General features: G+C 60.0%; 47 protein-coding genes and 1 other RNA gene (1 of these 48 running past the window's edge). 20 read left to right on the top strand and 28 right to left on the bottom strand.

Annotation, left to right across the window (positions count from 1 at the left end):
* On the top strand, positions 1 to 308 hold the final stretch of the coding sequence (locus HK23_RS09220) for a uracil-DNA glycosylase family protein (RefSeq protein ID WP_086653728.1). It extends 334 nt beyond the left edge of the window; the window shows 308 of its 642 coding nt (coding positions 335–642); the start codon falls outside the window, past its left edge; it ends in the stop codon at positions 306 to 308.
* Between the two features lie 16 nt (positions 309 to 324).
* Here the strand turns inward: HK23_RS09220 and HK23_RS09215 are convergent, their stop codons facing one another.
* The 8 genes from HK23_RS09215 to HK23_RS09180 all read right to left on the bottom strand — a co-directional run bounded on the left by HK23_RS09215 (position 325) and on the right by HK23_RS09180 (position 11170).
* On the bottom strand, positions 325 to 1566 hold the full coding sequence (locus HK23_RS09215) for a glycerate kinase type-2 family protein (protein ID WP_256940135.1): 1242 nt from the start codon (positions 1564 to 1566) through the stop codon (positions 325 to 327).
* A 221-nt stretch (positions 1567 to 1787) separates the two neighbouring features.
* Entirely contained in the window at positions 1788 to 2645 is an 858-nt protein-coding gene (gene nadC / locus HK23_RS09210; RefSeq protein WP_086653720.1) for a carboxylating nicotinate-nucleotide diphosphorylase, read from the bottom strand.
* A 45-nt stretch (positions 2646 to 2690) separates the two neighbouring features.
* A complete protein-coding gene (gene nadA / locus HK23_RS09205; protein WP_086653719.1) occupies positions 2691 to 3683 on the bottom strand; it encodes a quinolinate synthase NadA in 993 nt (330 codons plus the stop codon).
* A gap of 81 nt (positions 3684 to 3764) precedes the next feature.
* On the bottom strand, positions 3765 to 5996 hold the full coding sequence (locus tag HK23_RS09200) for an FUSC family protein (RefSeq protein WP_086653718.1): 2232 nt from the start codon (positions 5994 to 5996) through the stop codon (positions 3765 to 3767).
* 144 nt (positions 5997 to 6140) lie between these two features.
* Positions 6141 to 6674 carry an adenine phosphoribosyltransferase gene (locus HK23_RS09195; RefSeq protein WP_062141636.1) on the bottom strand — a complete coding sequence of 178 codons (534 nt, stop codon included), beginning with the start codon at positions 6672 to 6674 and terminating at the stop codon, positions 6141 to 6143.
* Between the two features lie 85 nt (positions 6675 to 6759).
* Positions 6760 to 8991: an ATP-binding protein gene (locus HK23_RS09190; RefSeq protein ID WP_086653717.1), complete on the bottom strand. Its 2232-nt coding sequence runs from the start codon at positions 8989 to 8991 to the stop codon at positions 6760 to 6762.
* 59 nt (positions 8992 to 9050) lie between these two features.
* Positions 9051 to 10334 carry a multidrug effflux MFS transporter gene (locus HK23_RS09185; protein WP_063906860.1) on the bottom strand — a complete coding sequence of 428 codons (1284 nt, stop codon included), beginning with the start codon at positions 10332 to 10334 and terminating at the stop codon, positions 9051 to 9053.
* A gap of 131 nt (positions 10335 to 10465) precedes the next feature.
* Complete coding sequence (locus HK23_RS09180) at positions 10466 to 11170, bottom strand: TVP38/TMEM64 family protein (RefSeq protein ID WP_256940133.1); 705 nt, start codon at positions 11168 to 11170, stop codon at positions 10466 to 10468.
* A 119-nt stretch (positions 11171 to 11289) separates the two neighbouring features.
* Here HK23_RS09180 and HK23_RS09175 point away from each other — a divergent pair, with 119 nt between their 5' ends.
* The 11 genes from HK23_RS09175 (at position 11290) to HK23_RS09125 (ending at position 27916) form a co-directional block, all read left to right on the top strand.
* Positions 11290 to 12336 (top strand): COX15/CtaA family protein, encoded by a 1047-nt coding sequence (locus tag HK23_RS09175; protein ID WP_086653727.1) that lies wholly within the window; start codon positions 11290 to 11292, stop codon positions 12334 to 12336.
* Between the two features lie 275 nt (positions 12337 to 12611).
* A complete protein-coding gene (locus HK23_RS09170) occupies positions 12612 to 14201 on the top strand; it encodes a 2-isopropylmalate synthase (protein WP_086653715.1) in 1590 nt (529 codons plus the stop codon).
* 197 nt (positions 14202 to 14398) lie between these two features.
* Positions 14399 to 15445 (top strand): rod shape-determining protein, encoded by a 1047-nt coding sequence (locus HK23_RS09165; RefSeq protein WP_043549245.1) that lies wholly within the window; start codon positions 14399 to 14401, stop codon positions 15443 to 15445.
* 142 nt (positions 15446 to 15587) lie between these two features.
* Positions 15588 to 16493, top strand: a complete 906-nt coding sequence (gene mreC / locus HK23_RS09160) for a rod shape-determining protein MreC (protein WP_086653714.1) — start codon at positions 15588 to 15590, stop codon at positions 16491 to 16493.
* 12 nt (positions 16494 to 16505) lie between these two features.
* The gene (locus HK23_RS09155; RefSeq protein WP_256940132.1) at positions 16506 to 17072 is read left to right on the top strand and encodes a rod shape-determining protein MreD; all 567 of its coding nucleotides are present in this window, start codon (positions 16506 to 16508) and stop codon (positions 17070 to 17072) included.
* Between the two features lie 19 nt (positions 17073 to 17091).
* The gene (gene mrdA, locus HK23_RS09150) at positions 17092 to 19041 is read left to right on the top strand and encodes a penicillin-binding protein 2 (RefSeq protein ID WP_086653713.1); all 1950 of its coding nucleotides are present in this window, start codon (positions 17092 to 17094) and stop codon (positions 19039 to 19041) included.
* Positions 19042 to 19043: 2 nt separating this feature from the next.
* Complete coding sequence (gene rodA / locus HK23_RS09145) at positions 19044 to 20201, top strand: rod shape-determining protein RodA (protein ID WP_063906847.1); 1158 nt, start codon at positions 19044 to 19046, stop codon at positions 20199 to 20201.
* Positions 20202 to 20354: 153 nt separating this feature from the next.
* Entirely contained in the window at positions 20355 to 21752 is a 1398-nt protein-coding gene (locus HK23_RS09140) for a sugar porter family MFS transporter (protein WP_086653712.1), read from the top strand.
* Positions 21753 to 21982: 230 nt separating this feature from the next.
* Positions 21983 to 23158, top strand: a complete 1176-nt coding sequence (locus HK23_RS09135) for an efflux RND transporter periplasmic adaptor subunit (RefSeq protein WP_063906849.1) — start codon at positions 21983 to 21985, stop codon at positions 23156 to 23158.
* A gap of 5 nt (positions 23159 to 23163) precedes the next feature.
* A complete protein-coding gene (locus tag HK23_RS09130) occupies positions 23164 to 26319 on the top strand; it encodes an efflux RND transporter permease subunit (protein WP_086653711.1) in 3156 nt (1051 codons plus the stop codon).
* A 4-nt stretch (positions 26320 to 26323) separates the two neighbouring features.
* Entirely contained in the window at positions 26324 to 27916 is a 1593-nt protein-coding gene (locus tag HK23_RS09125) for an efflux transporter outer membrane subunit (RefSeq protein WP_086653710.1), read from the top strand.
* A gap of 95 nt (positions 27917 to 28011) precedes the next feature.
* Here the strand turns inward: HK23_RS09125 and HK23_RS09120 are convergent, their stop codons facing one another.
* The 9 genes from HK23_RS09120 to hrcA form a co-directional block, all read right to left on the bottom strand.
* Complete coding sequence (locus tag HK23_RS09120) at positions 28012 to 28563, bottom strand: GNAT family N-acetyltransferase (protein ID WP_086653709.1); 552 nt, start codon at positions 28561 to 28563, stop codon at positions 28012 to 28014.
* A 153-nt stretch (positions 28564 to 28716) separates the two neighbouring features.
* A complete protein-coding gene (locus HK23_RS09115; protein ID WP_086653708.1) occupies positions 28717 to 29937 on the bottom strand; it encodes a tetratricopeptide repeat protein in 1221 nt (406 codons plus the stop codon).
* Positions 29938 to 29941: 4 nt separating this feature from the next.
* A complete protein-coding gene (locus HK23_RS09110) occupies positions 29942 to 30382 on the bottom strand; it encodes an ExbD/TolR family protein (RefSeq protein WP_062141649.1) in 441 nt (146 codons plus the stop codon).
* 118 nt (positions 30383 to 30500) lie between these two features.
* Positions 30501 to 30926 (bottom strand): ExbD/TolR family protein, encoded by a 426-nt coding sequence (locus HK23_RS09105; protein WP_063906853.1) that lies wholly within the window; start codon positions 30924 to 30926, stop codon positions 30501 to 30503.
* Between the two features lie 2 nt (positions 30927 to 30928).
* Positions 30929 to 31960, bottom strand: a complete 1032-nt coding sequence (locus HK23_RS09100) for a MotA/TolQ/ExbB proton channel family protein (RefSeq protein ID WP_082881564.1) — start codon at positions 31958 to 31960, stop codon at positions 30929 to 30931.
* Between the two features lie 89 nt (positions 31961 to 32049).
* Positions 32050 to 32760, bottom strand: a complete 711-nt coding sequence (locus HK23_RS09095; RefSeq protein WP_086653725.1) for an energy transducer TonB — start codon at positions 32758 to 32760, stop codon at positions 32050 to 32052.
* Positions 32761 to 33214: 454 nt separating this feature from the next.
* A protein-coding gene (gene prfB, locus HK23_RS09090) for a peptide chain release factor 2 (protein ID WP_143217529.1) occupies positions 33215 to 34346 on the bottom strand; the annotation gives its coding sequence in 2 pieces (ribosomal slippage) (positions 33215 to 34276 and positions 34278 to 34346; 1131 coding nt in all).
* A 50-nt stretch (positions 34347 to 34396) separates the two neighbouring features.
* Entirely contained in the window at positions 34397 to 37165 is a 2769-nt protein-coding gene (locus HK23_RS09085; RefSeq protein ID WP_086653707.1) for a penicillin-binding protein 1A, read from the bottom strand.
* A gap of 79 nt (positions 37166 to 37244) precedes the next feature.
* Complete coding sequence (gene hrcA / locus HK23_RS09080; RefSeq protein ID WP_062250330.1) at positions 37245 to 38318, bottom strand: heat-inducible transcriptional repressor HrcA; 1074 nt, start codon at positions 38316 to 38318, stop codon at positions 37245 to 37247.
* A 150-nt stretch (positions 38319 to 38468) separates the two neighbouring features.
* Here hrcA and rph point away from each other — a divergent pair, with 150 nt between their 5' ends.
* The 3 genes from rph (at position 38469) to mtnK (ending at position 41145) form a co-directional block, all read left to right on the top strand.
* Positions 38469 to 39197 carry a ribonuclease PH gene (gene rph / locus HK23_RS09075; RefSeq protein ID WP_086653706.1) on the top strand — a complete coding sequence of 243 codons (729 nt, stop codon included), beginning with the start codon at positions 38469 to 38471 and terminating at the stop codon, positions 39195 to 39197.
* 1 nt (position 39198) lies between these two features.
* Entirely contained in the window at positions 39199 to 39798 is a 600-nt protein-coding gene (rdgB, locus tag HK23_RS09070) for an RdgB/HAM1 family non-canonical purine NTP pyrophosphatase (protein WP_086653705.1), read from the top strand.
* 105 nt (positions 39799 to 39903) lie between these two features.
* Positions 39904 to 41145, top strand: coding sequence for an S-methyl-5-thioribose kinase (gene mtnK, locus HK23_RS09065; protein WP_086653704.1), 1242 nt, complete (start codon positions 39904 to 39906; stop codon positions 41143 to 41145).
* 70 nt (positions 41146 to 41215) lie between these two features.
* Here mtnK and HK23_RS09060 read toward each other — a convergent pair whose 3' ends face one another.
* From HK23_RS09060 to aroA, 4 genes are all read right to left on the bottom strand, one after another.
* Positions 41216 to 42424: an L-dopachrome tautomerase-related protein gene (locus tag HK23_RS09060; protein ID WP_373270321.1), complete on the bottom strand. Its 1209-nt coding sequence runs from the start codon at positions 42422 to 42424 to the stop codon at positions 41216 to 41218.
* A gap of 434 nt (positions 42425 to 42858) precedes the next feature.
* Positions 42859 to 44571 carry a 30S ribosomal protein S1 gene (rpsA, locus tag HK23_RS09055; protein WP_043550426.1) on the bottom strand — a complete coding sequence of 571 codons (1713 nt, stop codon included), beginning with the start codon at positions 44569 to 44571 and terminating at the stop codon, positions 42859 to 42861.
* Between the two features lie 281 nt (positions 44572 to 44852).
* Positions 44853 to 45506, bottom strand: a complete 654-nt coding sequence (locus HK23_RS09050; RefSeq protein ID WP_063907333.1) for a (d)CMP kinase — start codon at positions 45504 to 45506, stop codon at positions 44853 to 44855.
* A complete protein-coding gene (gene aroA, locus HK23_RS09045; RefSeq protein ID WP_373270319.1) occupies positions 45503 to 46858 on the bottom strand; it encodes a 3-phosphoshikimate 1-carboxyvinyltransferase in 1356 nt (451 codons plus the stop codon). Before aroA ends, HK23_RS09050 begins: the two co-directional genes overlap by 4 nt.
* Positions 46859 to 47094: 236 nt before the next feature.
* Here aroA and HK23_RS09040 point away from each other — a divergent pair, with 236 nt between their 5' ends.
* Positions 47095 to 47424, top strand: coding sequence for a TIGR02300 family protein (locus HK23_RS09040; protein WP_063907332.1), 330 nt, complete (start codon positions 47095 to 47097; stop codon positions 47422 to 47424).
* A gap of 108 nt (positions 47425 to 47532) precedes the next feature.
* On the opposite strand, the gene folB is transcribed toward HK23_RS09040, so the two are convergent.
* The 6 genes from folB to ffs all read right to left on the bottom strand — a co-directional run bounded on the left by folB (position 47533) and on the right by ffs (position 51918).
* Entirely contained in the window at positions 47533 to 47925 is a 393-nt protein-coding gene (folB, locus tag HK23_RS09035; RefSeq protein ID WP_063907331.1) for a dihydroneopterin aldolase, read from the bottom strand.
* A 5-nt stretch (positions 47926 to 47930) separates the two neighbouring features.
* Entirely contained in the window at positions 47931 to 48731 is an 801-nt protein-coding gene (locus HK23_RS09030) for an SDR family oxidoreductase (RefSeq protein ID WP_179193861.1), read from the bottom strand.
* 23 nt (positions 48732 to 48754) lie between these two features.
* Positions 48755 to 49351: a recombination mediator RecR gene (recR, locus tag HK23_RS09025; protein ID WP_086653702.1), complete on the bottom strand. Its 597-nt coding sequence runs from the start codon at positions 49349 to 49351 to the stop codon at positions 48755 to 48757.
* Between the two features lie 16 nt (positions 49352 to 49367).
* Positions 49368 to 49691: a YbaB/EbfC family nucleoid-associated protein gene (locus HK23_RS09020; RefSeq protein ID WP_063907328.1), complete on the bottom strand. Its 324-nt coding sequence runs from the start codon at positions 49689 to 49691 to the stop codon at positions 49368 to 49370.
* A 47-nt stretch (positions 49692 to 49738) separates the two neighbouring features.
* A complete protein-coding gene (locus tag HK23_RS09015) occupies positions 49739 to 51763 on the bottom strand; it encodes a DNA polymerase III subunit gamma/tau (protein ID WP_086653701.1) in 2025 nt (674 codons plus the stop codon).
* Between the two features lie 57 nt (positions 51764 to 51820).
* An RNA gene (gene ffs / locus HK23_RS09010) (signal recognition particle sRNA small type) lies at positions 51821 to 51918 on the bottom strand.
* Between the two features lie 128 nt (positions 51919 to 52046).
* Here ffs and HK23_RS09005 point away from each other — a divergent pair.
* The 4 genes from HK23_RS09005 to HK23_RS08990 all read left to right on the top strand — a co-directional run bounded on the left by HK23_RS09005 (position 52047) and on the right by HK23_RS08990 (position 56037).
* Complete coding sequence (locus HK23_RS09005) at positions 52047 to 52487, top strand: hypothetical protein (protein ID WP_231888267.1); 441 nt, start codon at positions 52047 to 52049, stop codon at positions 52485 to 52487.
* A gap of 110 nt (positions 52488 to 52597) precedes the next feature.
* Positions 52598 to 53572 carry a BadF/BadG/BcrA/BcrD ATPase family protein gene (locus tag HK23_RS09000; protein ID WP_086653699.1) on the top strand — a complete coding sequence of 325 codons (975 nt, stop codon included), beginning with the start codon at positions 52598 to 52600 and terminating at the stop codon, positions 53570 to 53572.
* Positions 53573 to 53909: 337 nt separating this feature from the next.
* Positions 53910 to 54971: an N-acetylglucosamine-6-phosphate deacetylase gene (nagA, locus tag HK23_RS08995; RefSeq protein ID WP_373270320.1), complete on the top strand. Its 1062-nt coding sequence runs from the start codon at positions 53910 to 53912 to the stop codon at positions 54969 to 54971.
* 112 nt (positions 54972 to 55083) lie between these two features.
* The gene (locus tag HK23_RS08990; RefSeq protein WP_086653697.1) at positions 55084 to 56037 is read left to right on the top strand and encodes an aldo/keto reductase; all 954 of its coding nucleotides are present in this window, start codon (positions 55084 to 55086) and stop codon (positions 56035 to 56037) included.
* A gap of 84 nt (positions 56038 to 56121) precedes the next feature.
* Here the strand turns inward: HK23_RS08990 and mdoH are convergent.
* Positions 56122 to 57671 (bottom strand): glucans biosynthesis glucosyltransferase MdoH (gene mdoH, locus HK23_RS08985; RefSeq protein WP_143217528.1); only part of this gene is annotated, 1550 nt, incomplete at its 5' end.

The following is a 57671-nucleotide window of genomic DNA, read 5'->3' as shown; positions in this document are numbered from 1 at the left end:
GAGTTTTACCAAAAGGGGGCGACCGGCCACCACCGCCGGAATGCGCGTCCCTCTGGCGGGAACGCATCCTGTCCTTCCTGCCCGATCTGCGCCTTACGCTGCTTGCCGGCTCTTACGCGCAGAATTACGCTTTGGGAAAAGGAAAGGTTTTTGAACGGGTTTTAGATTTTCGTTCTTATCTACCCAACTATTTCCCTCTCCCGCACCCTTCATGGCGAACAGGGGCGTGGGAGCGAAAAACGCCGGAATTCCAGAACGTGGTTATCCCGGCTCTGCGGGAAGCGGTCAGACACGCTCTGGAAGACTGAAAACGCCAGAGGCCTTTTATAAAACCAGAATCATGCGAATATCATTCACATTGGTCAGCGTTGGGCCGGTCATCACAAGGTCATCCAGCTTTTTAAAGTAGCTATAGCTATCGTGCCGTTTGAGAAAATCTTCGGCACTCAGACCCAATGCGGCACCGCGAGCCAGTGTTTGCGGGCCGATCAGGGCACCGGCGGCATCTTCTGTGCCATCAATCCCGTCGCTGTCCCCGGCCATACCCCAGATACCCGCCTCACCAGCCAGACTTTGCGCACAGGCCAGCAGGAATTCCGTATTCCGACCTCCCTTGCCCGGTTTCTCACCCGGCCTGATGGTTACAGTGGTTTCCCCACCGCTCAGCAGGACGGCAGGGGCTGCCACAGGCTGACCGTGCTGTCTGACAGACCGGGCCATGCCCGCAAACAGCGTGCCGGCTGAGCTGCTTTCCCCTTCCAGCGCATCCCCCAGAATGATGGGGGTCACTCCCGCCCGGCGTGCAACATCCGCTGCGGCTTCCAAGGCGAAGAACGGCGTTGCGATCAATGTCAGGCTATTGCTCTCAGCCACGGGCGGGTGGCTCTGGCGGGCAGCACTTGCCTCCCGTTGCAGCACGGCCTGTGCTGCGGGCGGTAACGTCAGATCATATTTCTGAATAATGCGCAGCACATCCGCTGCCGTCGTCTCATCCTGCACAGTCGGGCCACTGGCAATGACGGATGGGTCATCACCCGGGACGTCGCTGATCACCAAAGATACAACCCGTGCCGGATAGGCCGCCTGCGCCAGCCGCCCACCCTTGATGGCGGACAAATGGCGGCGGACGGTGTTCATCTCTGTAATGGTCGCGCCGGAATGCAGAAGCTGGCGGGCAATCTGCCTTTTCTCCTCCAGCGTAATGCCCTCAGCGGGGAGCGCCAGAAGAGACGAACCGCCACCAGAAATCAGGGCAATGACGAGATCATCCGCCTGAAGCCCCTTAACCGTTTCCAGAATTTCCCGCGCGGCCTGCTCGCTGCGTTCATCCGGCACGGGATGAGAGGCTTCCAGCACGCGGATGGACTGTGTGGGCGTGGCGTGGCCATCCCGCGTGACCACGACGCCTTCCAGCGGCACATCCGGCCATGCGGCTTCCAGCGCGGCCGCCATGGACGCCGCTGCCTTCCCCGCCCCGACCACAACACAACGTCCTTTAGGTTTTTCCGGCAGGAACCGCGCCAGCACCTGGAAGGGGCTGGCACTGGCCACGGCAGCGTCAAACATTTCCCGCAGAAAAACCCGCACCCGGGTTTCCGACCACTCTTCCGCCGGAGAGGACGACGATGTGTTGAAAGACTCTGACATAAAGGCTGCCTCTTATTTTTCGTGCATCATCCCATGACGTTCCGGAGATGAACTCAAGGGACCAGAATCACATTTCACCGACTAACGCGTGACCTGCCCCAAGGGTTACACAGAACACCGCGGTGTGCAGGTGATGACGCTCAAAGGGTCTTTTCAAAATCCAGACCAAAATCGAGCGATTTGACGGAGTGCGTCAGCCAGCCAACGGACAGCAGATCCACCCCAGTCTGCGCAATAGCCGCCGCCGTCAGCGGTGTAATGCCACCCGAGGCCTCGGTCAGCAGACGGCCTTTAATCATCTCAACACAGGTGCGCAGCATGGGCACAGGCATGTTATCCAGCAGCACGGCGTCCACCGGCTCACCAGACAGCACTTCCTGCAATTGCTCGGGCGTATCGACCTCAACTTCAATTTTCACCATATGGCCCGCTGCCTTGCGCGCCCGCGCCACGGCTTCCTGCACGCTGCCAACCAGCGCAATATGGTTGTCCTTGATCAGAATAGCGTCATCCAGCCCCATACGGTGGCTGATCCCCCCACCGGCCCGCACGGCGTATTTCTGCACCGCCCGCAAACCCGGCAGCGTTTTACGTGTGCAGCACAAACGCGCCTTTGTGCCTGCCATGCTGGCCACAATCTCTGCCGTGGCGGTAGCAATACCGCTGAGATGAGAGAGAAAATTTAGCCCCACCCGCTCGCCTGTCAGGATGGAGCGGGCAGAGCCTTCCACTACAGCTACCACGTCACCGGGTTCCAGAGACGCGCCCTCCACTTTCAGGCGCTCGAACAGCAGAGACGGGTCCATCAGGTGAAAAGATAATCTGGCCAGATCCAGCCCGGCCAGAACGCCTTTTTCCCGGCACCGCAGGGTCACCCGGGCGCGCTCGGTCCCTTTCAGAACGGCGCTGGTTGTCAGATCCCCTCCGCGTCCGAGATCTTCCAGCAGTCCGGCCCGCACCAGCGGTTCGAGCATGATATCAGGCAGAGCAGGCAGCATGGACGGTCTCGTTCTCTTCTTTAAAAATCGGGAGGGGAAAGTGCCTTAAACCGCCAGCATCCGCTCAATGGACAGGCGCGCGCGGTCTGCCACGCTGGGATCGACCGTCACTTCTACTTCCATCTGTTCCAGAGATTTGCGGATGGCGGAGAGCGTGATGTGCTTCATATGCGGGCACAGATTACACGGGCGGACAAACTCTACCTCCGGGTGGTCCACCGCCAGATTGTCGCTCATGGAACATTCCGTCACCAGCAGCACGCGCCCGGCTTTCCCAGACGCCACAAAGTCTGACATCCCGGCGGTTGACCCGGAGAAATCGGCTTCCGCCACAACCTCCGGCGGGCATTCCGGATGCGCCAGCACCACAAGGTCCGGCCATGCAGCGCGCCACTGACGGATTTCTTCCGGCGTGAAGCGCTCATGCACCTCGCAATGGCCTTTCCAGGTGATGATTTTCACCCCGGTTTCCTTGGCAACATTCTGCGCCAGAAACTCATCGGGGATCATAATCACTTCATCCACACCCAGACTTTCAATGACCTTGCGGGCATTGCCGGAGGTGCAGCAGATATCGCTTTCCGCCTTCACATCGGCAGAGGTGTTCACATACGTCACCACCGGCACGCCGGGATAACGGGCGCGCATCAGCCGGACATCGGCTGCGGTAATGGAGTCCGCGAGTGAACATCCGGCCTCAACAGACGGCAGAAGCACTTTTTTAGACGGATTGAGCAGCTTGGCGGTCTCCGCCATGAAGGCAACGCCAGCCATAACAATGATGTCGGCTTTTACGTCCTGCGCCCTACGCGCCAGAGCGAGGGAATCCCCCGTGACATCCGCCACACAATGGAAGATTTCCGGCGTCTGATAATTATGCGCCAGAATAACCGCGTTATGCTTTTCCTTAAGGGCCAGAATAGCGGCAATATCCTCAGAAAATGCAGGCCACTCCATGGCCGGAATCACGTGGCTTACCCGTGGGTACAGGCTGTCTGCCTGCTCTTGCCAGAATGACGTCTGAAGGGAGGCGGTCATTTTGCTGTATCCGTCTGAACAGAAAGGGGCCGGGGCATCGCCTTTTCCATGCCTGCTGGCACAGGAAGAGTCAAAACACAGTCAGGAAAACGCCTTGTCCAGATACGGGGACGACGCATCAAAGAAATCCCGGTTCTGCTCAAGTTCCGTTTCAATCACCCGCAGGCTGGCAAGGGCGCGCAGCATTTCCAGCCGCACGGACAGGTTAGTCTCCACCTGCTCCCGCTGCACCAGATACTGTACAGCCAGATGCGTGGCCCGCGCTGTACGGCCGTACTGGCCGCCGTATCGGCCTGTAAACCGCTGCATCCGGTTCATCATGGCCTGCGTGGCCCGTTGTGCGCCGGGCGGCAACACACCCTGCGCCAGAATGGCGCGCAACCGCAACACATTCAGCCCGATGGTCATGCCGGACAGCACACCGCTCAGATAGCGATTGAGCACAAAAGACTTTTTATCCGGCGTCATAGTGGACAGGCGCACAAAGCCGTCCACGCTCCGCCCCACCACTTCGGACGGCAGTTCCGGCACGCGCTGGCTGGCCAGCCGCCGCAAGCCCCGCAGAATATTCAGCCGCATGTCCCATCGCAGACCATTCGGGTCAAACGGCAGGAACACCCGATACATCCACATGGCAAACACCATGGCCAGCAGGAGCGGCAAGGCCGTGTTGAAATACATGATCTCATCCATCCGGCCCTGATTCAGTGGCCCGACCAGAATGGGCAGGAACAGATTATAGGCCACTGCCGCCAGTACCAGCGGCACATAGGCAAAGGCCAGGCCGCCCAGCAGCATGGGGATGGAAAGGCACATGGCCAGCATTTCATACGTTGTGGGCTGCGCCATCACCCACAAATCCAGCACGCAGCACATCGCGATGACGCAGATTGTGCCGTGCAGGAAAGCTCTGGTTGCCAGAGCCGGCTGTTCCAGCGTGGAGAACAGGGCGCAGACAATGGAGACAAACATCATGAAGGTCAGACCATCCGGCCAGGCGGTGGCGACCCAGATCAACCCGGAGCAGAAGATGGTGACAGAGGCCCGCAGACTGTTGGTAAATGCCATCCGCCAGTCGCGGTAAGAGCGCATGGCGTAACGGAAATGGTCATGCGGCTGCGGGTTGCGGCTCATGTCGAACTGCTCAAGCGCCAGCCGCAGCTCGTCCATCATTTCTCCCAGCTTGTGCAAAAGCTGGCCTTGCCGGGAGATGACGCGTTCCTCTTGCAGATCAACCGGCGTGTGGGTTGCCGCGACCATCTCCTCATCAAGGCAGGAGGCCGCAAGCTGGCGGCAGGTCGCGCATAATGCATCCAGTTCCTGCAAAACGGAGGCAATCGGCTGGTCCTGATCGACCCGGCCGGGCAGCGTTTGCAAAAAATGGCTCACTTCCGCTGCCGTCTGTTGATAATGGCCGCCCTTACTATCCGGCACCTGCAACAACGCCGCCAGATCCAGCCCGCGAGACATCAGAACCGTCATGGCGGCAAGGGCTGCGCGGGCGTGGTCCCCTTCATGCTTGTGTTTGCCCATCTCAATTTCGGCAAACTCAACCTGATCGCTCAGCGTCAGGATGGTGGAAAACACCTCGGGGGAGGTCGTAACAGAGGCGCGGTCGCCTTGCAGCAGGCGGCCGAGTGTGCGCGTCACTCCGCCCAGCGCCTGCACAAAATTGCTGGCCAGCCGGTTTCTGGCGCGGTTTTCCAGCTGATACTGAAACAGGGAGGAAATGGTGGTTTCCACCACAATGCCCAGTGTGATGTAAGTGGCGCGGGCCATGGCGATTTCAAAAATATGGTCCGGGGCCAGCACGCCATCCAGCGCAATAATCGCGTAGGTAAAACCGGACGCCCGCATGCCGTGAATACGGTAATTGGTCATGGCGGCCGGGCCGGGCAGCAGTGTGCCGATAAAGCAGAAAAGCCCGATCCCTCCGGCCAGACAGAGCAGATACAGCAGCGGGGCCTGTGGCATGCAGGCCACCAGCACAATGGCGCAGATAGTGCCCACCACCATGCCGAACATATGCCACCGCGCCTTGGCAATGGATTTGCCGCGCGTGCCCTGCGCCACCATCCAGACCGTCAGCGCGGCCCATTGTGGGCTGCCAAGCTCCCACCACAGGGCAATGCCCAGTGCAATCAAAGCAGAAATCGTGGTCCGCAGCGCGTAACCGAAGGACAGCAGATCCGGCGCATACAGCCAGCGAAAGTGGTCAAGTTTACGCGGCGGGCCGGACCCAAGCAGAGTCTGGCGCGCAATTTGCGCAAACGCCTGCCAGAGCTGGCCTAAAGAAAGCACTGCACTCCTCATGCAGCACTCAGCCAAACGTATTCTATGGAAATACCTGCCATGCAGCCTTCATAGCTCACGGCAACTTAAAAACGTATTCACACCTTACTATGCCCGCTATGCCTGACAGGCAGGCGTCACAGGCACAGCAGGGCTGGTCGTGTTTTATTCGTCGTAAGACAGCAGGGTTTTAACAGGCGCATCCACTTTTGCGCGCCCGCCAAGGCCCGTCAGTTCCACCAGCACAGATGCGCCCACCACATTGGCGCCGGCTTTTTGCAGCAGCGTGACAGAGGCTGAGAGCGTGCCGCCGGTTGCCAGCAGATCATCCATCACCACAACGCGCTGGCCGGGCTTAATGGCATCCGCCTGAATTTGCAGTGTATCACTGCCATATTCCAGATCATAGGTATGGGAGATGGTTGCACCCGGCAGTTTGCCCGGTTTGCGCAACATCAGCATGCCACAGCCAAGGCGGTCCGCCAGTGGAGCAGCCGTCAGAAATCCGCGGGATTCCACAGCAGCCAGCATATCCGGCTCCCACGGTGCAATCTGGCGTGCCAGACGGCCCATGGTAATCTGCCAGGCATCCGGCTCACGCATCAGCGTGGAAATATCGTAGAACAGGATACCCGGTTTCGGAAAATCGGGAATGTTCCGAATATAACGCTTCAGGTCGATATCCTCGTGCTGCGTCATGGCCCGTGGTGTCCTTTTCCGATGGTTTTTGCGGCACACGCTCTAGCCCGCCCCTCCCCCTTCCGCAAGAGAGAAAGGATGGGGGTCAGGCCCCCGCCCGGGCGCTCAGAGCATCTGTCACCGCCTGCATCAGGCCATCTCGGCGGAAAGGCTTGGGCAGCAGTCGCGCCCCCTTCAGCGCACCGGGTGGCGGCGGGCTGTCCGGCGTAAGTTCACCCGACATATAGACCACAGCCAGACCGGCATCGCGCCCGGCCAGCACGCGGGAAAGCGTCACGCCATCCAGCGGGCCGGGGAGCTGAATATCTGTCACCAGCAGATCAATCCGTCCTTTGGCAGCAGCGGCTACGTCAAAGGCCTGCTCTCCATCACCGGCTTCCAGCACCCGGTGCCCGGCCATGCCCAGAATGGTGACGACAATATCCCGAATGGCGGCATCATCTTCCACCACCAGAACCTGCATCTGTCGTTCCTGCACCTGTGCCGCCGGTGCGCATTTGGGCAGCACGACCTCTTTCACATCCGTCACAGCGCGGGGAAGCCACAACGAGACCTCCGTGCCACAGGATGCGCCGGTCGCCACAACCACACGCCCACGCGCCTGCTGAGAAAACGCCAGGACCATAGCCATCCCCAGCCCTGTGCCCGCGCCCTCGCTCTTGGTGGTGAAGAAGGGTTCAAACAGATGCGCCAGAACTTCCTGCGTCATGCCGCTGCCGCTATCAATCACGTCCAGCCGCACCCAGTCCCCGGCTGTCAGCGGCGTGGGGTCGGACACCACGCGCATTGTGCGGCCTTCCTCCACCGGCAGGCTCATCAGATCGGCATTGACAGGAAACGTGACATTCCGCGCCGCAATGCGCAGACGCCCGCCTGTGGGCATGGCATCCCGCGCATTGATGGCCAGATTCAGCACAGCACTTTCAAGCTGAGCCGGGTCCGCCCGCACAGACCACACGCCCGAGACATCCCCACATTCCACCACAATACGGGAGCCGATAATCCGCCCCAGCAAGCCGCTTAGAAACGAGAACAGATCGGCCAGAGAAAGAGAATCCGGCGTGGTGCTCTGCCGCCGCATGAAGGAAAGCAACTGGCCCGTCAGCGCCTCGGACCGACGCCCGGCGTGGGTGGCTGCGGAAAGGTATTCCTGCCGCTGCTCCACATGGTCCGGCTGGTCATGGTCCGCCGCCAGTTCCAGATTACCCAGAATAACGGTGAGCAGATTTTTGAAATCATGCGCAATACCCGCAGTCAGCTGGCCAAGGGCACGGAGTTTCTGCGCTTCACCCAGAGCGCGCTCACTGCGCAGGCGGAGGGTGATGTCCGCGGCTGTCAGCACAAAGCCCCGGCGTTCCGCAGCGCCATCCGGCGCAAAGAACAGGGTGCGGCACAGTTCCAGATCCGCGCCATTGATCCCGTTGCATTCCACCATGACCGGCGGCGCAGATTCCCCGCGCAACAGGCTGGCCTCAATATGCTCGAACGGCTCCAGCAGGGGGACGCCCCCCACGACCAGAACCGCACTCAGTTCCTCGTAAGACAAGCCGAGCTTCAGAAAATCCTTTTCAAGCCCCAGCACCGTGCGCAGCTGCTCGTTCCAGTGCCACAGGCGGCCATCCGCACCGAACACCGCAACACCGAGACTCAGGCTGTCCAGTGTGGCGCGCAGACGCAACGCCAGATCACGCGAGGACGCTTCCGCCCTTGCAGCTGCAAGAGAGGACCGGTCCAGAACCCAGCCTGCGGAAATCAGGCTGAGCACACCGGTCAGAATACCAAGAAGCCCCAGACGCCGCTGCCAGCTGGTATTACGCAGCATATTGGCCACACGGTCTGCCTGATCCAGCGTGCTGACGCGGCTGAGAACGGAGAGATTATCATCCAGAGTGGCCAGAACCTGCTCACCCCCGTCCGGCATAGCGCCCCCGGTGGTCTTCCAGCCTGCAATCTGCGCCAGACCGGTATCAACAGCGCTCAGCGGTTCGGACCGCTCGCTGCCTTCCCGCTTCTGGACGGCCTTGAACGCCGTAAACTCCTGCCGTGCCGTGCCAAGCTGAGCTATGGCACGCTCATAACAGGTCTGGTCCCGCTCCTGCCCTTTGGCCAGCCAGGCATAATGGCAGATCCGGGCCTCGCTCGTCGCATGGTGCAGGTTACGCAGGTAGCTGCCCGCAGCGGTGCTCTGGCGGTCCAGATCACCATGGCGGGCCATTTCGTTCCCAAGCTCAATGCCCATAGTCCCGAACGTGACAATAAGCAGACCGGCACCAATCAGTGCCAGAATATGGGCCCGTCTTGCGGGATGCCGTGCCATGCCGTCCTAGCTCCGTCTCACGTTGCCTGCGGCGTCAGGGCACAGCGCCCGTATTTGCCTCAGTCGCTCTGGTGGCCGCTGGTGCCGCTCAGCCCGCCGGGGCGGAATGCACACATGACCAGCATCATTAATGTACCAAAAAACATACAGCCCGCCATAGGCAGAGCCGATGTTGTGGGGAACATCCCCAGCACGGCCCCGGCCAGCGCACCCAGCACATACTGCATGGTACCCGCCAGCGCGGCCGCTGCCCCTGCCAGGCTGGGGTGGTCCGCCAGTGCGCCCATCATGCCATTAGGGAAGATAAAGCCCGTCGGCGCGAGGGTGAGCACCATTGTGGCAATAAGGAACCACACTTCGTAATGTTTGCGCCATTCCGCACTTGCATACCAATCCCCCCACAGACTGACAGCCACCACCAGCGCGCCACCCAGCACGGCCACCAGCACGGCCATAACCAGCAGTCTGGCCGAGTCGATCCGCCCCACCAGCACCCCGTTCAACTGGGATGCGCCGATCATGAACACGGAAAAAATGCCAAACAGCATGGAGAAGCGGAACGGCGTGAACCCGAAAATCTTGATGAAGACAAAGGATGCCGCCGTCAGATAGCTGAACTGCATGAAGGTGGAAAAACCTGTGATCAGCGCATGGGCGCTAAAAGACCGATCCCGCAGCAGAGTCAGATAACGGGTGACCAGCGTCATGGGAGAAAGAGAGACGCGCTTTTGGTACGGCAGCGTTTCCGGCAGCACCCACAGCACCAGCACAACGCACAGCAGCCCGTACACCGCAGACGCCCAGAAGATGATGCGCCATGAGGTGACGGCCACAACCATCCCGCCCAGCATGGGGGCCAGAATGGGCACAACGCCCATCACCATCACCAGTTGAGACAGCATTTTAGCCCCGGCATTCCGGTCTGGCACAATATCACGCACACAGGCCGTGGGGATGACCAGACTGGCCGAGGCCCCAATGGACGCCACAAACCGGGCGATGGAAAAAGTGATGATATCCGGCGCAAATGCACAGACCGCTGACGCCAGACCGTAAATCAGATTGCCAGCCAACATGGGCCAGCGCCGCCCGTACCGGTCTGCCAGCGGCCCCATGGTAATCTGCCCGATTGCCAGCCCGACAAACCAGATGGACAGCGTCATCTGCACATTCCCCGCCGTGGTATGCAGAGACTGCTCCATAGCGGGAAACGCTGGCAGATAAATATCTGTGGAAATGGGTCCAACAGCTGTCAGAAACCCCAGCAGAAGGGGGAGCCAGCCCGGCACCCCGTTAGGGAAAATGGCAGAAACAGGCTCTCGTGAGACGGTGGCAGATGCCATCGTGGCGCTCCGGAAAGAAAAAAGAGGGGCAAAGGAAAGACTGAACAGGACATCGCCCTGACAGGACAGAGGCAAAAACGAAGAACAGAAATGCAGCATCTTTGTGATGCCGCTCCTGATGAGGCAGGTTCCTACACGTCTGGCTGGTCGGCCCGGTTTGCATCCTGCACCATGCGGCCCACCTGCGCCCGACGCAGCAGCCACACACCCAGTATGCCTGAGGCGACAAACAGGCCCCCGCCAAGCACAAACTGCCACACAGCGTCAACCCGCACACCGGCCCCCAGCAGCACGGCCACCACGTTCTGCGGCAGGCCGCCCAGCACGGTCGCCAGGGTAAAAGGCACCACGCCGATGCCGGAGACGCCCCCAAGCAGGTTCAGCAACAAGGCTGACCCAACCGGCAGCAAACGCAATGTAAGGATACTCAGAAAAGGCTGGCGGCTCAGCATGGCGTCCAGCCGGGCAAAGCGCGCCCCAAGCCGGGCCTGCGCCCATTGCCGCCCGCCCCAGCGCGCCCAGAAAAAGCCAGCCACACATCCGGCTGTCGATGCAACGGTAATCAGCACCGTGCCCTCGAGGGCACCATAAGCCAGCCCGGCAGCAAAGCCCGCAACCTGCCGGGGCAGACCAAACGCACACCAGACAGACGCACCGGCCAGAAACACCACGCGCCCCCCTGCGCCATCCCGCAGCAGCGCCGTACTTTCCAGCACATGCCGCAGGCCCGGCACGGCGCGCAGCACTACGGCCCCCGCGACCAGAAAGGCCAGCATCAGCGCAGGGCGCAAAAACCGGAAAACAGGCCGCGCGGCGGAGGGAGGTGTCTGTTCCATCCTGCCGGCTGGTACCATCTTCTTGCCGCCAGCCGCAAGCAGGGTTTAAACCCCCTTATATCCAGACACAACACAGGCCAAAGGGTGCCATGTCCTCCTCTCCTCCGCGCTATGCCGATATGGCCCCCAACCACCGCCGCCTGATTTCCAACTGGCTGTTCCTGCTGTGCTTCATGCTGCTGGGCATGATTGCCATTGGCGGTGTCACGCGCCTGACGGGCTCTGGCCTGTCCATTATGGACTGGCAACCTGTCAGCGGGTTTATTCCTCCGCTTTCTCATGCTGAGTGGGAGCGGCTGTTCGCGCTGTATCAGACCATCCCGCAATATCACCTTCAGCATGAAGGCTTCGGGCTGGAAGGCTTCCAGAGAATTTTCTGGGCCGAGTGGATTCACCGCTTCTGGGGCCGCCTGATGGGCCTTGTGCTGCTGCTGCCGCTCATCTGGTTCACCATCCGGGGCATGATTACCCGTGCGCTGGCGCTGCGCCTGTTTGTGTTCTTCATTCTCGGCGCCATGCAGGGGGCCATTGGCTGGTTCATGGTGGCCTCCGGCTTCCGGCCGGACAGCACGGCAGTGGAGCCGGTGCGGCTGGTGCTGCATCTGAGTGCCGCCCTTGCCCTGTATCTCGCCATCCTGTGGACAGCCCTTTCCATCCGCTGGCCCACCCCGCAGGTGGTCGCCCCCTCCGCCGAGGGCACGCGCACCAAACGGCTGGTCTGGCTGGCGCTCTGCCTGATCTGCATCACCATTGTCGCCGGTGGCTTTACCGCAGGTAAGCATGCGGGCTTTGTCTACAACACCTTCCCGCTGATGGACGGACACCTGATCCCGACGGAATACGCCCGTCTTTCCCCCTTCTGGATGAATCTGGTGGATAACAAGGCGGCCATTCAGTTTGACCACCGTCTGCTGGCAACCCTGACGGCGCTGAGCATTGGCGCGGTTCTGCTGTTCGGCCTGCGGAGTGCCACCCTTGGCAGCAAGGCGCATAACGCCATCATGCTGCTGGGCTGGGCGGTGCTGATCCAGTATGCACTGGGAGTGACTACCCTGCTGCTGGTTGTGCCGGTCTGGGCCGGGGCTGTGCATCAGACCTTCGCCGCCGTATTGCTGGGCGTCATGCTCTACACCCTGCATTGCCTGCGCGGACAGCGCGCAAACTAGTGTTGCTTTTACCGAATCCGTCTGTATTGTGCCCGCCATGAATTCCGTCTGGTTCACGTCCGAGTCTCTGCTGTGCCGCAACGCGGCGCAGGCGGGCGGCGTGGCCACACGTCTGGACCTTCTTCTTCGACTAATCTGCCCCTGAGCGATCTGGGCGGCCTTGTGCTGTCGCGCTTAGGGGGAAGACGAATGAGCCTTTGTATCCATAGCGGATACCGGCGTGCCTGACCCGCATGCCAGAAACCAGACAAGACCGATTTCAAGGACAGTTTCCGATGTCAGCCAGCTCCACCATTATCAATCATCCCTCCTTTGGCCGTCTGCCTGCCGACCGTGTCATCATTTTTGACACCACGCTGCGCGATGGCGAGCAGTCCCCCGGCTTCTCCATGAATCTGGCGGAAAAGCTGCGCATGGCAGAAGCCCTCGCGGCACTGGGCGTGGATGTGATTGAGGCCGGCTTCCCCGTTGCCTCCAAAGGGGACTTCGAGTCCGTCCACCAGATTGCGCAGCACACCAAAGGCTCCGTGATCTGCGCACTGGCCCGCTCCGGTGGCGCGAAAGACATTGCTGCAGCCGGTGAGGCTCTGGCCCCGGCAGAGCGCAAGCGCATTCACAACTTTATCTCCACCTCTCCGCTGCACATGAAATACAAGCTGCGGATGGAGCCGGAGACGGTTCTGGACCTGATCACCACCGGCAACACCGCCGCCCGTAATCTGACGGATGATGTGGAATGGTCCGCAGAGGATGGCTCCCGCACGGAGCCGGACTTCCTGTGCCGCTGTGTGGAAGCTGCCATCAAGGCAGGTGCCACCACCATCAACATCCCCGACACCGTGGGCTACGCCACGCCGGAAGACATGGAACGCATTTTCTCCATGCTGGTGGAACGCGTGCCGGGGGCGGATCAGGTCATTTTCTCGGCCCACAACCATAATGACCTTGGTCTGGGCGTGGCCAACACACTGGCCTCCGTACGCGGCGGGGCCCGGCAGATTGAATGCACCATCAACGGCATTGGCGAACGCGCCGGGAATGCCGCGCTGGAAGAAATCGTCATGGCCATCCGCACGCGGCATGACCAGTATCCCTTCACCACCGGCATCCATTCGGAAAGCCTGTTGAAGGTCTCCCGCATGCTGGCCACCATCACCAGCTTTGACGTGCAGCCCAACAAGGCCATTGTGGGCCGGAACGCCTTTGCGCATGAAAGCGGCATCCATCAGGACGGCGTGCTGAAAAACGCTGCAACCTATGAAATCATGACGCCGGAAAGCGTGGGCTGGACCCGCTCCTCCCTGATCATGGGCAAGCATTCCGGCCGCGCGGCCTTCCGCGACAAGCTGAAAGCTCTGGGTTATGGCGATCTGGATGACGCCAAGCTGAATGATGCCTTTGTCCGCTTCAAGGATCTGGCTGACAAGAAAAAGGCTGTTTACGACGAAGACATCGTCGCGCTGGTGGACGATGAAGTGCGCGATAACGAGCATATCCGCTTTGGCGCACTCAGCCTGACCTCCTGCTCCGGCAAGCCGTCCAACGTCACGCTGTCCCTGCAGGTGGATGGTAAGACGGTTGAAGCCGAAGCAACCGGCAACGGTCCGGTAGATGCTGCCTTCAACGCCCTGCGCAGCGCCTTCCCGCATGAGGCCCGTCTGGCGCTGTTCTCTGTTGGCGCAGTTACGGAAGGCACGGACGCGCAGGCCCGCACCACCGTGCGTCTGGAAGAAGACGGCAAACTGGTGGACGGTCAGGGTGCGGATGCCGATACGGTGGTGTCTGCAGTGCGCGCATACGTGCATGCGCTGAACAAACTGCTGGTCAAAAGAGACCGTGCAGAACCCGAAGAACTGACTGCCTGAAAACGGCAAACCAGCCCGGTTTTGTTATACCAGACCGGGCTGGTATAATTTTAGGCAGTTTATTGCCTCAGGGTCTTGTCTGGGTGGTTGCGGCCCGGTAATCCCTGCCCCCATATAGAAGCTCATTATCAGAGTGTAGTTGTTTGCGCGCCTGCGCTTCAGGCGCGTGCAGTACCCTCTCAAGCCAGGAGTGCTGGATGTTCTCTCGTTTGCTCGGTCTCATGTCCGCCGACATGGCTATCGACCTGGGTACTGCCAATACCCTCGTCTATGTCAAAGGACGCGGCATTGTGCTCAATGAGCCGTCCGTGGTGGCCATTGCCGAGGTGCGGGGCAAGAAACAGCTGCTGGCCGTGGGGGATGAAGCCAAGCTGATGGTTGGCCGGACTCCGGGCAACATCACAGCCATCCGCCCGATGCGGGATGGCGTGATTGCCGATTTTGATGTCGCGGAAGAAATGATCAAACATTTCATCCGCAAGGTCCATAATCGCCGCGCCTTTACCAGCCCGCAGATTATCGTGTGCGTGCCCTCCGGCTCTACCGCCGTTGAGCGCCGCGCCATTCAGGAAAGTGCGGAGAGCGCCGGGGCACGCCGCGTGTTCCTGATTGAAGAACCGATGGCCGCCGCCATTGGCGCAGGCCTGCCGGTTACGGAACCGTCCGGCAGTATGATTGTTGATATTGGTGGCGGCACGACGGAAGTCGCCGTTATTTCTCTGGGCGGCATTGTCTATGCCCGCTCCGTGCGTGTGGGCGGGGATAAGATGGATGAAGCCATCATCTCCTACATCCGTCGCACTCATAACCTGCTGATTGGTGAAAGCTCCGCCGAGCGCATCAAGATCAATCTCGGCTCCGCCATGATGCCGGATGACCCGGAAGACCCCGGCCCGTGGCTGGATGTCAAAGGCCGTGACCTGATTAACGGCGTCCCGCGTGAGGTTCAGGTCTCTCAGGCCCAGATTGCTGAAAGCCTGCTTGAGCCTGTCAGCCAGATTGTGGATGCTGTCACCACGGCACTGGAAAACACCCCGCCGGAACTGGCGGCTGATATTGTGGACAAAGGCATTGTGCTGACCGGCGGCGGCGCACTGCTGCATCGGCTGAGCGAAGTGCTGCGTCTGGCCACAGGCCTGCCCGTTACTGTAGGGGAAGATCCGCTGTCCTGCGTGGCGCTGGGCACGGGACGCGCGCTGGAAGAAATGAAGCGCCTGCGCAATGTTCTGACAACCATGTATTAATTGTCATGTTTGTATCATAAAACGCAGGACAAAACGTCAGCCCGGCTGATGGAAAGGATGCATGCCACTCCATGTGGAGAACACGCAGACACGCCCTGAACGCACACACAGGAGCTGACCGCCTGAAAGGTATGGAGGCCGCATGATTCCCGTCTCCATCCAGATGCGTCAGGCACTGGGCAAGCTGGTACTGCCGCTGCTCGTTCTGTTGTCCATTGGCATTATCATTGCCGGTCAGGCAGACCGCAAACTGGCTGATCAGGCCCGCATGACCGTGGCCGATGGTCTGGCCCCCCTATGGGGGCTGATGACCTCCGCGCAGCACCGGGTACAGGCCATCAACACCAATCTGCGTGAGGCCGGGCGCATGGCGTCCGAAAATGCACGGCTTCAGACAGAAAATGAAAATCTGCGCCGCTGGTATGATGTCGCTGTTTCCCTGACGCGGGAAAATGATGCGCTGAAAACCGCCCTGCACTGGATTCCCGAACCCACACCTGCCTTTGTCACGGGCCGCGTGGTGGCAGATAGCGGCGGTATTTATGCGCGCGCTGTCCTGCTGGTGGCGGGCACGGAGAGCGGCGTGCATGTGGGCAATGTCGCACTTGCTGCCAATGGTCTGGCGGGCCGCGTGACGGAAACCGGCGCACGCTCCGCGCGCATCCTGCTGATTACCGATATTGCCAGCCGCCTGCCCGTCATGCTGGACGCCAGCCATGCTACCGCCATCATGGGCGGGGATAATACACCCCTCCCCCGGCTGATGTATTACGCGCAGGATACCCGGCCCATTGAAGGTGAACGAGTCGTGACGAGTGATCAGGCAGGCGCTTTTCCCGCAGGGCTCCCTATTGGCACAGTGCATTATCTGCACCCCGGCCAGCCGGTGGTGGTGCCGTTTGCGCAGCTGGACCACCTGAGCCTGCTGAGAGTGTTTGACTTTGGTCAGGCGCTGATCGACCCGCCCGACGCCCCCGGCCATGTGCCGCTGGCGCACCCGCGCAAAACGCTGACGCTGCCCCTCAAAACCCTGCTTGGTCAGGGCTGAGGGCATTCACGGATGATGCCAGATCCTTCCATGAGCGCGTGGGAGCCGGAAATCCGGCCCCGCCAAACCGTGTGGCAACGCCTTGATCACGGGGCGCGTCGCCTGCTGCCCTCTATCTTTATCGCGCTTATCATTGTCTTTTTCTCAGCGCCGCTGAACATTCCGGGGGCGGCTGAACTGCTGCCCGCCATTGTCATCGCCACCATCTTTTTCTGGTCGTTCTGGCGGCCCACCGGCATGTCCGGGGTGGCGGTGTTCCTGCTCGGCCTGTTTATGGATCTGGTGGGGTTCACGCCGCTGGGGGTCAGCGCGTTTATCCTGCTGCTGGTGCATGGCGTGGCGTTTTATTCTCGCTTTGGCCTGATGCGCCTGAACTTCCTGCTGGTCTGGGGTGTGTTTGCTCTGGTGACAACGGGAGCCTGCCTGCTGCAATGGGGGCTGGCCTGCCTGTTCCGGCTGGATATGCTGGACATCGCCCCGGCTTTGTTCGAGGCTCTTCTGAGCATTGGTGTCTACCCGCCTCTCTCCGCCCTGTTCTCATGGGTCCTCCAGAAGCTGGATGAAAAGGAAGACCCCTGATGCTATCCGGAGGCAGGTCATGCGGCTGAGGCGTCGCAGGCGGGAAAGCAGCCGCCTGATGCCCATCAAGAATCAGAAGGACCCCGGTCGCGGTGTTTTTACGCGCCGGGCTTTGCTGTTCATGGCCATTCAGGCAGGTGCGCTAGGCGAACTGGCGCACAAGCTCTACCAGCTTCAGATCAAGGATGGGGACCGCTACGCCCGCATGGCGGCCAGCAACCGCGTGAGCAAACGCTATCTGGCCCCGCCGCGTGGCCGGATTGTGGACCGCTACGGCGTGGCGCTGGCCAACAACAAGGAAAACTGGCGCGCCCTGCTGATGCCGGAAGAAACCACCGATGTCAGCGGCACTATCGAGCGGTTTTCCACCATCATTCCGCTGGATGACCGTGACCGCGCCCGCATTGCGCGAGAAATGCGCCACCAGCGCCGGTTTATCCCCGTCATGCTGCGCGATTTTCTCTCCTGGGAGGAAATGGCGCGGATTGAACTTAACGCCCCGTCCCTGCCCGGCGTTCTGATTGATGTCGGCACCCGCCGCGTCTACCCGGAAGGGGAGCTTCTGGCGCATCTGATCGGCTATGTCGCACCACCAAATGAGCGGGATGTCGCCCGCTCCGCCCTGCTGGCGCTGCCTGGCATGCGCGTGGGCCGTGCTGGTGTGGAGCAAAGTCAGGACGAAAAACTGCGTGGCACCGCAGGCTCCGTGGAAATGGAAGTTAATTCCGTGGGCCGCGTCATGTCCGAACTCAACCGCGTGGAAGGTATGCCGGGCGCGGAAATTGGCCTGACCATTGACCGCGGCCTGCAACAGAAGGTTCTGAACCGCATAGGCGAGCAGACAGCATCCGCCGTGGTGATGGACTGCCGCAACGGCGAGGTGCTGGCTATGGTCAGCACCCCTTCGTTCGATCCCTCGCTGTTTGATAGCGGCGTCAGCCATGCCCAGTGGATTGAGTGGACCAATAACGAGCGGACCCCGCTGATCAACAAGGCTGTGGCGGGCGTTTATCCCCCCGGCTCGACCTTCAAACCCGCCGTTGCCATGGCCGGCCTGCAATCCGGCCTGTTCTCCCCGACGGACCGCGTCTTTTGCCCCGGCCATCTGGACGTAGGCGGCACACGCTTCCACTGCTGGTCCCGCTGGGGGCATGGCTCTGTGGACCTGCATCTGGCGCTCAAATATTCCTGCGACGTCTATTTTTATGAAATGGCCCGTCGCGTCGGCATGGACCGCATTGCCGAAACAGCCCACCAGTTTGGGTTAGGCACGGCGCTGGATATTGAACTCCCGCATACCCGCACCGGACTGATCCCCACCCCCACGTGGCGGCAGGCGCACCACCACCACTGGAACGGGGGCGATACCATCGTCAGCGGTATCGGGCAGGGATTTGTGCAGGTGACGCCGCTGCAACTGGCCACCTATACCTCCCGTCTTGCCACTGGCCGGGCCGTGCAGCCGCACCTGGTACGCGCCATGAACGGGGATCTGGGGCCGGAAGCTACCCCCGAACACTGGCCCGAACTGGGCATGCCCGACAAATATCTGGCCGCGCTGCGCTCGGGGATGTTCGCCGTCGTGAACGAACAGCACGGCACGGCCCCCAAGGCCCGGCTTGGCCTGCCCGGCATCACCATGGCGGGCAAGACCGGATCGGCACAGGTGCGCCGCGTATCCCGTGCGCTGCGTGAGAGCGGGCACTTCAACTCCGCCAACCTGCCGTGGGAATATCGCCCGCACGCCCTGTTCATCTGCTTCGCGCCGTATGATGCGCCGCGCTATGCGGTCTCGGTGGTGATTGAACACGGCAATACCGGCGCGGATGCCGCAGCCCCGCTGGCGCGCGATATCATGACCGACACTCTGCTACGGGACCCGGTGAACCACCTCACCCCGCCGCCGGAAAGTGTTGCAACCGCAGAAACACCGGAAGCGGATACGCCCCCAGCGGACACACCTGAATAACCATGAAATTCCACAAACGCCTTCTGCGCGCCGAGCCGAGCTTTCGCCTGCTCTCCAAACTCTGGAGCATCAGCTGGCTGTATGTGCTGCTCATCTGCACGCTGGCAGGCGTTGGGTATGTCACGCTCTATTCCGCAGGCGGGGGTACGCCGTATCCATTCGCAGCTCCGCAGGCCGCCCGGTTTGCGGTGGGGCTGGTGCTCATGATCACCGTGGCCATGCTGCCCCCCAAAATGCTGGTCCGTATTGCTGCGCCACTTTATGTGCTCTCCATTATCCTGCTGGTGGCCGTGCTGCATATGGGGCACGTGGGTAAAGGCGCGGAACGCTGGCTGATGATTGGCGGCCTGCAAGTCCAGCCCTCCGAATACGCCAAGGTTGCGCTGGTGCTGGCGCTGGCCGCCTGGTTCAATCGCATCAGCTACGCCCGGATGGGCAATCCGCTCTGGCTGATCCCCCCGGCCTTTCTTGTGCTGTTGCCCGTTGTGCTGGTGCTCAAGGAGCCCAATCTGGGCACAGCCGTGATTATCGGCGGGATTGGCGCGTCCATGTTTTTTGCTGCTGGCATGCGGCTGTGGCTCATCACCCTGCTCCTGCTGCCGGTGCCGTATCTGGCCAAGTTTGCCTACGCCCATCTGCATGACTACCAGCGCGCCCGTATTACCACCTTCCTCAACCCGGAAAGTGATCCACTGGGGGCTGGCTACAACATTATCCAGTCCAAAATTGCCCTTGGGTCCGGCGGCATGTGGGGACAGGGCTATCTGCACGGCTCACAGGGGCAGCTAAACTTTCTGCCGGAAAAACAGACTGACTTCATCTTCACCATGATTGCGGAAGAATGGGGTTATGTCGGGGCCGCAACCGTCATTGGGCTCCTGTTACTGCTGATTCTGGGTGGGATGCTGATGGCCATCCGCAGCCGCAACCGCTTCGGGCGGCTGGTGGCGCTGGGCATCAGCATGAACTTTTTTCTGTATTGTCTGGTTAATCTGTCCATGGTGATGGGCGCCATTCCGGTGGGCGGCGTGCCGCTGCCACTGGTCTCCTATGGCGGCTCCGCCATGCTGAACGTCATGCTTGGGTTTGGCCTGCTGCTCTCAACCTGGGTGCATCGGGATTCCCACTTTGGAGAGAGTGAAAATCAGGACCAGACCTGAGTCCGTTTAACGAAAGATATATTTATCCGCCATTTTGTGGCATTACCGAGAACAACCTGAAGCTGGTGAACCTAAAAGGATGCTCCGGCCCGGTCACGACAAGCACAAATACGACAATAATAATAATTTTCTGCACGGAAACCTTTTAACCCCATGCAAAACCAGTCTTCAGTCCAGCCAGAGACCGACTCCTCTTCCCAAATCCGTACCATTATTATTGGTATTCTTGCTGCAACCGGCGGCCTTATGTCTGGTCTGGACATTGGCGTTATTTCCGGCGCGCTGGATTTTGTTGCGGATGCTTTCCACGCCTCCACTTTTGCGCAGGAATGGATTGTCAGCGCCATGATGGCCGGTGCGGCCATCGGGGCCATTCTGGCCGGTTGGCTGGCGCGGCTCGGTGGCCGTAAATGGGCGCTCGTCATCGGCGGCGTCATCTTCATTATCGGGTCTGTGGCCTGTGCGCTCTCTTGGTCTGTCGCCAGCATGATCGTCGGCCGCGCCCTCATGGGACTGGCCATCGGGATCGCCGCCTTCACCTCCCCGCTCTACCTCTCGGAAATTGCGAGTGAAAACACCCGCGGGGCGATGATTTCCACCTATCAGCTGATGATCACGGTAGGCATTTTCCTCGCCTTCATCAGTGATACCCTGTTCAGCTACCACGGCCAGTGGCGCTGGATGTTTGGCGTGATTGCCATCCCCGGCATGCTGTTTGTCATTGGTGTGCTCTTCCTGCCCTACAGCCCGCGCTGGCTGATGATGAAAGGGCGACGGGAAGAAGCTCTGGCCGTCCTGACAGACCTCCGCCCCACCGCGCATGAAGCCCGCGCCGAAATCCGCGCCATTGATGAACAGCTCAAGCAGCGTCAGGGCGGCATAGGGCTGCTCTGGCAGAACCCCAATTTCCGGCGCTCCATTTTGCTGGGCATGCTGCTTCAGGCCATGCAGCAGTTCGCCGGCATCAATGTGGTGATGTATTACGCGCCCAAAATCTTTGCGCTGGCTGGCTTTGTCGGTACCGCGCAGATGTGGTGCACGGCCATTATCGGTTTTGTGAATGTGCTGGCCACGGTCGCCGCCATTGGGCTGGTTGATCGCTGGGGCCGCAAACCTATCCTCTACGCGGGCTTTACCACCATGACGGTCGCCATGGGCGCACTCGCCATGCTCAACGCGAATGGGCTGGACAGTCAGACCGCCAAGCTGCTGTGCGTCTTCCTCATCATGATCTTTATTGCCGCCCACGCCATGTCCGCCGGGCCGCTGATGTGGGTTCTGTGTTCGGAAATCCAGCCCATCAAGGGCCGGGATCTGGGCATTACCCTCTCCACCCTGACCAACTGGGTGTCCAACATGATTGTCGGCGTCTCGTTCCTCAGCCTGCTGAACGCGCTGGGGGCCCCGCTGACGTTCGGCCTGATTGCAGCTCTCAACGCTGTCTTCTTTGTGTTCACCCGCCTGCTTGTGCCCGAAACCCGTGGTGTCTCGCTTGAAGTGATCGAGCAAAACCTTATGGCCGGGAAAAAACTGCGGGATATTGGCCGCTGACGCTTTCCAGATGGCTTGACTAGCCTGTTGACGCCTTTTAGCTTACACCTGAAACGGTAACACTTAGTACTGTTTCAGGCTTCCATCGTTTGTTTTCTGACACGTTTCATCCTTCTGCCCGCCTGAAGTCCGGTCCCTGCGCCCGACTCACCCAGCGCATCAGAAGCGGTGGTCGTGTCCCCCTTTTCGTTTTTCTTCGTTTCCCAAAGGCAGGATCCGTCAGAGTGACAATGCATACCCTCCCATTCCGCCCGGTCCTGCTCTCTGCTGTCGCTTTGCTGGCGCTGTCCGGCTGTAACCGCAAAGCTGCAACCCCCGCCATGCCGCCCCAGCAGGTCGGGGTCATCACGCTGCACGCGCAGTCAGTCAATGTGCATACCGTCCTGCCGGGCCGCACGGATGCTTATGAAATTGCTCAGGTCCGCCCGCAGGTAACTGGCGTGATCCAGAAGCGCCTGTTTACTGAGGGCGCGGACGTGCAGGCCGGTCAGCAGCTCTATCAGATTGACCCGTCCCGCTATCAGGCTGCGTATGACACCGCCCGTGGCCAGCTGGCTCAGGCCGAGGCAGCGGAAGCCACCGCCCGTGCCAAACTCCAGCGCTATAAGTCTCTGGTGCAGGCGCACGCCGTCAGTCATCAGGATTATGACGACGCCCTCGCCGCCGAGAAAGAAGCTCAGGGCCAGATTCTGACCGCCAAAGGGCAGGTTGAAAATGCCCAGGTTGATCTGGGCTATACGCGCATGAATTCGCCCATCACGGGCCGCATCAGCCGCAGTATCATCACCGTGGGTGCGCTCGTCACCGCCAACCAGACGGACAATACGGCCGTCGTCACGCGGCTGGACCCCATTTATGTGGACGTCAATCTGCCCGCCATCACCCTGCTCCGCCTCAGGCGCGAAATGGCGGAAGGCCGGATTACCCGGCAGGCCAATGGTGAGGTGCCCGTCACCCTCACGCTTGAAGACGGCAGCACCTATGAACATACGGGCCGCATGGCACTTTCCGAAGTGAACGTGGATACGTCCACGGCCTCCGTCGTCGTGCGTGCCATTATGCCCAACCCGGACAAGCTGCTGCTGCCCGGCATGTATGTGCATGCCCAGCTGGATGAAGGCGCGGACCCCAACGGGCTGCTCGTGCCGCAGCAGGCCGTCAGCCGCAATACGCATGGGGACCCGCAGGTCTGGGTGGTCAAAGCAGATGACACGGTAGAACTGCGCCAGATCCAGATCGGTCAGGCCATTGGCACGGACTGGCTGGTGACAGGCGGGCTGAAAGCCGGTGAACGCATCGTCACCGTTGGTCTGCAAAAAATCAAACCCGGTGCAAAGGTCAAACCCACGGAAGACGCAGCCTCTCAGGCAGCATCCGACGCCTCCAGCCAGAACAAAGGGCAGTAAACCGGATGTCTCTTTCGCGTTTCTTTATTGACCGCCCCATTTTTGCGTGGGTGATCAGCCTGATCATCATGCTGGTTGGTGGTCTGTCCATTTTCCGGCTGCCCATCGCACAGTATCCGAGCATCGCCCCGCCACAGATCGCCATTTCCGTGACGTATCCGGGTGCCTCTGCGGATACGGTGAACGATACGGTCGTGCGCCCCATCCTCCAGCAGATGTTCGGGCTGGATCATCTGGAATATATTTCCTCCCAGTCCTACGCCTCGGGCATGATGGAGATTGACCTCACCTTCGCACAGGGGACCAACCCGGATATTGCGCAGGTGCAGGTGCAGAATAAGCTGCAACTGGCCCAGCCCAAGCTGCCGACGGAAGTCACGGCACAGGGCCTGAGCATCACCAAGGCCGTGAAGAACTTCATGATGGTTCTGGCCTTTATCTCCACCGATGGCAGCATGACCGGCAGTGATATTGCCGACTACGTGGCCTCCAGCATTTCCGATCCGCTCAGCCGCGTGTCCGGCGTGGGCGACCACACGCTGTTCGGCTCCGAATACGCCATGCGGATCTGGATGGACCCTGGCAAGCTGTTCAATTACGGCCTGACCATCAAGGACGTTCAGACAGCCATCCAGACCCAGAACATTCAGGTCTCCTCCGGTGAGCTGGGCGGCCTGCCCGCCAAGAAAGACATCCGTCTGGATGCCACCATCATCGGCCCGACGCGTCTGACCTCACCGGAAGAATTCCAGAAAATTCTGCTCAAGGTGCAGCCTGATGGGTCTCAGGTCCGCATCAGCGATATCGCCAAGGTGGAGTTGGGTCCGCAGACCTATAATACCAACTCCTTCTACAACAACATGCCCGCCTCCGGCATGGCGCTGAAGCTCGCCCCCGGCGCGAACCAGATGCAAACGGAAGCGGCCATCCGCGCCGAGATCGGTCAGCTTGAAAAGTTCTTCCCGCCGGGCCTGAAAACCGTTTACCCGCTGGATACCGAGCCGTTCATCGTCCTCTCCATTGAGGAAGTCGTCAAAACCCTGCTGGAAGCCATCGCGCTCGTGTTTGTGGTGATGCTGATCTTCCTGCAGAACTTCCGCGCAACCCTTATCCCGACCATTGCCGTGCCGGTGGTGCTGCTGGGCACCTTCGGCGTGCTGAATGTTCTGGGCTACTCCATCAACACCCTGACCATGCTGGCCATGATTCTGGCCGTGGGCCTGCTGGTGGATGACGCCATTGTGGTGGTGGAAAACGTTGAACGTGTGATGACGGAGAAGAAGCTTTCTCCCGTGGATGCGGCCCGTGTCTCCATGGATGAAATCTCCGGCGCACTGGTCGGCATCGTGCTGGTGCTGACCGCCGTCTTCCTGCCCATGGCGGCCTTCTCCGGCTCTACCGGAGTGATTTACCGCCAGTTCTCCGTCACCATTGTTGCAGCCATGTGGCTGTCTGTTCTGGTCGCCATGGTGCTGACCCCCGCCCTGTGCGCCACCATGCTCAAGGCTGGTGGGCATGAGAAAACGACCGGCCCGGCTGGCTGGTTCAACCGCCAGTTCAACCGTCTGACCAATGGCTATCTGCGCGGTGTGCAGTTCCTTATTGGCAGCACCGTCCTCTCTATGCTGGGTTTTGTGGTGATCACGGCGCTGGCTGTCTTCCTGTTCATGCGTCTGCCCGGGGGCTTCCTGCCGGATGAGGATCAGGGGCTGATCTTCGGGCAGATTACCATGCCGCCTAACACGCCCATGGCGGAAACACAGGCCGTTAACCACGAGGTTGCCGACTATATCCTCAAGTCCGAAGGCTCGCTGGTTGAATCCGTCTATTCCATTAACGGGTTCAACTTTGCCGGTCAGGGCCAGAACTCCGGCGCGTTCTTCATCCGTCTGAAAGACTGGGAAAACCGCCCTCTGGCCTCCCAGACATCCTCGGCCATTGCTGGCCGGATCATGAAGCACTTCTGGTTCAGCCCCAAAGCCCAGATCTTTGCCATTAACCCGCCAGCGGTGCTGGAACTGGGTAATGCCACCGGCTTTGACCTTGAGCTGGAAGACCGCGGCCATCTGGGCCACCAGAAGCTGCTGGAAGCCCGGAATATGGTCCTGGGTCTGGCCTCCAAAGATCCGCGCCTGATGGCCGTGCGCCCGAACGGCATGGAAGATGCCTCCCAGTACCATCTGGATATCGACCGGGAAAAAGCCAACGCACTGGGCATCACTATTGATGACATCAACAGCACCATTCAGGGGGCGCTGGGGTCCATCTATGTGAACCAGTTCACCCGGAATGACCGTGTGAAGCAGGTCTATATTCAGGGCGTGCCGGAAGCGCGTATGCTGCCGAGCGATCTGGACAAATGGTATATCCGCAACGCCCTGCAGACCCTCACCCCCCTGAACGCCTTTGCATCGGGGCACTGGGAAGTCGGTCCGCAGAAAGTGGAAAACTATAACGGCCTGAACGCCTTTGAAATTCTGGGCCAGCCTGCTCCGGGGTACAGCTCGGGCGATTCCATCAACGCGATTAAAAGCGTTCTGGACAAACTTCCGGCTGGCGTTGGCTACGAGTGGACCGGCCTGTCCTTTGAACAGGTTGCCTCCGGCTCCTCCACCGGCCCGCTGTATGCGCTGGCGATGATTGTCATCCTGCTCTGTCTGGCGGCTTTGTATGAAAGCTGGGCTATCCCGCTGGCGGTGATGCTGGTCATTCCGCTGGGCGTGCTGGGAGCCATTGCCGCAACGCTGTGGCGCAACCTTGATAACGACGTCTATTTTCAGGTGGGTCTGCTGACCACGGTTGGTCTGGCCGTGAAAAACGCCATTCTGATTGTAGAATTCGCAAAAATGGCCTTTGAACGCGGCGAGTCCCTGAGTGACGCGGTGCTGACGGCCGCCCGCGAACGTCTGCGCCCCATTCTGATGACCTCCATTGCGCTGGTTGTCGGCGTGTTCCCGCTGGCCATCGCAACAGGCGCGGGCAGCGCCTCCCGCGTGGCCATTGGCACCGCAGTGGTGGGCGGCATGGCCACGGCCACCCTGCTGGCGGTCTATTTTGTGCCGGTTTTCTTCGTGGTGGTGCTGCGGCTGTTCAAGGTCCGTCGCCTTAGCGAACGTCAGGAAACCCCGTCTTCTGCCCCGTCAGTTCCCGGAAACGAGTAAGCGCATGTCGTCACACGTCCCCTCACACTCCTCGCGCCGCTTCCGTGCTCTGAGTCTGTCTCTGGCAGCCGGTCTGCTGTCCGGCTGCACCATGATCCCCAAATACACGCGGCCCACTCCGCCGCTGGCCACCACCTTTCCCGGGTATCAGACCACGGGGAACCCGCGCCTTGCGCAGGCGGCCTACACCATCGGTTGGGAGGATTTCTTTACCGACCCCCGGCTGAAAGCCCTGATCACTATTGCCCTGCGTGAAAACCGGGATCTGCGCATCTCCGCAGCCAATATCGCGCAGGCACAGGGGCAGTATGATGTGCAGCATGCGGGCCTCTTCCCCACCATTTCTGCCACAGGCGGTCCGATGTATCAGGCTCCGGCCAGTGCGTCGGGGCTCTCCTTTGCTCCGGGTCTGGAGCAGAACAGGAGCGACGAACCCTTTGGTGGGGGCCGCGTCTTTAAATACTATCAGGGCGGGATCGGCTTTTCCTCATACGAGATTGATCTGTTTGGCCGTATCCGCAGCCTGACGCAGGAATCTGCACAGAAGGCTCTTGCTCAGGAAGCCTCCCTGCGCAGCATGCTCATCAGCATCATTTCACAGGTCGCCACAGCGTATGTGACGTGGTTGGGGGATCGGGACACACTGGCTCTGGCAGACACAACGCTGGCCAACCAGCAGGATACCCTGAACCTCACCCGTACAAAGTATGAGCACGGGGAAGAAAACCTGCTCACCGTCCGTCAGGCGGAAACGCAGGTGCAGCAAAGTGCGGCTCTCCGCGCCGACTCCCGCCGGAAAGTGGAGCAGGATGAAAACCTGATTGCCCTGCTGATTGGCGCGCCTATCCCGGCTGATCTGCCGCCGCCCCGCGCTTTGGGGGAACAGACTCTGCTGGCAGACCTGCCGGCAGGCTTGCCGTCAGACCTGCTGGAACGGCGTCCGGATATTGTTTCTGCCGAGCATAACCTGCTGGCAGCGCAGGCCGATATTGGGGCGGCCCGTGCGGCCTTCTTCCCGCGCCTGACTCTGACGGCAACAGACGGCGTTTCCAGTCTTCAGTTCCACAAAATGTTCACGGCGGCAGCCACGACATGGGGGCTGAATCCGTCCCTGCAAATTCCACTCTGGACGTGGGGCATGAACAGCGGGAACCTGAAAGCCTCCAAAGCCGCGCGTGACGTCCAGATTGCGACCTATGAAAAGACCGTTCAGACCGCCTTCCGCGAAGTGGCCGATGCACTGGCCGCGCGTGAAGCCTATCTGGACGAGAAAAAACAGGCCGATAATCTGGTTGTTTCCTCTGCCGATGCGTTCCGTCTGGCAAAAATGCGCTTTAACGCAGGGTCCGACTCCTATCTGACCACGCTGGAATCCCAGCGCTCTTACCTGCAGGCCCAGCAGATGCAGATTATGGTGGCGGTCTCTAACTACCAGAACCTCATCACCATCTATCGCGCTCTGGGCGGGGGCTGGACTCAACACACGCTGGCGCCTGCTCAGCCTTCCACTGTGGTACGCCAGACTACCGCGGGGAACACCAGCAGCACCAGCACCAGCACCAGCACCAGCACCAGCACCAGCACCAGCACGCGTTGAAGCGAGCAAAGGCTGAGAGCAACCTGTAAAGGGCATGCTCTCAGCCAGAAATCCTGAGTCGGCGACAAGGCCGCAGTCGCTTTCAGAAAAAACCGTTACAGGCAGCGCTGCATGGCGCAACGCGTGCCGGGCAGGAAACCGCAGGCTTCTTCTTCCTTAAGAGCAGCCCGCAAATCACTATCCAGCGCTGGCTCCTCCAGATACTCAAAACCGATTTTATGGTAAAAAGGGGCGTTCCAAGGCACATCCCGACAGGTGGTGAGCGTGACCCGCTTAAGGCCTGTCTGCTGCGCGGCCTCACAGGCCTCTGCAAGCAAAGCTCTGCCCACCCCGCGCCCTTGCGCCTGTGCCTCTACCGATATTTCCAGAATATGGAGCCTGTCCTGCAAGCGTTCGGCGGTCAGAAACCCGACGAGGCGTTGTTGTTCCGTCACGGCCACCCAGCACGTGCTAGCCTCCAGACTGGCCAGATGCGTGTCTATCGGGAGGCAATCTCCCTCAGCAATCCATGCCAGAGAGGGAATGGTTCTGAAGCTCTGTGCCGCAGAACGTTCAATTTCGGGCAGCAACACCACATCTTCATACCGCGCCAGACGCACAGAAACACGGGAAGGCTTTTCACCGGGGAAAGGGACAGAAGAACTCATGCCCCGCTGTTGCCACCAGCGGACCGCCTCTCACAAGAGAAATCTGCCCGCAAGGGTCTGGCAGCCTGCCCCCGCCTACAGAAAGACTACGGGCAATAAAAAAGGCCGTCTGAAGAGACGGCCTTTTCCACACCCGGAGAGGGTCAACTGCTTTTATTTGGCAGCAGAGAGCTTCAGCACCCAGAGCTGAGCAATGTCCTGCGCGCCGCCGCCACCTTCAACGGTTTTAAGCGTGGCAATAGCATCTGCCTTTTTACCGGCAGCCAGCTGAGCCAGACCGTAATGGAGGCGGGCCACATTCATGTCCGTCACACCCTTGGTCATCGCCTGCTGCATCAGGCCGAGGCCTTTATCAGCCTGCCCAAAGGTGACGTAGTTGTAGCCAACCGTCATCAGGTCATCGCCGGTCTTCGCCTTGAGCGCTGCTGCTTCATCAGCCGCAATGGACGCTTTTTTGTCGGCTACGGATTTTTCAACCATAGCTTTCAGGCGTGCCTGACGCGGTGCTTCTGCACCCTGCCCCAGCACATTGGCCTGATAGCCCTGATTCATCAGGTCCAGCGCCAGCTGCGGCATGCCAGCCTGCATGGCAATTTCCGTCATTTCCATGAAGTCACGTGCCTGAGACACGTTCCCGGCAGCCAGACGGATACGGTAGACATCCAGCTGGAGTGACGTCGGAATCTTGGGGTTCACGATGAGTTCGTGTAGCAGCAGCGCCCAGTATTCCTGCTTGGGATAATAGGTGGCCAGCAGCACATACGCATGCGTGGTGGTCGCGGAATCCTTCATGGCGGTCGCACTGGCACCCAGCATCTGAAGCTGAGATTCTGCCGGCGTCTTCTTCGCCTTGATTTCCTGATCGATCTGCTGCTTCAGCACCCGAACGGAATTCGGATAATCTTTCTGAAGGTAGTAGGACTGCGCCAGAAGCGTATCCATTGTGGCGTTGGAGCCAACTTCCTTCTGGTAGCGCTCAATGGCTTTAACCGCGCGCGGATAGTCCTTTGCGGTATAGGCCATTGTTGCTTCAGACATCAGCATCTGGTGCTTGGTGTCCTTGGGCGTACGCGGGGAGGCAATCAGCTTGTCATAAGCCTGTGTTGCCACATCCAGATTGCCGCCCTGTGTCGCCACAGCGGCACGCATCTGGGTGATGGTGTAGGACTCGTAGTCACTCTTGCCCTTTACCGCGTCAGCGGCATTCACCGCGGCCATAGCCTTGGTGTAGTCGTGAGCGGACAGAGCGGATTGTGCCTGCTGGAGCGCCTTGCCAACATCCGCCCCCAGCACATCCTCAGCCTTGGCGGCGGGATAAGAGAGAGCGAATGCAGCACTGGCGAACAGCGCGACGCGTAAAAGACGAGATGACATCAGATCACTGACCTTCTGCGAATTGTTCCTGCCCGACGATACCAAGCTTGGTCACGCCAAGTCGCTGGGCGTCTGCCATAACATGCACCACCGTTTTGTAATCGGCCAGACGGTTTGGCTGCAGGTGCACTTCCGGCTGCTGGTCTTCGGGGCCAGTTGCGGCTTCACGCAGGCGGGCCTGCAGATCATCCTCACTGGTAACCGGCTGCCCGTTCCAGGTAATGCTGTTGTCAAAATCGACAGCCAGCGTCACCACGGGAGATTCAACCGTGGAGGGCGGGGGGTTGCCCTGCGGAAGGTCAATGGAAACGGCCTGGGTCTGCAATGGAATTGTGATGATAAGCATGATCAGCAGAACCAGCATCACGTCGATCAACGGCGTGGTGTTGATATCGACAATGCCTTCGTCTTCCGTCGTGCTTTCCGATCCGACATTCATGCCCATGGGGTGTCACTCTCTCAAACTCTTGGTTCCACGGCACGGTCCAAACCAGGCCGGACGCGGGATAGTGGACTGAAGCCCACCTTCTCCCCTTAGGAGAGAAGGCGGAACCCCTGTTCGGTCAGTTGGCTTTTGGCCGCTCGGTAATGAAGTCGATATGATAGATACCAGCTTCCTGACAGGCTTCGACCAGCTTGCCGACAGATTCATAGCGTGTCTTTACGTCGCCACGGATCTGAATCTGCGGCTGCGGTTTCTGGACCGCTGCCTTTTCAAGCCGATCCAGAAGATCAGCCCGGCCCTTGAGCGGCGTTTCGTCCCAGTATGCCTGTCCGTTTTCCGCCACTGCAAGCACGACGTTAGACATCTTTGTCTGTGTCGGCTGGTTCATATCCTTCGGCAAAGTTACCTTGACCGTGTGGGTTGCAACCGGAATTGTGATCAGAAAGATGATCAGCAACACCAGCATGACATCAACGAGGGGAGTTGTGTTGATCGCCGATACGACGTCGTCTTCGCCCCCGCTGTCTCCGACAGACATACCCATGATTAACCTACCCGGTTAGAGACAGTTGAGGTCGTGGGGGAGTTGTCAGGACGCACAACGATGCTTTCTGCACCGGCGCCATGACGCACGCCACCAATCAGGATGGACTGAAGGTCAGCCGCAAAGTCACGCACGCGGTCCATAGCCCCTTTGTTACGACGCACCAGCAGGTTGTAACCCAGCACGGCCGGAACAGCGGTGGCCAGACCAATAGCCGTCATGATCAGGGATTCACCAACCGGACCAGCAACCTTGTCGATGGAAGCCTGACCAGCAATGCCGATGGCGGTCAGAGCGTGGTAAATACCCCAGACGGTGCCGAACAGACCAATGAACGGAGACGTGGAACCCACGGTGCCCAGGAAGGCCAGACCAGACTGCAGGCTGTTCTGGATGTTGTTCACCGAACGCTGAATGGACAGAGAGGTCCAGCTGTTCAGGTCGATGGATTCCTGCATCGTGCCTTCATGATGTTCAGCAGCCACAATGCCGGTGTCAGCAATATAGCGGAACGGAGAGGTCGGCTTCAGGGCAGCAGCGCCTTCCTGAATGGTGCTCTTCGTCCAGAACTGTTTGGTCGCTTCTTTAGCAGCCGTGAACAGACGAGCCTGTTCGATGAACTTGGTGATCATGATGAACCAGGTGCCCAGGGACATGATCAGCATGATCATCAGCACGCCACGTGCGATGATGTCACCGTTGGACCACAGAGCGCCAAGACCGTACGGGTTGGCTTCTTCTTTTGTGGCCGGAGCAGCGGCAGCCGGAGCAGGCGCATCAGCTGCCGGGGCAGCCGGGGCGGAAGCGTCAGGCGTCGGGGCGGCAGGAGCAGCCGTATCCGTCGGAGCCGGAGCGGCGGCATCGGGAGCAGGAGCGGCAGGCGCTGTGGTGGAGTCCGTAGCAGCGGGCGCTGAAGCAGCAGGAGCGGAGGAAGCATCCTGAGCCAGGGCCAGAACCGGTGTCGCCGTGCCCAGCATGACCGCAAGGGCCGGAACCGCGAGACCCGACACTGGAAGACGAGACAGTCTGATCATGTACCTAAAAATCCTTATCTTTGTCGGCCTGGTGACGGGAGCCTCCCGGCACCAGACAGTTTTCTGCAGAGTTCGGCTAAACGCCGGGATCAGTCATCCAGTCTGAACCTGATCACATACACCTTGTGAAGCTCCTTGACGGGCGCACCGTTCTTCATGGCCGGGCGATACCGGGCCTTGTGAACGTAATCCAGAGCAGCCTGCGCGAAGGATTGTCCCCCCTGCACGGACTGAACAGAACAATTGCTCGTCATCCCCGTTGTCTCCACATCACATGCAACAGTCACACGGCCTTCAATATTGTCTTCCTCCATATCAGGCGGATAGACGGGCCGGGCGTTGTTCAGCGGCGATGTACCAGCCGAAGTATCCGGCGAGTTGGACGGTGCCGCAGTGGATGCCGGTTCGCTCGAGACGGGCGGTGCCGGAGCCGTTGTCGTCTGCGGGGGCGTCGCCTGTTTGGGCGGCGTCCGGGCCACATGCTTAATCGGCGGCTTCGGCGGCGGCGGCAGCTGTATCTTCGGCGGAGGAATATACGGCGGCGGCGGAACCGTCATGACTGGCGGCGGCGGCGGCGGCGGCGGTGGGGGCGGTGGTGGTGGCGGTGGTGGCAGAATTCTGGTCTTGATCGGCGGATGCGTAACCGGAACGCTCGCAGACGTTCCCATGCCGTACATAAGTCCCATAACCGCCAAAAGATGCAGCAGAATCACAACCAGCAGAGCAACAACACCGACAACAGCTCCTGTTCCGATGACAAAGCGCACCGGACTCTGTTGCTGTTGCGCGTGGTCCTTCATATTTCTACATCCTCCTTCTTCCACGCCAGCCAAAGAAACACTGGCCAGCGCCATCACCTGATCTATGGCATCAAAAACTGATGGCCCTGCACCAACATTTCGTGCCTCAGCACTGGAATAGACTGACAGAGCTGCATGGCTGCCATCTTCCTGACCCTGATTGGGCAATTTGACAGCAAATATGTCAAGAATGTTCTTGATCGAAAATGAACGCTGCCTTGTTTGTCAGCATAAGGCTTATAAAACAGGCACATCACACAAATCCGCAGAAAAAAGCCACTTTTGGTGAAGATGCCCCGAAAACAGGCGCGTCTTTGCCTGTTTTGAACCCAGTCTTATTTAAAAAAAAATTCTTTGTAACGTTCCTGAATCTGTCGTGGTTCCCCCTATCCACGCAATATAAAAAAACGGGCCCCGAAGAGGCCCGTTTTTTAACCCGTCACAAACGTGCAGTTTATTGCGCGTTGGCACTCGCTTCAGACCGGGTAGCGCCCACCCGGGCCGCAAGAGCCGCCGCCATGAACGCATCCAGATCCCCATCCAGCACAGCGCTGGGGTTCCCTGTTTCCACGTTGGTGCGCAGATCCTTCACCATCTGATACGGAGCCAGAACGTAAGAGCGGATCTGGTGCCCCCAGCCGATGTCTGTCTTGGCGGCTTCCGTCGCAGCGGCAGCAGCCTCACGCTTTTGCAGTTCCGCTTCATACAGGCGTGCGCGCAGCATCTGCATGGCCGTTGCACGGTTGCGATGCTGGGAACGATCGGTCTGACACGCCACCACAATGCCGGTGGGCATATGGGTAATACGAATGGCCGAGTCGGTCTTGTTGACGTGCTGACCACCTGCACCAGAAGCGCGGAACGTATCCACCTTCAGGTCGGAATCGTTCACTTCAATCTCGATCGAATCGTCAATCACCGGATAGACCCAGACAGACGCAAAGGAGGTCTGGCGGCGGGCGGCGGCATCAAACGGGGAAATACGCACCAGACGATGCACCCCGGCCTCGGTTTTCAGCCAGCCATAAGCATTCGGGCCAGAAACCAGAATGGTGGCGGACTTCAACCCGGCCTGTTCACCTTCCGAGCTTTCCATCAGCGTGACTTTGTACCCATGAGCTTCCGCCCAGCGGGTGTACATGCGCAGCATCATTTCTGCCCAGTCCTGCGCTTCCGTCCCGCCTGCACCGGCGTTGACTTCCAGATAGCAGTCATTGCTATCCGCTTCGCCAGACAAGAGGCTTTCCGTCTCACGGCGTTTGGCTTCTTCCGCCAGCGCCTTCAGGGCTGCCGTGGCTTCCGCCACAACCTCTGCATCCCCTTCCGCTTCCGCCAGTTCCACCAGTTCACAGGCGTCCTGCACACTGGTTTCCAGCTTCTGCACGCCTTCCACCTGCCCGGCCAGCAGAGTGCGCTCGCGCATCAGTTTCTGGGCAGCGTCGGAATCATTCCACAAGTCCGGGTCTTCTGCCCGGTTGTTCAGTTCGGCAAGTCGGGCCTGGGCGACATCCCAGTTAAAGATGCCTCCTCAGCAGTGCCACCGACTGCTTGATCTGGTCATTAAGGGCTTCTGTCTCAGCCGACATCGGGCCGTCTCTCCATCAGGTCTTTATAAAATTCTTACGTGTGAACGGCCTCAATAAAGGCCGCCCATGCCAATGTCACCCCCGGACGCGGCAGGGGGCGCTTTTGCTGCACCCGGTGTTGCTGCCTGACCGGGGCTGGCTGCCCCAGGGCCAGACTGGCCGGCACCGGCCGCCATATCACTTTCCGAATCCGGCATGTTTTCCGCACCCGTATCCGCCGCCGTCAGCTCATGCGAGGCCCCGTTATCTGCCAGACTGACACTGACCCCCGGAATTTGGCCCGGTTTAAAGGCATCAATCGCCACACCCCGGCCCGTGTCATACCGCACCAGCGTGACACCCTCCGGCGCGGCAAAATCCAGCTTCGGGCGGCCTTCAAGCGCGGTTTTCATCACCTTGTTCCAGATCGGACCGGCAATAGCCCCACCGGTTTCGTTCTTGCCCAGTGACTCCGGCGTATCAAACCCGATCCACACGACCGTCACCAGATCAGGCGAGTAGCCTGCAAACCATGCATCATTAAAGTTCTGACTGGTGCCGGTTTTACCGGCCACAGGGTTCTCAATCCCCTTGCCAGCCTGCATGCCGGTGCCGCGGCGGATCACGTCCTGCAGCATGGTTGTGATCTGGAAGGCACTCTGCTCTGAGGCCACACGCGGGCGATTATCCTGCACTTCCGGAATCTCGTCCTGTCCCGGCATGATAATTTTTACGGCATTATCCTGCACAGGCGCTGCGGCCGGAGCGGGAGCCTTTGCCGCGTCCTGCCCCTTGGGGGCATCGGGGAAAATGGCATCGGCATCTGAAGGCTGACCGGGCGCGGGCGGCGTTGCCGCAGCATCCCCCGTCTGCGCAGAGGCGGACACCAGAGAAATGCCCTCCGGCCGCCAGATCACATGGCCTTCACGGTCCTGCACATCATCAATCAGCGTCGGGGTGACTTTCCGGCCACCTGCCGCCAGCGAGGCATAGGCTCCGGCTTCTTTCAGCACGGTGGTTTCCACAGCCCCCAGCGCTGCGGGCAGCACATGCGGCATGGAATCCACCAGCCCGATTCGGGTCGCCAGATCCGCCACGTTCTTGATGCCGATATGGGCCGCCAGACGGATGGTCACCAGATTGCGGGACTCCCGCAGGGCGTCATGCAGAGAGGTCGGGCCCCAGAAATCCTTCTCATAGTTGTTCGGGTGCCATGTGCCATACGACACCGGCGAATCGTCAAACGACTGCGAGGGCGAGATGCCCTGTTCCATCGCCTGCAAATAGACAAACGGCTTGAAGGAAGAACCGGGCTGACGCAGCGCCTGCGTCGCGCGGTCAAACTGTGAGGTCTGGAACGACCAGCCGCCCACCAGCGCCAGAACGCGCCCGGTGCGGGCATTCAGCGTGACTACGGCCCCTTCAACATGCGGCACCTGCATCAGGGCGACGCGACTGCTTCCGGCCTGTGGTTCAACCATCACCAGATCGCCGGCTTTCAGCAACCGGAAGCGCCGGGTCCATGCCAGATCACGGTCCTGAATCTCACCCGTCTGGGGTGTTCCGCCCTGCATGGCGGCCACACGACGCACAACAGCGCCTTCCAGCCAGCCGACACGCCCATGTGCCGGGTCCAGCACCACGGCCAGACGCCACTGGTCCAGCATGCCAAGCGGCACAGCTTCCGCATTGAGTGCCGCAACCCATTCTTCCTGAGACGAAGAGGCACTGACAGTTTGCAGATGCTTGACCGGCCCACGCCAGCCACCATGTGCGCGGTCATACGCCATCAGTCCCTGCCGCAGCACAGTCTGTGCTGTCAGCTGAAGGGAAGGGTCCAGACTGGTGTGCACATCCAGTCCGCCCTGCATGGTCATGTCCTGACCATATTTTTCCAGAAGCTGACGGCGCACTTCCTCGGCAAACCACTCGGAACCGGGGGCCGGGCCGGGGCGCACAAACGTATGCGGGATCAGCGGTTCGGCCTCGGCCGCGCGGGCTGCTTCATGCGTCAGCGCGCCGGTCTCCGCCATGCGTTCCAGCACCCAGTTCCGTCGGCCACGCGCGGCCTCGGGGAAGCGAACCGGGTTGTAATTGGTCGGAGACTTGGGCAGCGCACCGAGGAAAGCGGCTTCCGCATCATCTAGCTGATCCAGCGGTTTATTGAAGTAGGTCTGCGCCGCAGCGCCAATCCCGTAGGCACCGCTGCCCAGATAAATTTCATTCAGATAGATTTCGAGAATCTTTTCCTTGGGCAGAACCTGCTCAATCCGCATAGCGAGAAAGGCTTCCTTGGCCTTTCGCTTCATGGAAACCGCATTACTGCCCAGCAGCATGACACGCGCCACCTGCTGCGTGATGGTGGAGGCGCCAATCGGCCTGCGTCCCTTGCCGCGCGTCAGATCTGTCAGACCCGCACGGGCAATAGCCATGGGGTCCACGCCCTTATGGCTCCAGAACTTCTGGTCTTCCGCCGCAATAAAGGCGTTCTTCACCCGGTCAGGGATCGCGCTGGAGGGCACAAACACGCGGCGTTCATCCGCCAGTTCGGCAATCAGCCGGTCATCCGACGCATAAAGGCGGCTCATCACCGGTGGCTGATAGGTGCGCAGCCCTTCAACCGTTGGCAGATCGGCCACAATCCCTTCGTACTGGGTCCAGATGAGGACGACGGCCCCCGTGGTGCCCACCAGCGCCAGAGCCGCGACGGTGCCAAGCAGCCCCCGCCACTGGCGGAAACGCGGCCTGCGCCATGCGGGACCATGTCGGGAAGATGAGTCTCTTCCCTCATTATTATTGGAAGAAGACCCGGGTTCACCAGAAGACGGAGTTCTTGTCATGCAGGTCCTTTACCATTCTCATGCGCTGTCGTCTCCAGTCTCGTCGCTCTTCCTGACCAGATGATGGCGAATTTTGCCTTTAACCGAGCATTTCACCCAAAAAACGCGCCGTATAATCCACAACCGGGACAATCCGACCGTAATTGATCCGTGTGGGGCCAATCACGCCAATCGCGCCTACAATCCGGTTGGCCTCGTTCCGGGCCGGAGCCACGACCATGGACATGCCGGTGCCGCCAAACAGCCCGCTTTCCGCACCAATAAAGATACGCACGCCTTCTGAATGTTCCGCTAATTCCAGCAGACGCAGCATGGTTTCCTGCCGCTCCAGCCGGTCAAACAACGCCTGAATGGCCAGCAGACGCTCCTGTCCGTCCACATCCGACAGTAATTTGCCCTGCCCGCGAATAATCAGGGTGCCGCCACGCTCGTCGCCACCGCCACCCCATATCGCCAGACCACTTTCCACCACGTCGGCGGTCAGCTGATCGAGCGCACTGCGGTTTTCGGCAATATCCGCCCCCACCCGCTCCCGCAGGTCCGGCAGGGTTGCCCCGATTGTGTGGGCATTCAGATAGTTTGCGGCTTCCACCAGTGCAGAAGGCGGCATGCCGACGGGCGTTTCAATCACCCGATTTTCCACATGCCCGTCCGTGCCCACCAGCACCACCAGTGCCCTGTTGCCGCCGAGTGCCACAAATTCAATATGTTTGACGCCACCCTCACCTTTTGGCGCAATCACCAGACCTGCCGCGTCCGACATGCCGGAAAGCAGAGAAGACGCTTCCGTCAGCGTATCCTGCAAGGAGCGCCCCCGTGCTTCCAGCGACTGCCCGATGGCCCGGCACTCCTCTTCCGAGAGACTGCCAAACTGCAACAGACCATCCACAAACAGGCGCAGCCCCGCCTCCGTCGGCAGGCGTCCAGCTGACGTATGGGGAGAAAACAGCAAGCCTGCTTCCGTCAGGGACGCCATGACATTGCGGATGGTGGCCGGAGACAACGGCAACCCAAGCCTGCGGGACAGCGTGCGGGATCCCACAGGCTCCCCACTGGCCACATATTCCTCCACAATTTCACGCAGAATGGTGGCGGACCGGGAATCCAGCCCCGGCGGCAGAACGGGTTTTGCAGGTCGCAGACCACGTTTCATGAGGGTCAGGCTCCTCCTTCACAACAGGACTCTTCTGCTTCTGCGCATCTCCGCCCTGCATGACAAGAAAAACAATGAAACGGCTGCACGGTTTCGCTCCCGCCAAAAGCGCTTTATGTGCAGAGAATAGTTTTTCTTAAGGAGCTTCCCATGCGCCCCTCCGGCCGCCAGCCCAATCAGATGCGCCCCGTCACCATTGAAACCGGCTTTGCCCGCCACGCGGAAGGCTCGGCGCTGATCCGCGTCGGGGGGACGGAAGTTCTCTGCGTCGCCAGTGTTGAAAACCGGGTCCCCCCCTTCCTGCGCGGCAAAGGCACCGGCTGGGTTACGGCGGAATACGGCATGCTGCCCCGCGCGACCCATACCCGTGGCAACCGTGAAGCCGCCAAGGGCAAACAGTCTGGCCGCACGCAGGAAATCCAGCGCCTTATTGGCCGCTCCCTGCGCTCCGTTGTGAATCTCGCCGCTCTGGGTGAAATGAGCATCACGCTGGATTGTGACGTTCTGAACGCCGATGGCGGCACGCGCTGCGCCTCCATTACCGGCGCATGGGTGGCCCTGCGTCTGGCCCTTGGTCAGCTTGTTGCGAAAAACGTGCTGAGCCACATGCCGCTGCGTGGGCAGGTTGCTGCCGTCTCCTGCGGCCTGACCAAAGCCGGCGCGGTGCTGGATCTGGACTATGAAGAAGACAGCGCTGCCGCAGCCGACACCAACTTTGTGCTGACCGCAGACCGTCGCATTGTGGAAATTCAGGGCACGGCGGAAGACGCACCGTTCACGGAAGATGCGTTCAACGAGCTGTTTGCTCTGGCCCGCACCGGCGTCTCCGTTCTGTTTGACGCCCAGACACTGGCCGTTGAAACGGCGGAGAACCGCTAACATGACGCACGGCAAACTGGAGGCTGGCAGCAAACTGGTTCTGGCCAGCCATAATGCCGGCAAGCTGGCAGAGTTTTCCACGCTGCTGGCGGATTTTGGCGTCACCGTGCTCTCTGCCGGAGACCTTAATCTGCCAGAACCGGAAGAAACCGCCACCACGTTTGCCGGCAATGCGGCGCTGAAGGCTCTGGCTGCGGCCAAAGCCACCGGCCTGCCCGCCCTGGCGGATGATTCCGGCCTGTGCGTCAGCGCACTGGGGGGCGCTCCGGGCATTTATTCGGCCCGCTGGGCTGGCCCGAACAAGGACTTCCCTGCGGCCATGGCCCGTATTGAAGAGGGCATTGGGTCAGACGAGCGCGATGCGTGGTTTATCTGCGTGCTGTGCCTCGCTTATCCAGACGGCACCACCCGCAATTTTGAAGGCCGTGTAGATGGCAGCATCACCTGGCCGCCGCGTGGTGAAAAAGGTCATGGCTATGACCCGATTTTTACCCCCACGGGTGAAAACCGGACCTTTGCCGAAATGGAAGAGGCTGAGAAAAACGCCATCAGCCACCGCGCTCACGCGTTTAAGGCTTTCAAAGAAGCCTGTCTGGATTAAGGTGCTTTTCAGACGGGGCCTTGTGCTCTGTCTGACCGTTTCCTTTGCTGTGTGGGCCACCTTCACCCCACACAGCATGACACCGTCCGGAAAAACAGAATCCCCATGACGACGCATTCTTCCCCTTACACCACGCTGGACCTTGAAGGTGTCCGGACCTACCTCGCCTCCCTCCCAGCCATTGCCGCACGTTTAGGCGGCACATCAGACACATGGCGCGTATGGGAAGTCAGTGACGGCAACCTCAACATGGTGTTTGTGGCGGAAGGCCCGGATGGAGGTGTCTGCCTGAAACAGGCGTTGCCGCATGTGCGGGTTGACCCTGCCTGGAAAATGCCTCTGGACCGCACGTTTTTTGAAGCCGCCTATCTGCGCGCCGTCTTTCCACACGTGCCGGACCTGACCACCGAATGCCTGCATTTTGACCCTGAGCAGTTCATTCTGATTGTTCCCAGCCTGTCCGGCCACACTGTCATGCGTACCGCCATGATGGCAGGCCACTATCACCCCGCTGTGGCCGCTCAGGTGGGTGACTTCGTCGCGCGCAGCACGTTCGCCACATCCTTGCTGGCGGAACCATTTGAACAGATCATGGACCGCCGGATCTGTTTTGCCCGCAACCAGACCCTGACCCGCATTACGGTCGATCTGGTTCTGACGGACCCCTACCACGACCACCCGCGCAACCACTGGGCAGACCCGCAGCTGACCCCGATTGTTGCCGCCTTGCGCACAAGCCCGGCCTTACAGGCGCGCATTGATAGTCTGCGTCTGCGTTTTTTATGTGCCCCGCAAGCCCTCCTGCATGGAGACCTGCATACAGGCTCCATCATGACCACAGGCACCGACACCCGGATCATCGACGGGGAATTTGCAACCTACGGGCCTATCGGGTTTGATGCCGGCCTGTTTGTCGGCAACCTTATCCTGAATCTTTTCGCCACACCCGATCGCGCTGGTCAGGCTGTCCATCTGGATATGATCCAGACATTCTGGACAAGTTTCAAAAAACGCTTCCTTGCCTTGTGGCAGGACAGAGAATGGGCTGAGGATCGTTCAACCCTCTATTACGCGACCACAGACAAATCGACACAGAATTTTGAAAAATCTCTTTTTATCCAGAATGTTTTTCAGGATATGACTGGATTCTGTGCCGCAGAAATCATCCGCCGCAGCATTGGCTATGCACATGTTGCAGATTTTTCCGTTCTGACGGATCAGTCCACCCGCACAACACGCCAGAAGGCCGCGCTCCTTTTTGCAAAAGACTGCCTTGAACAGAAAAAACCCCTGAAATCTCTGGCTGATTTTCTGGAGCTTCTCTACCTGCATATGTCGGCGCTGTAAGCTGCACGGAAATGGATTTCTGAAACCCTGTGCGCTCCAAGCTACAAACAGATGAACTGATCAGAAGAAATCAGATTTTCTGTTCTGTATTATACGCAGGCACCGGCTCAATCGGGAAACGGATCAGATGGTAGGGCGGCTTTCTTTTGTCCTGCCCCCCGTTAAAGCTGGCCAGACGGTTCCATTGCCCCAGAGTGCAGTAAACATGCGTTTTGGTGCAGAAAATCCCATCGGGCGAGAGAATACGCGGGTCATGCACCATCAGGTCAAATGAGCCGTCCGTGTTACGCCGCAAGATGCAATCCTGCTCAAAATTGGTTGTGTAAATCCGGCCCTGCGTATCGGTCGCCAGCCCATCGGCTGTACCTTTTTCACCTTCATCTTTAACGGCTGCGGCCAGTGCAGCCTCACTCACTGTTGGATCTGCCAGCAAAGCGGTGGGCAGGCTGTACAGCCGACGGCTGGTCAGCGGCGCGTAAAACAGGCGATCACTGGTCGGGCTCAACGTGATGCCATCCGCTCCCCCCACCACAAAGCGAGGTGGCTTGCCGGGCGTGTAAACCAGCGGCACCCCTTCCACCACAGCCATGAAACCCGGCTCGGCCTGTGTAGAAGGATGTGTGGGCAGCACACGGCGCTGACGCCCCGAGGCAATATCCACCACTACCAGCGCCGGACTATGCCCAAAGGAGCTGTCGGTCACATAGGCCGTGCCTGCCTGCCCGTGCGTCAGGTCCACGCGCAAATCATTCATGTGGCTGTCTGGCAGCAGAGCCGGAGAAGTCAGCACAATTTTATGCACGAGCCGGTTGGTTTGCGGGTCAAAACAGACCAGTTTTGCCGCTCCCGGCTGCAAGGGCTGGCCCGCCAGTTTACCATCATCAATCGCCCAGATGCGCCCTTGCGTATCCATCGTCATGCCGTGGATCGACATCAGCCGGTCTGCCGGGGCCGCCGCTGAGGGCAGGCTGAGTTCAGCACTTGGCCAGGGCACAACGCGGCCCTGAACCAGTTCCCCCAATGTTGCCCCTTTATGGTTCACGGCATGGCGGGGAAAGCCCACAAAAATGCGCCCGGACTCCGTTACCACCACACCGGACGGCCCCGGCCCGTAAAAATCCGCGACAATTTCAAAGGACCCGGCGGGCTCATAACCCTGATCGCCATTCACGCCCGTCGTTGGCGTACCGCCACCACTCCCTGCATCCTGCGCAGCACGGGCCGCAGATGGTCGGAACAGACCTGCCGCAACTGGAAGCGCACAGCCCCCCAGCATCATCGACTGTAAAAGCCGTCTGCGTCTCAGCGTCCGCCCCGCACCCTGCCCTGCCGTTTCAGAATTTCCTGTTTGCCCCAGACCAGTATCCCGTCCGCGGCGCAGCCCTTCTCCCACAGCGCTTTGTGCGTCACGCGCCACACCACAAGAGGAAAGCATCAAGGAAGAAGACTGAGGCAAATGGCCAGAAAACGGGCGAGACGTCATAGAAGCATCACTCCTGCCTGAAGGGTGATCCACGCTCTCACGCACACAGCAACCAGACAACCCCGCTCCTTGCGCAGAGCGGTCACAAACCCGAGGATTAGCGTTCCCCGGCAACAAAACACAAAAAAGGCGGCGTCGTTTCCGACACCGCCTTTTTCGAGGCTTGCTTTAACAGCGTTCCCTCAGAGGGAGCGAACCAGAAGGCCGCTCCATCCTCAGGTCCGACCGTCTTAGCTATCCGTGTTACGACGACGAATGGCCGCACCCAGAATATCACCGAGAGACGCACCGCTGTCGGATGAGCCGTATTCGTTGATAGCCTGCTTGTCTTCTTCAACTTCGCGACCTTTGATGGTCAGCGCGAGCTTGCGAGCGGCACGGTCAACAGAGACCACCTTCGCATCAACGCGTTCACCAACCGCAAAGCGTTCCGGGCGCTGCTCAGCCTTATCACGGGCCAGTTCAGCACGGCGGATGAAGCCGGTCAGAACGTCGTCAACCTTCACTTCAATCCCGTTGGACTGAACTGCGGTGACGGTGCAGGTCACGATGGCACCTTTCTGAACGCTCGTCAGAACGTCAGCTGCCGGATCTTCCTGAAGCTGCTTGATACCGAGAGAGATACGTTCTTTCTCGACATCCACGTCCAGAACCTTGGCTTTGACAACCTGGCCCTTTTCGTAGTGCTTCATGGCTTCTTCGCCGGTTTCGTCCCAGGACAGGTCGGACATGTGAACCATGCCGTCGATGTCTGCAGACAGACCAACAAACAGACCGAACTCGGTGATGTTGCGGATTTCGCCTTCTACGGTGGAGCCGATCTTGTGCTCTTCCGCGAACTGCTCCCACGGGTTGCGCTGAACCTGCTTGAGGCCCAGAGAGATGCGGCGCTTCGCGCTGTCCACATCCAGAACCATCACGTCGACTTCCTGAGAAGTAGCAACGATCTTGCCCGGATGGACGTTTTTCTTCGTCCAGGACATTTCGGAAACGTGCACCAGACCTTCAACGCCCGGCTCCAGCTCAACAAATGCGCCGTAATCGGTGATGTTGGTCACGCGGCCCGTGTAACGCGCACCCGGCGGGTACTTCAGGGCAACATTTTCCCACGGATCAGCTTCAAGCTGCTTCATGCCCAGGGAGATGCGCTGCGTATCCGGGTTGAAGCGGATAACCTGCACGCGTACCGGCTGGCCGATCTGCAGAGCTTCGGACGGGTGGTTGATGCGCTTCCATGCGATGTCGGTCACATGCAGCAGGCCGTCAACGCCGCCGAGGTCAACGAACGCACCGTAATCGGTGATGTTCTTCACAACGCCGTCCAGGATCATGCCTTCAGTCAGGCCCTGGATCAGTTCGCTGCGCTGCTCTGCGCGGGTTTCTTCCAGAACGGCACGACGGGAGACAACGATGTTGCCACGTGCACGGTCCATTTTCAGGATCTGGAACGGCTGCGGAACACCCATCAGCGGGCTGACGTCACGCACGGGGCGGATATCAACCTGGCTGCCGGGCAGGAACGCCATGGCGCCACCCAGATCAACCGTGAAGCCACCTTTAACGCGGCCATAGATGGTGCCGTTGACGCGCTGGTTTGCTTCGAACGCTTTTTCAAGGTTCGTCCAGGCTTCTTCACGGCGGGCTTTTTCACGAGAGAGCACGATGCTGCCGTCACGGTCTTCGTAACGCTCAACATACAGCTCAACAACGTCACCCGGTTTGACATCGGGTGTAACACCCTGAGGAGCGAATTCGCGCAGGGAAACGCGGCCTTCGCTCTTCAGACCAACATCGACAATTGCGAATTCGTCGGTCAGGCGGACAATGCGCCCACGCACAACGGACCCGTCAAAGCCGGTATCGCGGCCGAGGGTCTCGTCAAGAAGGGAAGCAAAATCTTCGCCACGGAAATGATCCGTGGCCGGGGTTGCGGCTGAAGCCATGTGTAACTGTAAATCCTGCGTCGGCCCGAAAAATGAAGCCGACACTTCCTGCGCACCGCCTGCCGGCAGCACGACTTGCCGCGGAAAAGGGAACGGACCCTCTGGCCCGTCTGGTTCCGGCGACCCTGACTGAAAAGGAAACCTGCTGCAAACAACAGGCATCTGAGGGCAGAGACACCCACCACCGGCGGCTTGTCAACACAATCCGGCGGATTTTGATGGGGTGTGACGGTAAAATTATTGATTTCGCGAGAACTTCTTTTTGCCGCCCTCGCCAGACCTCAGCCTGCGTGGGTGCCGAGTCGCTCCTGCACAACCCGCAACGCTTCGGCCAGAACGGCATCTGCGCTGAGTGTATCTGTCTCAATCACAACCGCATCTGCCGCCACCTGCATGGGGGCTGTCTGCCGCCCGGCATCGGCTGCATCACGCGCCTGCAGGGCAGCGGCCATCTCGGCCAGACGCGCCGTAGCACCCTCCGCCTTCGGGTCTTCCCCCATCTGCAAAAAGCGGCGCAGCGCCCGCGTCGCCGGAGAGGCTGTGATGAACAGTTTGACGTCCGCATCCGGGAAAATGGCCGTGCCAATATCCCGGCCATCCAGCACCCCGCCACGGGCTTGCGCAAACCGACGTTGCGTTTCCACCAGCGCACTGCGCACCGCAGGCTGAGATGCAACCTGACTGGCGGCGCGGGCCACCTCCTGCGTGCGCAGGTCCTTGCGCTGGGTATCTTCCGCCTTCAGCGTGCGAGCGAACTCTTCCGCCGGCGCTGCCGGGTCCTGCCCGGCATCCAGCACCAGACGCCCCACTGCCCGATAAAGCAGGCCTGTATCCAGATATGGCAGGTTCAGTTCCGCTGCCAGACGCTTGGCCAGCGTGCCTTTGCCTGCTGCTGCCGGGCCATCAACCGCAAGAACCGGACCGCCGCGCATCATGCTGAAAACCCTGCGCCAAGGTTGTTCATCAGCGTGAAATAACCGGGGAAGCTGGTGTCAATAAACGCGGTATCATCAATATCCACCGGCTTTTCAGTCACCAGCCCCAGCACGGAAGCACTCATCGCCAGACGATGGTCCATGTGGGTTTCCACCAGCCCGCCTCCGGGAATATGGCCGCCTGTGCCGTGGATAATCAGGTCATCACCATCAATGCGGGTGCGCACGCCGTTATTTTCCAGAAGCGCCACGGTGGAGGCCAAACGGTCACTTTCCTTCACCCGCAGTTCAGCCAGTCCGCGCAGGCGGGAAATGCCCGAGGCATACGCGGCAGCAACGGCCAGAATGGGATATTCATCAATCATGGACGGCGCGCGGTCTGCCGGAACATCCACGGCCTGCAGCGAGGAGGCCCGCACATGCAGGTCACCCACCGGCTCACCACCCTCGGTGCGTTCATCCAGAATATCCAGACGGCCACCCATCTCCCGCAGGGTAGTGAACAGGCCCGTGCGGAGCAGGTTCAGCCCCACATTGGAAATCACCACATCAGAACCCGGCACCAGCAGGGCCGCCACCAGCACAAAGGCGGCAGAAGACGGGTCACCCGGCACCGTCACATCCCGCGCGACCAGACGCGGCTTGCCTTCCAGCCGGATAAGACGCCCACCGTCCGGTGTTTCTTCCACCGTCACATGCGCGCCAAAGTGCCGCAGCATGTTTTCCGTATGGTCACGGGTCGGCACAGGTTCTTCCACCTGCGTCACACCCTCAGCATTCAGGCCCGCCAGCAGAACAGCGGATTTCACCTGAGCAGAGGCCACCGGCAGACGGTAGGACAGCGGCGCGGGCTGCCCATTACCCTGAATAGCCAGAGGCAAACGGCCTCCTTCCCGCGCAAGGAACGTGGCCCCTGTGCCTGCCAGAGGGTCCATTACGCGCTTCATCGGGCGGCGGCGCAGGCTGGCATCGCCGGTCATGACGGACATTATGCCGTGGCTGGCCAGCAGGCCGGACAGCAGACGCGCCGCCGTGCCGGAATTGCCCATATCCAGCACATCTGCGGGTTCCTGCAATTCTCCCAGACCGCAACCATGCACATGCCAGCGGCCATCGTCTTCCCGGGAGATTTTTGCCCCCAGCGCCCGCATGGCAGCGGCGGTCCGAAGCACGTCTTCGCCTTCCAGCAGGCCCACAATGCGCGTCTCACCTTTGGCGAGTGCAGCAAACATCAGAGCGCGATGGCTGATGGATTTGTCACCCGGCACGGCAATTTTGCCGCTGAGGGACGAGGCAGGGCGGGAAACACGCAGAGCGCTGGAGGGGGAAGCAGAAGGCTGTGTCATGGTCATTTCATTCCGGCTTGTCCTGCCGTAAGTCAATCCGGGAGGCGGGAAAACGGCGTCTTTTTTGCGTAAAAATATGCGTAACCCGTGCTTCAGGGTTTGACAGGACACCTGTGCAATGGCATGTGGCCTCGCCTTAATACGTCTGGATTGTTTCCCTTCCGCGCCGCGGTCTGAAGGGAATCGTCCTTTTCCGGGACACGCTTTGTCCCAATGTCTGACCAGGATCGACAGGTAGCAAGATGTCCCAGCCCGATCTCGGCACCAAACGCGTCTGCGTGTCCTGCGGTGCCCGCTTCTATGACCTGAACAGGTCTCCCGCCGTTTGCCCGAAATGTGGCACGGAACAGCCGGAACTCGTCTCCCGCCTGCGTCGCAGCTCGGACAGTCTGACACCGCATGCAGACACGCCTGCTCCGGCCAAGAAAGACGATGAAGATATCGATATCGACACAGATGCCGATACCGATGGCGATGATGTGATGGAAGATACGTCCGATCTGGACGATGATGATGATGACATCAGCTCTGACATCGACGTCAGCACGGATTCGGACGAACACGATTCCTGATTGGCCTCAGGGAGCCGGATTTAATCCGGCCCCTGCTCAGCCTCACATCACGCTATCGTGATGTGCCTTTAAAAGCCCGCTTTTGCCGGGCTTTTTTGTGCCTGCTTGTTACGCACGGCGTTCTATTTCCACGCCAACGGCTTCAATTTCTTCAAACACATCCAGCTTTTCAATCAGCACGCGCACAACGCGCACGCGGCTATCAGCCAGCACGCCAGCGGCAATGCGCTCAGCCAGTGTTTCTACCAGCTGCACATGGCCTTCCTGCACAATGCGACGCACCAGCAGCACAACGTCTTCATACGAAACCGTGCGGCTGAGGTCATCTGCGCCGACTTCCAGATCATTCCGGTCCACCACACCAAAGGAGACGGACACGCGAATACGTTGCGTGACCCCCTGCTCATGCGGGAACACGCCGATATGGGCATCCAGCACCATGTTTTTCAAAAACAGGTGGCGCAACGGCGGCTGGTCCGCCCAGGGAGCAAAAATTGTCATGTGTCCTATTCTTCCAGCACCGCACCGGGCGGGAGCGCGGGTGACCATTGCAGATGCTGCCCGCCATCCAGCGCCAGCATCTGGCCGGTTACAGATGGCAGAGCCAGCAGGGCCAGCGTTGCTCGCGCCACTTCCTCCGGTGAGGTCCCATGCCCCAGCGGCACCGAGGCGCATTGCTTTGCAAACTGTTCTTCAGTCTGACGCGAGCTTGGCAACGCCGGGCCGGGGCCCACGGCATTCACCCGGATTTTTTTAGGGGCCAGCGCCAGCGCCATGGTCTGCGTCAACGTCCACAAAGCACTTTTGGAGACGGTATAGCTGATGAAGTGCGGTGTGAGAGACCACACGCGCTCATCCAGCATGTTCAGAATCATCCCCTCGTCCGCAGCTGGAAGAGCCTTGGCAAAGGCCTGCATCAGCACAAACGGGGCGCGGAGGTTGGGCTTCATATGCCCCACCCAGCTTTCTCTCGTAGTATTGTCCCACTCATCGCGCTCAAAGGTGGAGGCATTATTCACCAGCACCCCCAGCGGACCACCCAGAGCGTCCATGGCACCGGGAATCAGCGGTGTGACCTCTTCCTCCCGCGCCAGATCGCCCTGCAGCAGGCAGCCTTTGCGCCCGCGGGCCTCGACGGCTTTCAGCGTTTCTTCCGCCCCGTCCCGGTCTCCCCGGTAATGGATGGCAACATCAAACCCAGCCTCCGCCAGAGCCAGCACAATGGCCCGCCCCAGACGCGCCTTGCCGCCCGTCACCAGCGCCCGGCGCGGCAGATTGGGGGAAATGGGGAAGACGCTCAGCGGCACAGAGGCATTGGTCTCAGGCATGTTCATGCAGGCCTCCGCGCACCAAGAGCTGCGGCCAGAGTGCCATCATCCAGCACGTCCAGCGCGCCCCCCACAGGCATGCCCTGCGCTACGCGACTTACCGTCACGCCCTCATAAAAAGCCAGTTTATCCATCAGCCAGTGCATGGTTGTCGCTCCCTCTACTGTCGCGCCAAGGGCGAGAATGACTTCCCGCACGCTGCCCTGCTCCAGCCGCTCCAGCAGCGGACCAATATTGAGATCTTCCGGGCCGATCCCCGCCAGAGGGGAGAGCGTGCCCCCAAGCACCTGATACACGCCACGATGCACCCCCGCGCGCTCCAGCGCCCAGAGGTCTCCCACCGTCTCCACCACACACACCACACTCAGGTCCCGCAGAGGGTCCGTGCAGATATGGCAGGGATCAACCGTGTCGAGATTGCCGCAGGTGGAACAGGTTTTTACAGCCTCTCCCGCACGCTCCAGCGCACGGGCCAGCGGCACAAGGCGCGCCTGCGGGTCACGCAGCAGAAACAGGGCAATGCGGCGGGCAGAGCGCGGGCCAAAGCCCGGCAACCGCCCCAAAAGCCTGATCAGCTGCTCTATTTCATGCCCGCCCATGCCGCGCTCCGTCTGGTCAGAACGGCAGTTTCATACCAGCAGGCAGGTTCAGGCCGCCGGTGACTTTCTGCATTTCTTCCGCCGCCGTGGCGTCCAGCTTGGTGCGGGCGTCGGCGCAGGCCGCCATGATCAGGTCCTGCAGCATTTCCATTTCTTCCGGGTCAGCCAGCTTGGGGTCGATCTTGATCGAGCGCATGTCGCCCTTGCCGCTCAGCACGACCTGCACCATGCCGGCACCTGCGGAGCCTTCAATATTCATGGCTTCCAGCGAGCTTTGCATGGCTTCCATTTTGGCCTGCATCTGAGTGGCCTGCTTCATCAGTCCGGCAAGATTTTTCAAAGCATCTCTCCTTATCTGGCTGCATCAGTGCAGCCCATGTGTCCGGTCTAGTCTATCGACAGACCGGGGTCGGAAGGTCGTTCATCCTCGTCCAACAGCTCAGCGTCAAGCGGAGCGAAGACAAGTTCCGGGGGCTCTTCCGGCGGCAGACCATACTCATCCAGAGCATGATCCTGCACATCCCCCAGTTCAGCATCCGGGAAGACCGCCAGAATGGCCTTTACCAGCGGATGCGCCTGTGCAGTGCGCCGCTGGAACTGGATAATCTCCGCGCCCTGCTCATCCAGCGTCGGCTCGCCCTCCTCCTGAGAGAGACGAATTCGCCAGGGCATCTCAGACGCACTTTCCAGCACTTTCTGAAACTGGCGCGGCAGATCTGCGGGCAGGCCGGGCTGCATGCGCATGGTAATCGCGCCGGGCGCGAAGGAGACCACATGCACGCCGTTGCGCAAATTGCCATGCAGCAAAGCCTCGCGCCGGTCTTTGACCAGAGCGACAGCCTCACGCCAGGTACGCGGCACAACCGGCCCTTGCGGTTCTGGCTCAACCACGGGTTCCGGCACGGCGGTGGATGGCGCTGCATCGGCTTCTGACTCCTGCACGGCAACAGCAGAAACAACAGCGGGCGCACTAGCCGCAACGGACGTTCCTGCAACCATACGCAGGGGTGGCGGGCCTTCCTGTCCGCCCGATCTGCCGCCGTCAGACCGGGCCTCACTCAGAGCGGAGGGCGCATTCCCCTCCGGCCCGGCAGCCCCGCCCTGTGTGCCAGAGGGCACCGGAGCGCCCCCCTGCCCGGACAGCCGCCGCACCAGATCTTCTGGCGAGGGCAGGTCCGCCACGTAACACAGCCGGATCAGCACCATATCCGCCGCAGCCCGGCGGTCTGGTGCCATTTCCACTTCCTTCAGGCCCTTCACCAGCATCTGCCAGGCGCGCATCAGCACCGGCACGGGCAGAGCTTCGGCCATCTCGGTGCCACGCACACGCTCGGCTTCCGGCATTTCTGCCGAATCCCGCAGGGAAGGCACAGCCCGCAGGCGGGAGATGGTGTGGATCAGATCCAGCATATCGCCCAAAACCAGCCCCAGATCCGCCCCGCGCGCATGGGCCGCATCGGCCAGTGCGAGAGCCTGATCAGGCTTGCCAGTCATGGCGGCGTCCAGCAGGTCAAACACCACCTGCCGGTCAGCCAGCCCCAGCATGTCACTGACGACGGATGCGCCGATTTCGGCTTCATCCTCACCCTGCGCAATCGCCTGATCCAGCAGGGACAAACCATCACGCACAGAACCATCCGCCGCGCGGGCGATCAGCGCCAGCGCGTCTTCAGACAGCCGGACATGTTCTTTTTCAGCAATGCGGGCAAAGAGGGCCGCCAGATCGGCCTGTGGCACACGGCGCAGGTCAAACCGCTGGCAGCGGGACAGCACCGTAACCGGCACCTTGCGCAGTTCCGTAGTGGCAAAAATGAAAGTGACTTGCGCGGGCGGTTCTTCCAGCGTCTTGAGCAACGCATTGAAGGCGTTGCGCGAGAGCATGTGCACTTCGTCAATAATAAAGACCTTCATGCGGCCCTGCATGGGGCGGAACCGCGTGGCCTCAATAATCTCGCGCACATCATCCACGCCTGTGCGGGAGGCTGCGTCCATTTCCAGCACATCGGGGTGCCGGTCATTCAGAATAGCAACACAGTTAGCGCACACGCCGCACGGGTCTGCCGTGGGGCCGCCGTTGCCATCCGGGCCAATGCAGTTGAGCGCACGGGCAATAATACGGGCTGTGGTGGTTTTGCCGACCCCGCGCACACCCGTCAGCATAAAGGCATGCGCCACGCGCCCGAGCGCGAAAGCGTTCCGCAAGGTGCGGACCATGGCTTCCTGACCAATCAGGTCATCAAACGTGGTGGGGCGATATTTGCGCGCCAGAACGCGGTAAGGGGATGTGTTCTGAGGCGGGGCGACCGGGGCGGGGACGGCTGGAGCAGCGTCTCCAAACAGACCGGGGCCTTCCATCACAGGATCGGGAAGCCCGTCATCCCGGGAGTGGTGCGCATCGGTCTTATCGGTCATGACAGTTCCGAGGAAAAAAACTCACGCTCCTGTGGCCTGAGGCTCTGAGCGGAAAAAGGTGGAAAGCCGAACAATGACCCGCTCGAAACTCACTAGGGCTGCTTCCTTCCGGACCTGACCAGGTTAGCAAGGCGCTCGTCCACTGCCGACTTTCCGAGGAGAGAGATAGCACCAAACCGCCACGCCTGCCAACCCTGCCCTTTTCCCTCTTTGCCTTGCGGGAAGGGGCGGGCTAGGAGGTATAAGGTCTGAGCCATTCCTTGTCCCTTCAGAGAGTCTGAGCGTGTCCAAATTCAGCCTGTTCCCCCATGCCGCCATGGTCCTGCTGGCTTCCGCCCTGACCGCTGCCCCCCTGTATGCTCATGCTGACGATGATGAGGACAAATCATCCGTACGCAGCACAGTGCCCAATGCGCAGCTCCAGAAGGAACTGGCCGTTCTGCAATACAAGCCCGAGGCTGCCAGCCCCGCCTGTATCGACTCTCTGAAGGAACTGCACAAAACACAGGCCCAGCTACAGGAAGAACAAACCCGCACGAATGATCAGGATCTGGCCATCGCGCAGGACGTGCTGGAATCCGATTTTGAAAATTCCATTGAAATCTGCTCCCCAGACGTCCGGCAGCTTTGTGAAACACCCAATCCGGAAAAAGCTCTGGCTCTGGCGTGTGAACGACTGGGCAGCATTCCGGATGAACCTCAGACCACCTCCGCAGCCGACTGACGCACTCCATAGTTTTGCCCGTAGCGCACGTTTTGAAAACGATATAATCTTGACGCTCTGTAGCCTGCTTCCTTTTGCAAAGAGCGTCCTTTTGCCCAAAGCCTGTCACCATGCCTGAGCCTTGTGTGCCCCCTCCCCTGCCGCATGGTCCGGCCATTCTGGCTGTGGATGGTGGCGGCACAAAAACGCTGGCCGTGCGTGTTGGCCCGGACGCCTCCGTTCAGGCCATGCAGATCACCAAAGGCTGCAACCCGTTTGACCAGCCCGACTGGCAAAATATTCTCGCAAACCTCGTCACACCTCTGGCATCAGGCTTACAGGCCGCAGCCTTTGGCATTGCAGGCTATGGTGAAAACCGGGAGACGGGCCGCCTGCTACGCACCCACGTGCACCAGCTCTGCCCCACCACCCCGCTCAGCCTGACCAATGATGTTGATATGGCCTGCATCGGCGCCTTCGCCGGTGAGGCCGGCGTTCTCCTGCTTTCCGGCACAGGCTCCATGGCCTGGGCTTCAGACGGTACTGGCCAGACAGCCCGCGTTGGCGGATGGGGTCCGGTTTTTGGCGATGAAGGGAGCGCCTACTGGATTGGCCGCAAAGCCCTGCAACGTGTGTGTCAGGCCATGGACGGTCGCGCCCCGGAAGCAAAAGACTTCGCCCGACAGGTCTGCGCCACCATGGACTGGCCTGATGAAAATCCGGCCGCCCTAGACGCCCTGCTTGGCTGGTACAACCAGCAGGAACGCCCCCGCCCCGCGGTGGCCCACTGTGCACGCCTGATTGATGAGATGGCGGAAGCCGGATGCCCGGAAGCTCACGCGCTTATGACACAAGCTGCCAGACATCTTGCCACTCTTGTCCAGACAGCGCGGGCGCGCTTTTCTGAACACACTCTGCCCTGGAGCTACGCCGGGAGCGTTTTCAAAAGTCGCCTGCTGCGCGACACTTTGACAGAATTATGCGAACCGCCGCAGCCCCCTCGCCTGCCGCCTGTTGGCGGAGGAATTGTACAGGCGGCCAGACTTGCCGGGTGGCCGATTGACGCCGCATGGATTGCACGCCTTGCGCAGGCACTGGACGCTTAACTCCTCCTGAAAACCCCCTAATTTTTCATACATAAATACAGAAGCCACCATGCAGAGAGAAAGAACCACCCACACAACACGCTTTTCTTATAGAAAATCAATGGTTTTTCAAAATATGCAGCAATACAAAAACCACCCCTGAAAACACACCACTCCTCAAAAAATATTTCATGAAGAAAAAATACCTTTCTCCATTTGATGATTTTCAAAATATTTTCTCCACGACACACAACTACTTCTCGTATCGTTCTTCACCCTGCCCGGTATAAAACCTTCACAAACAGGAGCCTCACCCATGCCAGACATCGCCGGACATCTTGTTCTTCCTGACCGGATTATGCCCGGACGCCTTTCTTTCTCCGAAAAGATTGAGAGCACTGAAGCCGGGAGCACGGTGCCAGACCGCTATATTCTGCCGGGCTTTATTGATGGCCATGTGCATGGCGGCAACGGGGCAGACACTATGGATGGTGTGCAGGCCATTCACACCCTCTCCCGCTTTCATGCGCAGCATGGCACCACCACCATTCTGCCCACCACCATCACACGCCCCTGGGCAGATGTGATGGATGCCCTGCATGCCGTAGCAGAAGTCGTACGCACACAAATCCCCGGCGGCCCTGTTGTGCACGGGGCGCATCTGGAAGGCCCGTTTGTCAGCCCGCACAAGCTGGGGGCGCAACCGCCTTACGCCATTCCCCCCACAGCAGATCGGGTGACCGAAGCACTGGCCACAGGTTGCGTGCGCGTTGTGACTCTCGCGCCGGAACTCCCCCACGCACAGAGCGCCATCACGCAGTTTGCTGATGCGGGCGTTCGCGTCAGCCTTGGTCATACCGTTGCGGAATATGAAGAAGCCAATGCCGCCATTTGCCATATCTGCGCAGCCGGCGGCGTTGCGGGGGCGACACATCTGTTCAACGCCATGGCTCCCATTACCAGCCGAAAGCCGGGGCCCGTTACGGCGCTGATGTGCAGTGATGCTTATGCGGAAATGATTTTTGACACCCACCACGTTCACCCCGCCACCTTCCGGCTGGCGCATCGCGTGATGGGAGGCCGACTGGTTTTTGTTACAGACGCCATGCGCGCCACCGGCCTGCCCGATGGCCCCAGCCAGCTGGGTGGGCAGGACGTGATGGTAAAAGACGGCACGGCCCGTCTGCCGGATGGCAGTCTGGCGGGGAGTGTGCTGACACTGGATCAGGCCCTGCGCAACGCTCTTCAGGCTGGTACGCCGTTACTGGAGGCTGCTTCCCTGCTCAGCACCAATCCAGCGCGGTATCTGGGCCTGACAGACCGGGGGGCGCTGGAGGCTGGCAAGCGCGCTGATTTTGTCGTGCTGGATTCCGCCTTTATGGTTCAGGAAGTCTGGGTTGGCGGGGAACGTATTCACTAAACGCCACACACTCCAGACGGCATGCTCAAGGCTGCGGTCGGGGAACAGGACGTGTGTGCGTTACGTTATGGAGAAACCCAGACACATGACACAAGCAAAGCGAGACTGAACCATGGATTTTCGTCCCCTCGGCACCACCGGCTTCCAGATTGCCCCTATTGTTTTTGGGGGGAATGTCTTCGGCTGGACCCTTGATGAAAAAACCAGCTTCAGCATTCTGGATGCGTTTGTTGACCACGGCTTTAACGCCATCGACACTGCTGATGTTTACTCCCTCTGGGCACCCGGGAACGAGGGTGGAGAGTCTGAAACCATTATTGGCAACTGGCTCAAGGCTAATCCGGGCAAGCGGGATCAGGTTTTCATTTTCACAAAAGTGGGCTGGGATCTGGAAAAGCCGGGCGAGAAAGGGCTGTCCGAACGCTGGATTATGGAAGCCGCCGAACGCTCACTCAAACGTCTGGGCGTTGAACGGATTGACCTTTATTTCTCCCACCGGGCTGACCCGGAAACGCCCTATGAAGAAACTCTTGGCGCTTTTGACAAACTGCTGAAAGCCGGAAAAATCCGTGCCATCGGGGCCTCTAATCTGGATGCCAGCCAGCTCAGTTCTGCACTGGATGTGGCCAAAACCCACAACCTGCCGCGCTATGAGGTCATTCAGCCCGAATATAACCTGTATGACCGCAGTTCTTATGACGGCGCTCTGCGGGATCTGTGCATCAAAGAGAAGCTCGGCGTTGTGCCCTACTACAGCCTTGCCTCAGGCTTCCTCTCCGGCAAATACCGCTCGCAGGATGATCTTTCCCAAAGCGCGCGCGGTTCTGGCATTGGCAAATACCTCACCCCGCGCGGCATGAAAATTCTGGCCGCCCTTGATGCCGTTGCCGCCCGGCATGACGCCAAACAGGCCGAAGTGGCTCTGGCATGGCTGATTGGGCGGGAAGGGGTCACAGCTCCCATCGCCAGCGCAACCCGGCGTGAACATATCGAAAGTTTTGCAAAAGCCGTTCAGCTGGATCTGTCTGCAGAAGACCGTGCAGAACTGGACACTGCCAGCGCCTGATACGGGTGCAGGTGGCCCAACAAAAAAAGGGGAAGAAGATCGGATTATCCGGCCTTCTTCCCCTTTTTTATAAATGGCCTCTTTTCAGGCAGGCAGGCGGCTTATTGCAGCCACACCTTCAGCACAGCCCAGAACGGCAGCTTTTTCTTTGGTCGTGAGGCGCTCTTCCAGAACCGAAAGGCTCGGCGCTTCCGAAACTTTCAGCAGCCCGACCAGCTGATCCGGGTTGATCGGATCGCCCGGCTTACGGGCTGGCGGAAGCATGGCAGCATGAGCCTGCAACAGACCATGATCCGCCCGCAGGGCGCGCAGAGCGTCATGAGGCAGAGAAGGACCATGATCCTCTTCCACCGCCTGCTCTGTTTTCAGCAGAACATCCGGCGGATGCGTTTCTTCCGGCACCAGAAGCAGGCCTGCCTTTTTAAAACTTTGTCCGACATCCCGGCTGCTGGTCATGACAACCAGCGGAATGGAAAAGACCAGCCCGAGCAAAACAGGCGTCATCCAGAAGAACAGGGACGGGGAAACAACCCACGCCCCGGCCCCCAGCAACAAACCAAAAATGGTAAACTTGGCGTATTGCCGGACAACAACCCCAAAAGGCACACCGCCATCATCACGCTTTTGCGTATTCCAGCCGGAATCATGCCCGGACAGGATGGACAGCACGCCAGACGTCTGGATCAGCATGGCAATGGGGGCAATCAGGCCACCAATCAGCGTTTCCACCACCACGGATGCCGCCGCCCGGATTGCACCGCCGCAGCCCTTGCAGGTCGCGCGGTCAAACATCAGGGCAATATAAGCCAGCAGCTTGGGGGCCAGCAGAATGGCCATGGTGCCGATAAACACGTATTTTGCCTGCACCGGATCCACATGCGGCCAGTGCGGGTAAAGCAGTTTTGTATCCCCGAAATATTCGGGATGTTCAAAATGCGCCTGTAGGGAGATCAAAATCCCGGTCAGCAGAAACACCAGCCAGAGCGGAGAGGTAACGTAGGCGCCAATCCCCACCACCATATGCATCCGGCTGATCCAGTGCAGTTTTTTGGTGGGCAGCACTTTCACATGCTGCAAGTTGCCCTGGCACCAGCGGCGGTCACGAATAGCCACATCCGTCAGAGACGGCGGGCTTTCTTCATAAGAGCCATCAAGCCCCGGCACCATATGAATGGCCCAGCCACCACGACGCATGAGCGCCGCTTCCACAAAGTCATGGCTCAGAATATGGCCGCCAAACGGCTTGCGCCCCGGCACATGCGGCAAACCGGCCTGCCCGGCAAAAGCCTTGGTGCGGATAATGGCGTTATGGCCCCAGTAATTGCCCTCAGACCCATGCCACCAGGCAATACCATGCGCAATTACTGGCCCATACACACGGCCAGCAAATTGCTGCAGGCGGGCAAACAAGGTCGTGCCCCCAACAATCACCGGCAGAGTCTGGATCAACCCTACGCCGGGGTTGCGTTCCATGGCTCCGGCCATGCGCACCAGTGTCTCGCCAGACATGACGGAGTCCGCATCCAGCGTAACCATCTGGTCATAGGCTCCACCAAACCGGCGCACCCATTCCCCGACGTTCCCGGCCTTACGTTCCACATTGTTATGGCGGCGGCGGGAGAAAAACCGGGTTT

This window comes from Acetobacter malorum, from assembly GCF_002153605.1.
Taxonomy (GTDB): Bacteria; Pseudomonadota; Alphaproteobacteria; order Acetobacterales; family Acetobacteraceae; genus Acetobacter; species Acetobacter malorum_A.
The sequence above is the reverse complement of the archived record's forward strand: the minus strand, read 5'-3'. Positions and strand labels throughout refer to the sequence as shown.

Bases quoted from the DNA above. Each gene is read 5' to 3' on its own strand.
- HK23_RS09215 (WP_256940135.1), bottom strand. From the start codon at position 1,566: ATGTTTGACGCTGCCGTGGCCAGTGCCAGCCCCTTCCAGGTGCTGGCG.
- nadC (WP_086653720.1), bottom strand. From the start codon at position 2,645: ATGCTGCCTGCTCTGCCTGATATCATGCTCGAACCGCTGGTGCGGGCC.
- nadA (WP_086653719.1), bottom strand. From the start codon at position 3,683: ATGACCGCCTCCCTTCAGACGTCATTCTGGCAAGAGCAGGCAGACAGC.
- HK23_RS09200 (WP_086653718.1), bottom strand. From the start codon at position 5,996: ATGAGGAGTGCAGTGCTTTCTTTAGGCCAGCTCTGGCAGGCGTTTGCG.
- HK23_RS09195 (WP_062141636.1), bottom strand. From the start codon at position 6,674: ATGACGCAGCACGAGGATATCGACCTGAAGCGTTATATTCGGAACATT.
- HK23_RS09190 (WP_086653717.1), bottom strand. From the start codon at position 8,991: ATGGCACGGCATCCCGCAAGACGGGCCCATATTCTGGCACTGATTGGT.
- HK23_RS09185 (WP_063906860.1), bottom strand. From the start codon at position 10,334: ATGGCATCTGCCACCGTCTCACGAGAGCCTGTTTCTGCCATTTTCCCT.
- HK23_RS09180 (WP_256940133.1), bottom strand. From the start codon at position 11,170: ATGGAACAGACACCTCCCTCCGCCGCGCGGCCTGTTTTCCGGTTTTTG.
- HK23_RS09175 (WP_086653727.1), top strand. From the start codon at position 11,290: ATGGCCCCCAACCACCGCCGCCTGATTTCCAACTGGCTGTTCCTGCTG.
- HK23_RS09170 (WP_086653715.1), top strand. From the start codon at position 12,612: ATGTCAGCCAGCTCCACCATTATCAATCATCCCTCCTTTGGCCGTCTG.
- HK23_RS09165 (WP_043549245.1), top strand. From the start codon at position 14,399: ATGTTCTCTCGTTTGCTCGGTCTCATGTCCGCCGACATGGCTATCGAC.
- mreC (WP_086653714.1), top strand. From the start codon at position 15,588: ATGATTCCCGTCTCCATCCAGATGCGTCAGGCACTGGGCAAGCTGGTA.
- HK23_RS09155 (WP_256940132.1), top strand. From the start codon at position 16,506: ATGATGCCAGATCCTTCCATGAGCGCGTGGGAGCCGGAAATCCGGCCC.
- mrdA (WP_086653713.1), top strand. From the start codon at position 17,092: ATGCGGCTGAGGCGTCGCAGGCGGGAAAGCAGCCGCCTGATGCCCATC.
- rodA (WP_063906847.1), top strand. From the start codon at position 19,044: ATGAAATTCCACAAACGCCTTCTGCGCGCCGAGCCGAGCTTTCGCCTG.
- HK23_RS09140 (WP_086653712.1), top strand. From the start codon at position 20,355: ATGCAAAACCAGTCTTCAGTCCAGCCAGAGACCGACTCCTCTTCCCAA.
- HK23_RS09135 (WP_063906849.1), top strand. From the start codon at position 21,983: ATGCATACCCTCCCATTCCGCCCGGTCCTGCTCTCTGCTGTCGCTTTG.
- HK23_RS09130 (WP_086653711.1), top strand. From the start codon at position 23,164: ATGTCTCTTTCGCGTTTCTTTATTGACCGCCCCATTTTTGCGTGGGTG.
- HK23_RS09125 (WP_086653710.1), top strand. From the start codon at position 26,324: ATGTCGTCACACGTCCCCTCACACTCCTCGCGCCGCTTCCGTGCTCTG.
- HK23_RS09120 (WP_086653709.1), bottom strand. From the start codon at position 28,563: ATGAGTTCTTCTGTCCCTTTCCCCGGTGAAAAGCCTTCCCGTGTTTCT.
- HK23_RS09115 (WP_086653708.1), bottom strand. From the start codon at position 29,937: ATGTCATCTCGTCTTTTACGCGTCGCGCTGTTCGCCAGTGCTGCATTC.
- HK23_RS09110 (WP_062141649.1), bottom strand. From the start codon at position 30,382: ATGGGCATGAATGTCGGATCGGAAAGCACGACGGAAGACGAAGGCATT.
- HK23_RS09105 (WP_063906853.1), bottom strand. From the start codon at position 30,926: ATGGGTATGTCTGTCGGAGACAGCGGGGGCGAAGACGACGTCGTATCG.
- HK23_RS09100 (WP_082881564.1), bottom strand. From the start codon at position 31,960: ATGATCAGACTGTCTCGTCTTCCAGTGTCGGGTCTCGCGGTTCCGGCC.
- HK23_RS09095 (WP_086653725.1), bottom strand. From the start codon at position 32,760: ATGAAGGACCACGCGCAACAGCAACAGAGTCCGGTGCGCTTTGTCATC.
- HK23_RS09085 (WP_086653707.1), bottom strand. From the start codon at position 37,165: ATGACAAGAACTCCGTCTTCTGGTGAACCCGGGTCTTCTTCCAATAAT.
- hrcA (WP_062250330.1), bottom strand. From the start codon at position 38,318: ATGAAACGTGGTCTGCGACCTGCAAAACCCGTTCTGCCGCCGGGGCTG.
- rph (WP_086653706.1), top strand. From the start codon at position 38,469: ATGCGCCCCTCCGGCCGCCAGCCCAATCAGATGCGCCCCGTCACCATT.
- rdgB (WP_086653705.1), top strand. From the start codon at position 39,199: ATGACGCACGGCAAACTGGAGGCTGGCAGCAAACTGGTTCTGGCCAGC.
- mtnK (WP_086653704.1), top strand. From the start codon at position 39,904: ATGACGACGCATTCTTCCCCTTACACCACGCTGGACCTTGAAGGTGTC.
- HK23_RS09060 (WP_373270321.1), bottom strand. From the start codon at position 42,424: ATGATGCTGGGGGGCTGTGCGCTTCCAGTTGCGGCAGGTCTGTTCCGA.
- rpsA (WP_043550426.1), bottom strand. From the start codon at position 44,571: ATGGCTTCAGCCGCAACCCCGGCCACGGATCATTTCCGTGGCGAAGAT.
- HK23_RS09050 (WP_063907333.1), bottom strand. From the start codon at position 45,506: ATGATGCGCGGCGGTCCGGTTCTTGCGGTTGATGGCCCGGCAGCAGCA.
- aroA (WP_373270319.1), bottom strand. From the start codon at position 46,858: ATGACCATGACACAGCCTTCTGCTTCCCCCTCCAGCGCTCTGCGTGTT.
- HK23_RS09040 (WP_063907332.1), top strand. From the start codon at position 47,095: ATGTCCCAGCCCGATCTCGGCACCAAACGCGTCTGCGTGTCCTGCGGT.
- folB (WP_063907331.1), bottom strand. From the start codon at position 47,925: ATGACAATTTTTGCTCCCTGGGCGGACCAGCCGCCGTTGCGCCACCTG.
- recR (WP_086653702.1), bottom strand. From the start codon at position 49,351: ATGGGCGGGCATGAAATAGAGCAGCTGATCAGGCTTTTGGGGCGGTTG.
- HK23_RS09015 (WP_086653701.1), bottom strand. From the start codon at position 51,763: ATGACCGATAAGACCGATGCGCACCACTCCCGGGATGACGGGCTTCCC.
- HK23_RS09000 (WP_086653699.1), top strand. From the start codon at position 52,598: ATGCCTGAGCCTTGTGTGCCCCCTCCCCTGCCGCATGGTCCGGCCATT.
- nagA (WP_373270320.1), top strand. From the start codon at position 53,910: ATGCCCGGACGCCTTTCTTTCTCCGAAAAGATTGAGAGCACTGAAGCC.
- HK23_RS08990 (WP_086653697.1), top strand. From the start codon at position 55,084: ATGGATTTTCGTCCCCTCGGCACCACCGGCTTCCAGATTGCCCCTATT.